This window comes from Sphingomonas cannabina, from assembly GCF_021391395.1.
GTDB lineage: Bacteria > Pseudomonadota > Alphaproteobacteria > Sphingomonadales > Sphingomonadaceae > Sphingomonas > Sphingomonas cannabina.
In genome coordinates this window covers 2555274-2610967 of the sequence record NZ_CP090059.1, presented here as the reverse complement: position 1 = coordinate 2610967, position 55694 = coordinate 2555274, and the positions used below count along the sequence as shown (strand labels likewise).

Here is a 55694-nt window from a genome sequence, read left to right as displayed (position 1 = left end):
ATCCAGTGCACCCGCTGCATCCGCTTTGCCGAGGAGGTCGCCGGGGTTGAGGAGATCGGCGCGATCTATCGCGGCGAGGACATGCAGATCACCTCCTACCTCGAGCAGGCGGTGACCAGCGAGCTCTCGGGCAACGTCGTCGACCTCTGCCCGGTCGGCGCGCTGACCTCCAAGCCCTACGCGTTCGAGGCGCGGCCGTGGGAGCTCAAGAAGACGCTGGCGATCGACGTGATGGACGGCGTCGGCACCAACATCCGCCTCGACAGCCGCGGCCGCCAGGTGCTGCGCGCGCTGCCGCGGATCAACGAGGACGTCAACGAGGAGTGGGCGCACGACAAGACGCGCCACGCCGTCGACGGCCTCGTCCGGCGCCGGCTCGACCGGCCCTATGTCCGCCGCGAGGGCAAGCTCCAGCCGGCGAGCTGGGAAGAGGCGTTCGACGCGATCGCCGCGGTCCAGGCCGGCAGCAGCGTCGCCGCGATCGCCGGCGACCAGGTCGACTGCGAGACGATGTTCGCGGCCAAGGTGCTGGTCAACCAGCTCGGCTCGACCCTGCTCGAGGGGCGCCAGACCGGCCTGTCCTATGACGTGACCAACCTCGGCGCCGTCGCCTTCAACCCGACCATCGCGGGAGTCGAGGAGGCGGACGCGATCCTGCTGGTCGGCTCGAACCTCCGCTGGGAGGCGCCGCTGATCAACACGCGCGTGCGCAAGGCGATCAAGAAGGGCGCCAAGGTGTTCGCGATCGGCCCCGAGGTCGATCTCACCTACAAGGTCGAATGGCTGGGCGACGACCTCGGCCTGCTCGCCAAGCTGCCGGAGCAGGTGGTGCAGGCGTTCGAGAATGCCAAGCGGCCGCTCGTCATCGCCGGCCCGGGCTCGCTCAAGGCGGCGCAGGGTGCGGCGCTCGCGCTGGTCGAGCCGATGAAGCTGGTGCGCACGCTCGAGGACGGTACCGCGTGGAACGGCTTCGGCGTGATCCACATCGCCGCTGCGCGGATGGGCGGGCTGATGCTCGGCTATGCGCAGAAGGGTGGCATCGCCGACATCGTCGCGGCCAAGCCGCAGCTCGCCTTCTTCCTCGGCGCCGACGAGGTCGACTATTCGGCGTTCGAGGGCACGTTCAAGGTCTTCATCGGCCATCACGGCGACAATGGCGCGCATCATGCCGACGTGGTGCTGCCGGGCGCCAGCTATGCCGAGAAGCCGGGCACCTACGTCAACCTCGAGGGCCGGGTGCAGCGCGGCGACCGTGCCGTCTTCCCGCCGGGCGACGCCCGCGAGGACTGGGCGATCCTGCGCGCGCTGTCGGAGAAGCTCGGCGCGACGCTGCCGTTCGACAGCTTCGACGAGCTGCGCGCGGCGATGGCCGAGGCGGTGCCGGCGCTGGGGCAGGAGGGTCTCGTCCGCTACGACTGGGCGCCGCCGAAGCTCGCCGCCAAGGCAAGCGGGCCGGTGACCTATCCGATCGCCGACTTCTACCTCACCAACGCCATCTGCCGCGCGAGCCCGACGATGCAGCGCTGCTCGGCCGAGCTGATCCATGGGCAAGAGTTCGCGGAGGCGGCGGAGTGATGGATGTGGCTCGTCGGCGAGATACTTCAGGGAATCCTCGAAACCTTCTTGGAGTGGGCGCTGCGCATCGCGCCGAAGCCGGTGCGCATCGGCTGCATCGCGTTGCTCGTTCTCGTCATAATCGCGCTGCTCACGATTCCGTTGTGGGTGCGCTGGCTTTGAATATGGGTCCGCAATGACCGCCTTCTTCCAGAACACCATCGGCCTGCCGTTCGGCTGGGCGTGGTTCATCGCCACGATCGTCGGCATCCTGGTGATTGCTCTGCCGCTGATGCTGGCGGTGGCGATGATCATCTATGCCGACCGCAAGATCTGGGCGGCGATGGCGCTGCGCCGCGGCCCCAACGTCGTCGGCCCGTTCGGCCTGCTGCAGAGCTTCGCCGACGGCCTCAAGGTCTTCCTGCAGGAGACGATCGTCCCGTCGTCGGCCAACCGTGGCCTGTTCCTGCTCGCGCCGATCATCACCTTCACCGTCGCGCTGATCGTATGGGCGGTGATCCCGTTCCAGGCCGGCGTGGTGCTCGCCGACATCAACGTCGGGCTGCTCTACGTGCTCGCGGCGTCGTCGATGGGCGTCTACGGGGTGATCATCGCCGGCTGGTCGTCCAACTCCAAATATCCCTTCTACTCCTCGCTCCGCGCCGCAGCGCAGATGGTGAGCTACGAGGTCGCGATCGGTTTCGTCCTCATCTCGGTGGTGCTGTGGGCGGGCTCGTTCAACCTCAGCCAGATCGTGATGGCGCAGAAGGGGCTGTACGGCTTCGTCAACGGCTTCGGCTTCAACCCGCTGCTGTTCCCGATGGCGGTGGTGTTCCTGATCTCGGCGCTGGCCGAGACCGCGCGCCCGCCGTTCGACCTGACCGAAGCGGAATCGGAGCTCGTCGCCGGCTATCAGACCGAATACAGCTCGATGAGCTTCGCGCTGTTCTGGCTCGGCGAATATGCCAACGTCATCCTGATGTGCGCGCTGAACGCCATCCTGTTCTGGGGCGGCTGGCTGCCGCCGCTCGACTGGGCGCCGCTCTACTATGTGCCGGGGATCATCTGGCTGCTGATCAAGATCTGGTGCTTCTTCTTCATCTTCAGCTGGGTGAAGGCCACGGTGCCCAGGTACCGCTACGACCAGCTGATGCGCCTCGGCTGGAAGGTGTTCCTGCCGCTGTCGTTGTTCTTCGTCGTCCTGGTTTCAGGATTCCTGATGCTGACCCGTTACGGAGGTGCGGCATGAGCCTCGCCCAAGTCGTCCGCTCGTTCACCCTGTGGGAGTTCGTGAAGGCCCACAGGCTGACCCTGAAGTATTTCTTCAAGCCCAAGGCGACGATCAACTACCCGTTCGAGAAGAACCCGATCTCGCCCCGCTTCCGCGGCGAGCATGCGCTGCGCCGTTATCCCAACGGCGAGGAGCGCTGCATCGCGTGCAAGCTGTGCGAGGCGATCTGTCCGGCGCTGGCGATCACGATCGAGGCTGAGCCGCGCGACGACGGCTCGCGCCGCACCACGCGCTACGACATCGACATGACCAAGTGCATCTACTGCGGCCTGTGCCAGGAGGCATGCCCGGTGGACGCGATCGTCGAGGGGCCGAACTTCGAGTTCTCGACCGAGACGCGTGAGGAGCTGATCTACGACAAGGCCAAGCTGCTCGCCAACGGCGACCGCTGGGAAAGCGTGATCGCGGCGAACCTTGCCGCCGACGCGCCCTATCGGTAAGCGCGCCGTGACTTCTGGGGCTCCGATGATTCACTTTACCTCCGCCATCCCGGCGCAAGCCGGGGCCGCGAGCTGCAAGCGCAAGGATGCGCGCGCATGATCCAGGCCATTGCCTTCTACCTGTTCGCCGCGATCGTGATCGTGTCGGCAGCGCTGACGATCACGTCGCGCAATCCGGTGCATTCGGTGCTGTGGCTGATCCTCGCCTTCTTCAACGCGGCGGGGCTGATGGTGCTCGCGGGCGCCGAGTTCATCGCGATGCTGCTGGTGATCGTCTACGTCGGCGCGGTCGCAGTGCTGTTCCTGTTCGTCGTCATGATGCTCGACATCGACTTCGCCGAGCTGCGCGCCGGCTTCGTGCGCTACGGCGCGCTGGGGCTGGCGCTGGCGCTGGTGGTCGCCGCCGAGGTGGTGATCGGCGCGGGCGCGTGGAGCGCCGGCGGCGTCGACCTCGCCGCGCGCGCCGCCCCGATCGACGCCGCGGTGCCCAACATCGAGGGGATCGGGCGGCTGCTCTACACGCGCTACCTGTTCGTGTTCGAGGGCGCCGGGCTGGTGCTGCTGGTGGCGATGATCGGCGCGATCGTACTGACCCACCGCGAGCGCCGCGACACGCGTCCGCAGAAGATCTGGAGCCAGGTGAGCCGCCGCTCCAAGGACTCGGTCCGCAACATCGATGCGCCCGTCGGGCAGGGGGTGGAGCTATGATCGGCCTCACGCACTATCTGGTCGTCGCCGCGATCCTGTTCGGGCTGGGCGTGTTCGGCCTCGTCGCCAACCGCAAGAACCTGATCCTGATCCTGATGGCGATCGAGCTCATCCTCCTGAGCGTGAACCTCAACCTGGTCGCCTTCTCGGCGTATCTCCAGGATCTCGTCGGACAGGTGTTCGCGATGTTCGTACTGACCGTCGCCGCGGGCGAGGCGGCGATCGGGCTCGCGATCCTGGTCATCTATTTCCGCGGCCGCGGCACGATCTCGGTCGACGACGTCAACCGGATGAAGGGGTGATGCAGAACAATAACCGTCACCGGGGCGACGTCGCATGACGTCGATCGCCGTCATTGTCTTCCTGCCGCTGCTCGCCGCCGCCGTCGCGGGGCTGAGCAACCGCGCGTTCGGCACGACCTTTCCCAAGGTGATCACCACCGCGGGGCTGTTCGTGTCGTGCCTGCTGTCCTGGCCGATCTTCATCGGCTTCCTCGGCGGCCATGCCGAGGCGCATGTCGAGCCGGTGTTCACCTGGATCAGGTCGGGCACGCTCGACGTCGCCTGGGCGCTCCGAGTCGATGCGCTCACCGCGGTGATGCTGGTGGTGATCACCAGCGTGTCGGCGCTCGTCCACCTCTATAGCTGGGGGTATATGGACGGGGACCCGGATCAGCCGCGGTTCTTCGCCTATCTGTCGCTGTTCACCTTCGCGATGCTGATGCTGGTGACGGCGGACAACCTCCTCCAGATGTTCTTCGGCTGGGAAGGCGTCGGCCTCGCCTCCTATCTGCTGATCGGATTCTGGTTCAAGAAGCCGAGCGCCAACGCCGCTGCGATCAAGGCGTTCGTGGTGAACCGTGTGGGTGATCTCGGCTTCATGCTCGGCATCTTCGGCACCTATCTCGTGTTCGGGACGATCTCGATCCCGGCGATCCTCGAGGCGGCGCCGGGCATGGCCGGCAGCACGATCGGCTTCCTCGGCCACCGCTTCGACACGATGACGGTGCTGTGCATCCTGTTGTTCATCGGCGCGATGGGCAAGTCGGCGCAGCTGGGCTTGCACACCTGGCTTCCCGACGCGATGGAGGGCCCGACCCCGGTGTCGGCGCTGATCCACGCCGCGACGATGGTGACCGCGGGCGTGTTCATGGTATGCCGCCTGTCGCCGATGTTCGAGACCTCGCCGGTGGCGATGGGCTTCGTCACCTTTATCGGCGCCGCGACCTGCCTGTTCGCCGCCACCGTCGGCACGGTGCAGAACGACATCAAGCGCGTGATCGCCTATTCGACCTGCTCGCAGCTCGGCTACATGTTCTTCGCCGCCGGCGTCGGAGCGTACGGCGCGGCGATGTTCCACCTCTTCACCCACGCCTTCTTCAAGGCGCTGCTGTTCCTCGGTGCCGGATCGGTGATCCATGCCATGCACCATGAGCAGGACATGCGCTTCTACGGGGGTCTCAGGAAGCACATCCCGATCACCTTCTGGGCGATGATGGCGGGCACGCTCGCGATCACCGGTGTCGGCATTCCCGGCATCTTCGGCAATGCCGCGATCGGCTTCGCCGGCTTCCACTCGAAGGATGCGATCATCGAGGCGGCCTGGGCGGCCGGCGGCACCAGCCAGCTCGCCTTCTACGTCGGCGTGTTCGCGGCGCTGCTGACCAGCTTCTATTCCTGGCGCCTTATGTTCCTGACCTTCTGGGGCAAGCCGCGCTGGGCGAACTCGGAGCATATCCAGCACGCCGTTCACGACGCGCACGGCCACGGCCATCACGGCGTCGATGAGGGCGCTGGCCACGACCAGCATGTCGACGAACCCGGCGCGCACGACCTGCACGAGGGCACCGCCGGCTATCATCCGCACGAGAGCCCGTGGACGATGCTGCTGCCGCTGGCGCTGCTGTCGGTCGGCGCGGTGCTCGCGGGCCTGGTGTTCCACGGCTTCTTCATCGAGCCGACCGCCGGCGAGAGCTTCTGGCACGGCGCGGTCGCCTTCAACGAGCATCTGATGCATGCGATGCACGAGGTGCCGGTGCTGGTGAAGCTCTCGGCGACGATCGTGATGCTGCTCGGCCTGTTGATCGCCTGGCTCGCCTACATCCGCGCGCCGGAGTTCCCGGCCCAGTTCGCCGACATGTTCCGCGTCCTCTACCGCTTCCTGCTCAACAAATGGTACTTCGATGAGGTCTACAACGTGCTGTTCGTGAAGCCCGCATTCGCGATCGGCCGCCTGTTCTGGAAGGGCGGTGACGAAGGCACGATCGACCGCTTCGGTCCCAATGGCGTCGCCTGGGTGGTGGCGCGCGGCAGCGGCGTCACGGCGCGGCTCCAGTCGGGCCATCTCTACACCTATGCATTCGTGATGCTGCTCGGCCTGGTCGCGGCGGTGACCTGGGTGGTGGCACGATGAGCGGCATCCTTTCCCTCATGCTGCTGGTGCCCGCGCTCGGCGCGGTCGCCTGCCTGCTGGTCAATGCCGGCACCGCGCGCTGGATCGCGCTGATCGCGACGTTCATCGACCTTGCGCTCGGCATCGTGCTGTGGGCCAATTTCGACGTCGGCGGCGCGCAGTGGCAGTTCGTCGAGAACGTGCCGCTGTTCGGGCGCTTCGCCTGGGCGCTGGGCATCGACGGCTTCGCGCTGCTGCTGATCATGCTCAGCGTGTTCCTGATGCCGATCTGCATCGGCGCGAGCTGGGACGCGATCACCGAGCGCGTGCCGGAATATATGGCCGCGTTCCTCGCGACCGAGCTGCTGATGATCGGCACCTTCGCCGCGCAGGACCTGTTCCTGTTCTACATCTTCTTCGAAGGCGGCCTGATTCCGATGTACCTGATCATCGGCATCTGGGGCGGCGCCAACCGCATCTACGCGTCGTACAAGTTCTTCCTCTACACGCTGCTCGGCTCGCTGCTGATGCTGGTGGCGATGCTGTGGATGAGCCAGGAGGCGGGGACCACCTATATCCCGACGCTGCTGACGCACGACTTCCCGGTCCACGCGCAGACGTGGCTGTGGCTTGCCTTCTTCGCCTCGTTCGCGGTCAAGATGCCGATGTGGCCGGTCCACACCTGGCTGCCCGACGCGCACGTCCAGGCGCCGACCGCGGGCTCGGTGATCCTGGCGGGCGTGCTGCTGAAGCTCGGCGGCTACGGCTTCCTGCGCTTCTCGCTGCCGATGTTCCCGGAGGCGTCGGCTGAGCTGATCTGGCTGGTGTTCGGCCTGTCGGCGATCGCCGTAGTCTACACCTCGCTCGTCGCGCTCGTGCAGAGCGACATGAAGAAGCTGATCGCCTATTCCTCGGTCGCGCACATGGCGATCGTCACCATCGGCCTGTTCGCCTTCAACCAGCAGGGCATCGAGGGCGCGATGATGGTGATGCTGGGCCACGGTCTGGTCTCTGGCGCGCTGTTCCTGTGCGTCGGCGTGATCTACGACCGGCTCCACACCCGCGAGATCGCCCGCTACGGCGGCCTCGCGATCAACATGCCGCGCTATGCCGTGCTGTTCATGCTGTTCACCATGGCCTCGGTCGGCCTGCCCGGCACCAGCAACTTCATCGGCGAGATATTGAGCCTGATGGGCACCTATCAGGTGTCGACCTGGATCACGCTCGTCTGCACCACCGGCATCATCCTGGGCGCCGCCTACATGCTCTATCTCTACCGCCGCGTCGTGTTCGGCGATCTCGTCCACGACGACGTCAAGGCCATGCCCGACCTCAACCGCCGCGAGCTGGCGATGCTCGGCGCGCTGGCCGCGGTGGTGCTGTGGATGGGCGTCTATCCGGAGAGCTTCCTCGCGCCGATGCGCAACGATGTGACCACGCTGCTCGCCCGCGTCGACCGCGCCAAGCCGGCCGGCGACTCCCTGCCGACCCCCGGCAATCCCGCCGCCGTGCCTGCTGCCCACGCCGCCGAAGCCACGCATGGGGAGGCGCACTGATGTCGCTCGCCCACCAGACCCTGCTGACGCTGCCGGAGATCGTACTCGGCATCGGCGCGCTCGTGCTGATGCTGGTCGCCGCCTGGGGCGGCCAGGCCTCGACCCGCGCGGTGAGCTGGACCGCGGTCGCCGTGCTGATCGGCGCCGGCATCGCGCTGATCGGCCCGTCGTCGAGCGGCGCGGTCGCCTTCGACGGCCTCTACCGCGCCGACGGTTTCGCGGCTTTCGCCAAGGTACTGATCTACGCCGGCACCGCGGTGTCGATCATTATCGCGCCCGGCTTCTTCCAGCGCACCAGCGGCGACGACCTGCGCCCGGAATATCCGGTGCTGATGCTGCTGTCGGCGATCGGCATGGGGGTGATGGCCTCGGCGGGCGACATGCTGTCGCTCTACATCGGCCTCGAGCTGCAGAGCCTCGCCGCCTATGTGCTGGCGAGCTTCATGCGGCGCGACGGCCGCTCGGCGGAAGCGGGCCTCAAATACTTCGTACTGGGCGCGCTCGCCTCGGGCATCCTGCTCTACGGCATCTCGCTGGTCTACGGCTTCTCGGGCTCGACCAACTTCGAGCTGGTCGCCGCCGCCTATGAGCGCGGCCATTCGACCGGGCTGCTGATCGGCCTGGTGTTCGTGTTCGCCGGCCTCGCCTTCAAGCTCGCGGCGGTGCCGTTCCACATGTGGACGCCCGACGTCTACGAGGGCGCGCCGACCCCCGTCACCGCCTTCTTCGCTTCGGCGCCCAAGGTGGCGGCGATGGCGCTCAGCGTGCGCGTCGCGATCGAGGCGATGGGTCCGGCCGAGAGCCAGTGGCGCCAGATCGTGATCTTCGCCGCGCTCGCGTCGATCATCTTCGGCGCGGTGGCGGCGATCGGGCAGCGCAACGTCAAGCGCCTGCTCGCCTATTCGTCGATCAACAACGTCGGTTTCGTGCTGGTTGGGCTCGCCGCCGGTACGCCGCAGGGCGTCGCCGCGGTGCTGTTCTACCTCACGGTCTACATCACCATGACGCTCGGCAGCTTCATCGTCGTGCTGCAGATGCGCGATGCCGAGGGGCAGCAGGTCGAGGCCATCGACAGCCTCGCCGGCCTGTCGCGCACGCGGCCCGGCCTCGCGCTGGCGATGGCGATCTTCATGTTCAGCCTGGCCGGCATCCCGCCGCTGCTCGGGTTCAACGCCAAGCTGGCGGTGTTCGACGCCGCGGTCGGCGCGGGGCTGTTCCCGCTCGCGGTCGCCGGCTTCGTCGCCTCGGTGATCGGTGCCTATTATTACCTGCGCATCGTCAAGGTCATGTATTTCGACGCGCCGGCCGAGGCCTTCCCGCGCGGCAGCGTCGTCGAGGGCGGGCTGATCGCGGTCGCCGCGGTGCTGGTGTCGCCGGTGGGCTGGTTCCTGCTGGCGCCGCTCGGCCGCTGGACCCAGGTCGCGGCGGGCTCGCTGTTCTGACGCCGACGATCCGTACCGTCGCCGAGACGGGATCGACCAACGCCGACCTCCTCGCGCTCGCCGCCGCCGGCGGTGCGGAGGAGGGCTGGTGGCTCCGCGCCGAACGCCAGACCGCCGGACGCGGGCGGCAGGGGCGGCCGTGGGTGTCGGAAGCGGGCAATTTCTACGGCAGCACGCTGGTCCGCCTGCGCCCCGCCGATCCGCCGCCCCCGACGCTGGCACTGGTCGCAGGCGTGGCTGTGGAGGAGGCGGTGGCCGCACATGGCGGCACCGCTCTCGCGCTCAAATGGCCCAACGACCTGCTCCTCGACGGAGCGAAGATCGCCGGCATCCTGCTCGAACGTGCCGGCGATGCGGTGGTGATCGGCTGCGGCGTCAATCTCGCCCATCACCCGAGTCTCGCCGAGCGTCCCACCACCAGCCTCGCCGACCACGGCGCCACCGTCGATCCCGCCGTCTTCGCCGAGACGCTCGCCGAATCCTTCGCCCGCTGGCTCGCACGCTGGCGAGGGGAGGGGCTCGCCCCGATCCGCCAGCGCTGGCTGGAGCGCGCGCATCCGGTCGGCACCGCGCTCACCGCGCGCCTGCCCGACGGCACCAGCGTCGACGGCCTGTTCGACGGGCTCGACAGCCAGGGCGCGCTCATCCTGCGCTTGGCCGACGGCGGCCGGCATGTCATGCACGCAGGCGACGTGTTCCTCATCTGAGGGCATTCCCACCCGTTCGTTCCGAGCGAAGTCGAGGAACGGGCTGGGCGACACCAACGTGTCTCGACTTCGCTCGACACGAACGGAGGGTTTGAGGGCAATGCTGCTCGCGATCGATGCCGGCAATACCAACGTCGTCTTCGCGCTGATCGACCTCGACGCGCCGCCGGGGCCGGACGCGATCCGGGCGCGCTGGCGCATCGCCACCGATCCGCGCCGCACCTTCGACGAATATGCGGTGTGGCTGAGTCAGCTCCTCGCGCTCGAGGGGTTGGACCGGTCGGCGGTGACCGGCGTCATCATCGGCACCGTCGTCCCGCGTGCGCTCCACAACCTCCAGATGCTCGCCAGCAAATATTTCGGCGGCGAGGCGATGATCGCGGGGGAGGGCGGCTGGGGCTTCGCGCTCGACGTCGACGAGCCGCAGAACCTCGGCGCCGACCGCGCGCTCAACTGCATCGCCGCGCATGCGAGTCATCCGGGCGACGCGATCATCATCGATTTCGGCACCGCCACCACCTTCGACGTCGTCGACTATTCGGGCGCCTACAAGGGCGGCATCATCGCGCCGGGCATCAACCTGTCGCTCGACGCGCTGGTGAGCGCCGCCGCCAAGCTCCCCCGCATCGCGATCGAGGCGCCCGAGAGCCGCAGCGTGATCGGCCGCAACACCGTCGACCAGATGAACATCGGCATCTACTGGGGCTATGTCGCGATGATCGAGGGTCTGGTCGCCCGCACCAAGGCCGAGATCGGCCGCCCCGCGAAGGTGATCAGCACCGGCGGCCTCGCCATCTTGTTCGAGAAGCATACCGACGTGTTCGACATCTACGAACCCGATCTCACGCTCCAGGGGCTGGCGCTGGTGTGGCAGCGGGCCCATATGAAGTAATGATATGTGCTCCCGCGTAGGCGGGAGCCCAGGGGGCTCAAGCGACACTCTCCGTTACCCCCTGGATCCCCGCCTTCGCGGGGATACGGTTTTCCAAAGGACTCAAGTGACCAACCCCAACAACGAACTCCTCTTCGTCGCGCTCGGCGGGTCCGGCGAGATCGGCATGAACGTCAATCTCTACGGCTGCAACGGCAAGTGGCTGATGGTCGATTGCGGCGTGACCTTCGCCGATCCCGACTATCCCGGCGTCGACGTGCTGCTGCCCGACCTCTCGTTCATCGAGGAGCGGCTCGACGATCTCGTCGGCATCTTCCTGACCCACGGGCACGAGGATCACATCGGCGCGCTGCCCTATTTCGCCGCCGAATTGGGCGTCCCGCTCTATGCCTCGCCCTTCACCGCCGGCCTGATTCGCGAGAAGCTCGACGAGGAGGGCATCTCCGACCAGGTCAAGCTCCACGTCGTCCGCGAGGACGGCAAGGTCCAGCTCGGCCCATTCGCCGTGACCTATGTCCCGCTCGCCCACTCGATCCCCGAGGGCAACGCCCTCCTCATCGAGACGCCGCACGGCCGCATCTTCCACACCGGCGACTGGAAGATCGACGAGACCCCGCTGCTCGGCTCCCCCTCGACCGCCGAGGAGCTGACCCAGATCGGCGACAAGGGCATCTTCGCGCTGGTCTGTGACTCCACCAACGTCTTCAACCCCGAAGCGTCGGGCAGCGAGGCCGAGGTCCGCGCCGGGCTCGACGAGGTGATCTCGGCGGCGAAGGGCCGCGTGCTCGTCACCACCTTCGCCTCCAACGCCGCGCGCCTTGCCACGCTGGGCGAGGTCGCCAAGGACACCGGCCGCACCCTCTGCGTCGCCGGCCGCTCGCTCGACCGAATCCTGCGCGTCGCCCGCTCTGTCGGCTATCTCAAGGGCTTCCCCGAGACGGTCGACTGGGAGACGGCGATGGGCCTGCCGCGCAGCCAGGTGCTGATCGTCGCCACCGGCGGCCAGGGCGAGCCGCGCGCCGCGCTCGCGCGCATCGCCGACGACAGCCACCCGATCAAGCTGGCTCGCGGCGACACCGTCGTCTTCTCCTCCAAGCAGATCCCCGGCAACGAGCGCGCGATCGGCGAGATCCAGAACAAGCTCGCCACTGCGGGCGTCGAGATCATCACCGACCGCCAGGCCTTCGTCCACGTCTCCGGCCATCCCGGGCGCCCGGAGCTCCAGTCGATGTACCGCTGGATCCGCCCGCAGCTGGTGATGCCGGTCCACGGCGAGATGCGCCACCTCGCCGAGCACGCCCGCTTCGCGCTGGAGAACGGCGTCCCGGGTGCAGTGCTGCAAAAGGACGGCGACATCATCCGCCTCGCCCCCGGCACGCCCGAGAAGATCGGCGAGGCACCGGTCGGCCGCCTCGCGCTCGACGGTGACGTGATCCTGCCGGCGGACGGCGGCACCATCAACGAGCGCCGCCGCATCGCCGCCTATGGCCAGATCTCGGTCGCGGTGGCGATCCGCAAGGACGGCTCACTGCTGGGCGAGCCCGAGGTGCGGCTCCAGGGCATCCCGGTCGAGGAGGAGCGGGAGCCCTTCATCGAAGAAGCGGTCGACGCCGCCGAACAGGCGGTCAAGGACAGCCGCGGCAAAGGGCTCGACAACCTCCGCGAGGCCCTGCGCCTCGCCGTCCGCCGCGTCGCCACGCGCTGGACGGGCAAGAAGCCGATCGTCGACGTGCTGGTGATCCAGGCGTAGGATTTCCGCGATGAACTGGAAGTCCGCGATCGCCATCTATGCCCTGTTCTGGGCCTTCTCGGTCTTCCTCGTGCTCCCCTTCGGCGTCCGCACCGCGCACGAGGCGGGTGCCGAGCTGGTGCCGGGTCAGGCCGAGAGCGCGCCCCACGTCTTCCGGCCCGGCCGCATCGCGCTCCGCGTAACGATCGTCGCGACGATCCTGTGGGGGCTGTTCCTGCTCAACTACGTCTACGGCTGGGTCACCGCCGACATGCTCGACTGGACGCGCTGGGGCCGGCCGGCGGGCTGAGTATCGGCCTCGTCGATGAGCGACTGGATTTTGTCGGAAAGGCCCGGATCGACCGGATTGTAGACGATCATGCTGAGGTCGGTCCTGCCGTCGACCGCGAAGGCCGAATATTCGAAAGAGATCGGCCCAAACAGCGGATGCCGGATGTGCTTAGTGCCCTCGCCATAGCTGTGGACGTCGTTCTCGCGCCACATCGCCTCGAACTCGGGGCTCAGCAGGCAGAGCTCCTCGACGAAGGAGGTCACCTCCGCCGATGCGCCGGCGCGGGCGGCGTCCACACGGAAAACCCCGACGACGAACCGCGCCACGCTCTTCCAGTCATATTGAGCCTCGCGGACGCGCCGGTCGAGGAAGATGGCGCGCAGGATGTTGCGCTGCCCCGGCGGCAGCGAGCCATAGTCGGTCAGCGTCACCGCCACCGCGCGGTTCCATGCGACGACGTCCCATGTCGCCGTCCGGATCATCGCCGGGCTCGGTTCGAGCCGGTCCAGCACGTGCTGCAGGCGCGGGGAGACACCCTCGTCCTTCCGATAGCGCGCCTCCGGCGGGTGCCCCAGCCCCAGGAGGAAGAGATGTTCACGCTCGACCTCGGTCAGCATGAGCGCAGAGGCGATCCGGTCGAGCACCTCGGCCGAAGGCGCGCCGCCGCGTCCCTGCTCGAGCCAGGTGTACCAGGTCGCGCTGATGTTGGCCCGCTGCGCCACTTCCTCGCGGCGCAGACCAGGCGTGCGCCGGCGCGTGCCCGGAAAACCGAACGCCGCCGGATCGAGCTTCCCCCGCCGATCCTTCAGATAGGCGCCGAGACGGTTGTCGCTCTGGCCGGATGTGCCCATGCTGTTAGCTCTTATACCAGGATAATGTCTCGTCTTTAACAGGATAGCGCGACCCGCCAGATTCGTCTCCGCAGAAATCATGGAGACCATCTCATGCGGGTATTCGTCACCGGCGCGACCGGATTCATCGGCTCGGCGGTCGTGCGGGAGCTGTTGGCGGCGGGGCATCAGGTCCTCGGCCTCACGCGCTCGGAACAGGGCGTCGCGGCGCTCGCCGCTGCCGGGGCCGAACCGCACCGCGGATCGATCGCGGACCGGGACAGCCTGACGAGCGGCGCCGCCCGCTCCGACGGCGTCATCCATCTCGCCTTCAACCACGACTTCTCGACCTTCGCGCAGAATTGCGAGGACGACCGGCGTGTCGTCGAGGCCCTCGGTGCCGCGCTCGCCGGTTCGGATCGGCCGCTGATCGTGACGTCCGGCACCGCCATCGGCAACACCGTGCCAGCGGAGCCGGCGAGGGAGGATGGTCCGACCGTCAGCTCCTCGGTGGTTCCGCGCGCCGCATCGGAAGAGGCAGCCGCTGCCGCTGCGGCTGCCGGAGCCAATGTGTCGGTGGTGCGGCTTCCGCAGGTTCACGACACGCGCAAGCAGGGTCTTGTCACCCCGGCGATCGAGATCGCGCGCGAAAAGGGGGTGTTCGCCTATGTCGGGGAGGGAGATAACCGCTGGCCGGCCGCGCATGTGCTCGACGTGGCGCGCCTCTACCGGCTCGTGCTCGAGCGCGCGGAGCCGAATGCCAGATACCATGCCGTTGCCGAAGAGGGCGTCCCGACGCGCGAGATCGCCGAAACCATCGGCCGCCGCCTCGGACTGCCGGTGGCGTCGATTGCTCCGGAGGAGGCCGGGGCCCATTTCGGCTGGCTCGCACATTTCGCGGCGAGGGACCTTCCCGCATCGAGCGAATGGACGCGCGCGCAGCTGGGATGGCAGCCGACCGGTCCCGGCCTGATCGCCGATCTCGAACGGCTGGAAGTGCCTGCAGCCTGACCCGCCGGCCACCGCTCACGCCAACGCGGCGCGCTCCCGCTCGGTCAGCGGCAGCGCGACCGTCCGGCCGTCGCGCGCGGATTCGGCTGCCGCCTCGAGCACGGCCATCACGGTCAGTGCCTCGATCGGCGGCACCGGGTTCGGCGCGGCGCCGCGCACAGCATCGGCGACGCCGCGATAGAAGCTCAGCTGATCGCCGGCCGGCGCCGCGATCCGCCGCTCGTCGCCCGATCCGTCGTAGAACAGCATGTCGTCGTCGTCCGTGCCCCACCCGGGGCTGCCCGGCGTCATCCCCGAGAGCAGCTGCGCCTCCTGCGGGTCCGGCTTGCGCTTGACCAAACTTCCTTTCTCCCCGTGCACGACGAACCGGCTGCTGCCGCCCGCCACCATCATTCCGGCATGGAGGATCACCCGCAGCGCCCCGTAATCGAGCACGACATGCGCCCAGTCGTCGGTCAGCGCGCCGCTCCGCTGCATGGCGAGGTCCGCCTGTACGCGCTGCGGAAGCCCGAACAGCTGGAGCGCCTGATCGATGAGATGCGGCCCGAGATCGAACCAGATCCCGCTCCCGGGCCCCGGCCCCTCGCGCCAGCGCTGGCGCACCTCGGGCCGGAAGCGATCGAAATGCGACTCGAAATGGGTGACGCGTCCGAGCAGCCCGCTCTGGATGGCCTGCCGCACGCCGAGGAAGTCGCTGTCCCAGCGCCGGTTATGGAACACCGCCAGCAGCTGCTCCTGGGCCTCGGCGAGCGCCACCACCTTCCGCGCCTCGGCGAGGTTGAGGGTGAAGGGCTTGTCGACGACCACATGCTTGCCGGCCGCGAGCGCAGTGGCCGCAAGCGGGGCGTGGCTCGCGTTGGGGGAGGCGATCACGACCAGCTCGATATCGTCCCGCGCGATCAGGGCCTGCGGATCGGCGATCACCTCGACGTCGGGCAAATCGCGCCCGACCTTGGCCGGATCGCTGGACGCGACCGCCGCGAGCGCCAGGCCGCGCGTCGCCAGCATCATCGGCGCATGGAAGGTCTTGCCGGCATAGCCGTAGCCGATCAGCCCGGCCCGGACGTCGGTGGTTTCGGTCGATGTCGTCATAGTGTCGCGATGTCGCAGCGGCAGCCGGACCGGTCAACCGCAGGGCAGGAGGGGCGGGCCGCACGAAAAAATTTCGTTCCGCTCTTGTTCTATGAGAACAAATGCGATACGTACGCCTTACAAAGCGTTGAACCGGGCGCGTGGATGCCCTAGCGACGGAGCTTCCCAATGGCAGCGAACCTGAAGGTCATCGATACCGGCATGGCAACCACCAACTCTGATCGTCAGAAGGCGCTCGACGCCGCCCTCGCACAGATCGACCGCGCGTTCGGCAAGGGCAGCGCGATGCGGCTCGGCTCGAAAGAGGCAATGCAGGTCGAGGCGATCTCCACGGGGTCGCTCGGGCTCGACATCGCGCTCGGCGTCGGCGGCCTGCCGCGCGGCCGCGTGATCGAGGTCTACGGTCCCGAAAGCTCGGGCAAGACCACGCTCGCGCTCCACGTCATCGCGGAGGCTCAGCGTAACGGCGGTACCGCCGCCTTCGTCGATGCCGAGCACGCGCTCGACCCGGTCTATGCCAAGAAGCTCGGCGTCGACATCGACGAACTGATCGTGTCGCAGCCCGATACCGGCGAGCAGGCGCTGGAGATCACCGACACGCTGGTGCGCTCGAACGCGATCGATGTGCTGGTGGTCGATTCGGTCGCCGCGCTGGTGCCCAGGGCCGAGATCGAAGGCGAGATGGGCGACAGCCATGTCGGCCTGCAGGCGCGGCTGATGTCGCAGTCGCTGCGCAAGCTCACCGGCTCGATCAGCCGCTCGCGCTGCATGGTGATCTTCATCAATCAGCTGCGCATGAAGATCGGCGTGATGTACGGCAATCCGGAGACGACCACCGGCGGCAACGCGCTCAAGTTCTACGCATCGGTCCGCCTCGACATCCGCCGCACCGGCCAGATCAAGGACCGCGAGGACATCATCGGCAACACCACCCGCGTGAAGGTGGTGAAGAACAAGGTCGCGCCGCCGTTCAAGCAGGTCGAGTTCGACATCATGTACGGCGAAGGCATCTCGAAGATCGGCGAAATCCTCGACCTCGGCGTCAAGGCCGGGTTGGTCGAGAAGTCGGGCGCCTGGTTCAGCTACGACAGCGTCCGCATCGGCCAAGGCCGCGAGAACGCCAAGACCTTCCTCAAGGAGAATCCGGAGATCACCGCCCGGCTCGAAGCTGCGATCCGCGGCCGGACCGAGCAGGTCGCCGAGGAGATGATGGTCGGCGGCGCCGACGATGACGCAGGGGACGACGATCTCTGAGGCGCGACAGGTTTCGCGACGGCTCCGCCGATGCGCGGAGTACGCCGCAAGCTCCCGGAAAGGCTCGCCCGCGCGGCGGGCCTTTTCCGTTTCGGGAAAAGGGCGGCGGCTATGTCGTTTTTCGGAACCTTTGGATGCCGGAGTGCCCTCGGAATTCGAACCGGCTCCGCTCATCAAGCCTCTCCTCTTCAGAGGAGGGACTTGGAACGGCACGTGTGGACAACCCGAATGTCACCTATGCTGAGCGCCCATCTTGGCAATTAATCCAAGGAGCCGCCGTTCCTTGAATGGCCGGCCTCAACAAGGAGAGCGTGGTTGACCGGAGCAATCGAATGGACCGGGACGGTTGGCCGGACCTGGGCCGAGGAATGGCGCCGCACCGACCGCAGCTTCGCCGCGTTCACGCCGCACTTCGACGCCGCCATCCTCGCCGCGGCGCCGCCGGACCGCTTCCGCGCCGCCGATATCGGTTGCGGCGCTGGCAGCACCAGCCTTGCGCTCGCGGCAGCCCGGCCAGATGCGGAGGTGCTCGGCATCGACCTGTCTGCCGAACTCGTCGCCGTCGCGACCGCTCGTGCGCAGGACCGCGCCAATCTTGCCTTCGTCGCTGGCGATGCGCTCGACGTGACCGAGCGCCACGCATCCTTCGACCTCATCGTCTCACGTCACGGCGTGATGTTCTTCGCCGACCCTGTCGCGGCCTTCGCCCGGCTCCATGCAGCGGCAGCGCCGGACGCGCGCCTCATCTTCTCCTGCTTCCGCGACCGCAGCCTCAATCCCTGGGCCGAGGAGATCCCCGCCGCGGTGCTCGGCCATGCACCGCCACCGACCGAAGCCGGGCCGGGGCCTTTCGCTTTCACAGACGCCGATCGCGTCGAGACAATCCTCCGTGAAGCGGGGTGGCGCGATCCGATCGCCACTCCGGTCGACTACGCCTATCTCGCCGGCGAGGGCGAAGACCCGGTCACGGACGCGGTCGCCTTCTTCCGCCGCATCGGCCCCGCAGCGCGACTGATCCGCGACGCGCCGCCCGAGGTGCAGCCGGCATTGCTCGATCGCCTCGCCGCAGCCGTATCGCGCTATCGTCATGGCAATGTCGTCGACTTCCCCGCCGCCGCATGGATATGGTCGGCAGCACACTAGAACGGGGAGCATCATGGCGATCATCGTCCACCATCTCGAGAACTCGCGCTCGCAGCGCGTGCTGTGGCTGCTCGAGGAGTTGGGGCTTCCCTATGAGATCAAGCGCTACGAGCGGAACAAGGCGACGATGCTCGCCCCGCCCGAGCTCAGGAAGGTGCACCCGCTCGGCAAGTCCCCGGTGATCGAGAACGAGGGGCGGGTGGTCGCGGAGACCGGGGCGATCGTCGAGTATCTGGTCGAGCATGCCGATGGCCGGCTCGGCATGCCGGCGCACCGCGACTCGGCGCTGCGCTACCGTCACTTCCTCCACTATGCCGAGGGCTCGCTGATGCCGGTGCTGTTCGCCAAGCTCGTGCTGAGCCGCGTGCCGTTGCTGGGGAGGACGGCGACCAAGCGCTTCCAGCCGATGATCGACGTCCATCTCGACTGGATCGAGAGCGAGCTCGCCGGCCGCCCCTGGTTCGCCGGCGACGACTTCACCGCCGCCGACGTGATGATGAGCTACCCCCTCGAAGCCGCTCGCGGCCGCGCTGGCCTCGATGCCTCGCGGCCGGCGTCGATCGCGTGGCTGGAAAGGATCCATGCCCGCCCTGCATATCAGGCCGCGCTCGAGGCCGGCGGGCCCTATGCCTATGCCTAACCGGCGGCTTCACACATCGCGAAAGCTCTGATCATCCTTCACCGGCCCGCCGCCGGTCGGTGCCGGCACGGGTTCGATCACCGGCGGCTCGGCCGGATCGAGCCCGCCTTCCCAGCGCGCCACCACGCTCGCCGCGACGGCATTGCCGACCACATTGGTCGCCGAGCGGCCCATGTCGAGGAAATGGTCGACCGCCAACACCAGCAGCAGCCCGGCCTCGGGCAGGTGGAACTGGTTGAGCGTTGCCGCGATCACCACCAGGCTGGCGCGCGGCACCCCGGCGATGCCCTTCGACGTGATCATCAGCGTCAGCAGCATCGCGATCTGCGTGCCGAGGTCGAGATGGATGCCATAGGCCTGGGCGATGAACAGCGACGCGAAGGTCATGTACATCATCGACCCGTCGAGATTGAACGAATAGCCGAGCGGCAGCACGAAGCTGGCGATGCGCGGCGGCACCCCGAACCGGTCAAGCGCTTCCAGCGTGCGCGGGAAGGCGGCCTCCGACGAGGCGGTCGAGAAGGCGACCAGGGTCGGCTCGCGGATGTAGCGGAACAGCTGTAGCGCCCGCTTGCCGACGAACAGCAGCGCCAGCGCCCCCAGCGCGCACCACAGCAGCGCGAGGCCCAGGTAGACCGATCCCATGAAGTAGGCGAGCTTGCCGATCACGCTCGGTCCGCGCTCGATCAGCGTCGCCGCCACCGCCGCGAACACCGCGAAGGGGGCGAAGCGCATGACATAGTCGGTCACCTGCAGCATCACCTGCGTCAGCGCCTCGGCCGCCTTGACCAGCGGCGCGGCGCGTTCGCCGACCGCGGTGATCGCGACGCCGAAGAACACCGAGAAGACGACGATCTGCAGGATGTCGTTGCTCGCCATCGCCTCGACGATCGAGCTCGGGAAGATGTGGGTGATGATCTCGGCCGCGTCGAACTTGCTCTTGTCGAGCCCGCTGCCCGCGCTGGCCGGCGGCAGCGGCAGGTTGAGCCCCAGGCCCGGCTGCAGGATGTGGACCATGATCAGGCCGAGCGTCAGCGACATCAGGCTCGCGCAGATGAACCAGCCGAGCGACTTCAGGCCCACGCGCCCCAGCGCCCCGGTGTCGCCCATGTGTGCGATACCGACCACCAGCGTGCCGAACACCAGCGGCGCGATGATCATCTTGATGAGATGCAGGAACACCTGCGTCACGATGCCGAACCATTTGGCGATCTCCTTGAGCGTCGCCGCCGATTCGGGCGTTCCGCTGTCGAACGCCGCGTTGACGATCCACCCGACGACGAGACCCAGCACCAGGCCGATCAGAATGAAGGTGGTCAGGCGCTTGGCCAAAATCCGTCTCCCCCGTTGAACATCGGCCACAGGAAGGGGATTGCGGCGCCGCGGTCAAGCACCCTATCGCTGGACACCATGATCTTGACCCGCCGCCGCCTCGTCCGGGCCGCCGCCGCATTGCCGCTGCTCGCCACGCCCGGCCTGCTCCGCGCCGCCGATCCCGACCTCTCGGCGCTCAGAGATATCACCGGCGACGCGGTACCGATCGGCCCGGAGGAACGTGCCCGCCGTCTCGCCCGTGCGCAGGCGCTGATGCGGGCGCACGGCATCGGGGCGGTGCTGGTCGAGCCGGGATCGAGCCTCGTCTATTTCACCGGCATCCGCTGGGGCCGCAGCGAGCGCGCGCTGCTCGCGGTGCTGCCGGTCGAGGGGCAGCCGTGCATCGTCTCGCCCTTTTTCGAGGAACCGCGGATGCGCGAGACGCTTGCCGTCCCTGCGGAGGTCCGCGTGTGGCAGGAGGACGAGGATCCGCTCGCCGTCGTCGCCGGCTTCCTCAAGGACCGCAAGCTCGCCGGCCGTCCGGTCGGGATCGAGGAGACCGTGCGCTTCTTCATTCCCGACACGCTGGCGCGCGACCTGCCGGCGTCGAAGCTGGTCTCGGCCAATCCGGTGGTGCGCGGCTGCCGCATGATCAAGACGCCGGCCGAGATCGCGCTGATGCAGAAGGCGACCGACGTGACCATCGCCGCCTATCGCTGGACGTGGGAGCGGGTCGAGGCCGGCATGAGCCAGGCCGACATCGGCGCTCTGATGAGCGCCGCGACCCGCAAGCTCGGCGGCAGCCCGGAGTTCTCGATGGCGCTGATCGGCGAATCGGCCGCCTATCCGCACGGCAGCAGAAAGCCGCAGAAGATGACCGACGGCGCGCTGCTGCTGATGGACTGCGGCTGTACCGTCCAGGACTATCAGTCGGATGTCTCGCGCACCTTCGTGAAGGGCAGCGCCTCGGCCGAGGTCCGCAAGGTATGGGACCAGGTCCGCCAGGGCCAGCAGGTCGCCTTCGCCGCGGCGAGGCTCGGCGCTCCGGCTGGCAGCGTCGATGACGCCGTCCGTGCGCAATACGAGCGCTGGGGCTACGGCCCGCGCTATGCGCTGCCGGGCCTGTCGCACCGCACCGGCCACGGCATCGGCCTCGACGGCCACGAGCCGGTCAACCTCGTCCACGGCGAGACCACGCGCCTCGCCCCAGGCATGTGCTTCTCGAACGAGCCCGGCATCTACCTGCCCGGCAAGTTCGGCGTGCGTCTGGAGGATTGCTTCCACATGACCGAGGCGGGTCCGAAGTGGTTCAGCGAACCGCCGAGGTCGATCGACGCGCCGCTAGGGTAGGGCCATGCAGGTGCTGCGTCGAGTTTGGTGGCGCCTGCGTCGGCGGTCCGGTCCACCGCCCGGACTCAGCCAGGCGGATGCCGAGGCCTTATTCGGTCAGGGAATGACTGCCTTTTCGGAGCAGCGTTTCGATGATGCAGCACGCATCGGCCGACAGTTGCTAAGCTTTCGGTTCACCGGGGGATATGAACTGCTCGCTGCCGTGCAGTATGAACGCGGTGACTGTCCGGAAGCGATTGCCACCTTACGAGAAGGGTTAGCGAAGAAGCCCGTCTGGCGCCTTGCGAATCTGCTGGGCAATTATCTTTCGGATAACGGCGAATACGAAGCGGCATTGGAGGTATACGAACGGTCTGCGGGAATGTTCGGTGATCAGCCGGACATCACGGACCTGAATCGCATAATCGCTCTATCCCGTGCAGGGCGGGAGGACGAGGCAAGATCAATCTTGGCGCGCCTGCTGGCAAAGGAGGTGAGAGACGTCAAACTCCGCAATAGTATTGATCGTGTGGCGACGGATCTCGGCGCGCTTCCCTGAGCGTCGCCCGATCCGGATATGAGTCTATCGCCCTGATCGGAGTGTTTCGCTTGAGCGAAGCGCGTCGCGCAACTAAGTCGCCCCCATGACCTCGACGAACGACATCCGCCGATCCTTCCTCGACTATTTCGAGAGCCAGGGCCACGCCCGCGTGCCGTCGGCGCCGCTGGTGCCGCAGAACGATCCGACGCTGATGTTCGTCAACGCCGGCATGGTGCCGTTCAAGAACGTCTTCACCGGCCTCGAGACGCGCCCCTATTCGACCGCTACCAGCTCGCAGAAGTGCGTCCGCGCCGGCGGCAAGCACAACGATCTCGACAACGTCGGCTACACCGCCCGGCACCACACCTTCTTCGAGATGCTCGGCAACTTCTCGTTCGGCGACTATTTCAAGGAACAGGCAATTCTTCACGCCTGGACCCTCCTTACGAAAACGTGGGGCATTCCGGCCGAGAAGCTTACCGCGACGGTCTACCACACCGACGACCAGGCGTTCGATCTGTGGAAGAAGATCGCCGGTCTTCCCGACCACAAGATCATCCGCATCCCGACCAAGGACAATTTCTGGGCGATGGGCTCCGACGGCCCATGCGGTCCGTGCTCGGAGATATTCTACGACCACGGCGAGCATATCCCTGGCGGCCCGCCGGGGTCGCCCGACGAGGACGGCGATCGCTTCGTCGAGATCTGGAACCTCGTCTTCATGCAGTTCGTGCAGGAGAATGACGAGATCGTCGGCGACCTGCCGCGCCCGTCTATCGACACCGGCATGGGCCTGGAGCGCATCGCCGCGGTGCTGCAGGGCGTCCACGACAATTACGATACCGACACCTTCAAGGCGCTGATCGCCGAGAGCGGCGCGCTCACCGGCACGCCCACCACCGGCGAGAACCAGGCGAGCCACCGCGTCATCGCCGATCACCTCCGCTCCTCGGGGTTCCTCGTCGCCGACGGCGTGCTGCCGGCGAACGAGGGCAGGGGCTATGTCCTGCGCCGCATCATGCGCCGCGCCATGCGCCACGCGCACCTGCTCGGCGCCAAGGAACCGCTGATGCACCGCATGGTGCCGTCGCTGGTCGCCGAGATGGGCGCCGCCTTCCCCGAGCTGGTCCGCGCCCAGCCGCTGATCGAGGCGACGCTGCTCCAGGAGGAGACACGCTTCCGCCAGACGCTGTCGAACGGCCTGCGCCTGCTCGACGAGGCGACGCAAGGCTTGGGCGAAGGCGACACGCTCCCGGGCGCCACCGCGTTCAAGCTCTACGACACCTACGGCTTCCCCTACGACCTGACCGAGGACGCGCTCCGAGCCCAGGGCATCGCGGTCGACCGCGCCGGCTTCGATGCCGCCATGGCCGAGCAGAAGGCCGCCGCCCGCGCCGCCTGGAAGGGCTCGGGCGCCAAGGCGAGCGAGGAGATCTGGTTCGACATCGCCGAGGACAAGGGCGCGACCGAGTTCACTGGCTATGCCAGCGACACCGGCGAGGCCGAGGTGGTCGCACTGGTCAAGGACGGCGCGCGGGTCGATCGGGCGGGGAAGGGCGACACGGTCGAGATCGTCGTCAACCAGACGCCCTTCTACGCCGAGAGCGGCGGCCAGGTCGGCGACGCCGGCACGATCGACGGCGACGGTGTGCACGCGGTGGTCACCGATACCCAAAAGCACGTCGGCAAGCTTCACGGCCATCTCGCCACGATCGAGAGCGGCGAGCTTCGCGTCGGCGACACCGTCAGGCTCGTCATCGACCTCGACCGCCGCGCGCGCATCCGCGCCAACCACTCGGCAACGCACCTGCTGCACGCTGCCCTTCGCGAACGCCTCGGTACCCACGTCGCGCAGAAGGGCTCGCTAGTCGCGCCCGACCGTCTGCGTTTCGACGTCAGCCACCCGACCGCGATGCTCCCGGCCGAGCTCGCCCAGGTCGAGGCCGATGTGAACGCGCAGATCCGCTCCAACGGCGTCGTCACCACGCGGCTGATGACCCCCGAAGACGCGATCGAGATGGGCGCGATGGCGCTGTTCGGCGAGAAGTACGGCGACGAGGTCCGCGTCGTCAGCATGGGCGAGGATGCCGACGGCACCTACTCGCTCGAACTGTGCGGCGGCACCCACGTCAATGCGCTCGGCGAGATCGGCCTTTTCAAAGTGGTGAGCGAGGGCGCTGTGTCCTCAGGTATCCGCCGGGTCGAGGCGCTGACTGGCGAGGCGGCACGCGCTTATCTCTCCGCCCGCGACGACAAGCTCAAGGAAGCCGCCGCGGCCCTCAAGGCCTCGCCCGACGAGGTGCCGGCGCGCGTGGTATCGCTGCTGGAGGAGCGGCGGCGGCTGGAGCGTGAGCTTGCCGAAGCGAAGAAGGCGCTGGCGCTCGGCGGCGGCGGCAAGGCCGAGACGGCCGGACCGGAGCAGGTCGGCGGCGTGAGCTTCATCGGCCAGGTGATCGAGGGGCTGGAGCCCAAGGGCCTGCGCGGCGCCGTCGACGAGGCCAAGGCGCGTGTCGGCTCCGGGGTGGCGGCGCTGGTTGCGGTCAACGACGGCCGCGCCTCGGTCGCGGTCGGCGTCACCGACGATCTCGTCGGACGGCTGAACGCGGTCGAGCTGGTCAAGGCAGCGGTGGCGGCGCTGGGCGGGCAGGGCGGCGGCGGGCGGCCTGACATGGCCCAAGGCGGCGGTCCCGACGGCGACAAGGGAAGCGAGGCGATCGCGGCGGTGAAGGCCGCATTGGAAGAGGTGAAGGCGGCGGCGTAACCCTTTCGGTTGAAGGAAATGCAAGGATCGGGCGTTAGTCCTCTCCGCGAGACGAGAGGAAAGAGCCATGTCAATCCTACTTGCTGCGGCGGTGGTTCAGGCCATTCCGCCCAGCTATCCGGTTCCCATCGCCGCGCCTCCGGCTCCGCCGACCCAACCTGGCACGCGAGAGGTTCGCGTTTCCTATATCGTTGACGTCGACGTTCACGCGGAAGGTAAGGCGATCTGGGCGGGTCAGCTCCGCGTTGCGCAAGGCAGTTCATCAATGGCGCGGAGCGACGTGACCCAAGCGCCGATCGAAATCTGCCCGGAGGCGCGCCCTCGCTACATCGTGGGAATGTCCAGCGGTCGCTTTCGCATAGAGCTTCGCCCCGAACGCGATATAGACAACGCAGCACGTATCCAAGTGTCGCTCAGCTGGACGCGTCCAGTCGAAAGCGAATGTCCGCTGCCACCGGGCACACGAACGATCGAGTTCACTCAGGCTGTCGATCTGGTGCCCGGCCGACCTCAGACGATCACGGCCGACGGCGGAGTAACGGTGCGCCTCGTAAGACATTGAACCGGCCGGGCTGCTCGCGCCCGGCCGGCTCTATAACGATCAGTTGCCCGGCGTCGGCGCCGCCGCGCCGCCGACCGCGGCGTTGAACTGCTCCGCGGTCATGCCGACGACCACGCCGTTCGGGCCGGCACCGAAGCCGGCGATCGGCAGCTTGACCTCACGGCCGCTCGAGCTGGTCAGCGTGACGAACTGGTCGTCCGCTGCCTTGACGGTGCCGATCACAGTGGTGCCGTCGCTGGCGTGGACCTGCGCGCCAGGGGTCAGCGCGCTCTTGAGCTGCGCCTGCTGGGCTGCCTGCGCCTGCTGGCCGGCCGCTTCCAGGTCGGCCTTGGTCATCGCCATGTGCCAGCCCTTGGCATCCTTGCCGACCGACGTCGGCGGCACCGGAACCTTGACGGTGCCGGTGTTGATCACGACGGCCTGCGGCGTCACCGCCTCGACAGTGCCCATCGTCGCGCCGGTCGAATCATAGACAGTGTCACCCACCGCGGGAGCTGCCGCCTGGCCGGCGGCCGGCGCCGCCGGGGCGGTCTGAGCCGACGCAATGGCCGGCGCGATCATCAGGCCAGCCGCAAGCAGATAGGTAGAAGCCTTCATTCCAAAAAATCTCCACGTCATTTGAGCCAAGGAACGATAGTGTCACACGATCGGTTCCCGCGCTCCAACTGCGACGGATGCAGCCTCAGGCGGGATTAATCGAGCCTGAAGGATGCGATCGCACCCGCCGGATGCGCGGTTCGCGGTCCAGCCCAGCCGCCTCCTTGATGCTCTTGCGCATTTCGTCGCGCTTCTCGTGGATCGAGGCAATCACCGGCCCCATCGCCACGCCGATGTCGACCAGCACCGCCTCGGCGAGCTGGAGCGAGCTCTCCAGCGTCTCCGGCACCGCATCTGTGACGCCGGCCTTGTAGAGCTCCGCGGCATGCGCGGCATCGCGGGCGCGGGCGACGATCGGCAGATGCGGCACCCAGGCGCGCACGCGGCGGGCAAGCGCCACCGTCAGCACCGGATCGTCCATCGTCAGGATGAGCGCGTCGGCATGGCCGAGCCGCAGCCGGTCGACCAGCTCGCTGCGCGCGACGTCGCCGAAGATGACGTGATAGCCCTCGCGCCGCGCCGCGTTCACGCCGTCGATGTCGGCATCGATCGCGAGATAGGGCTTGCCATGCGCCTTCAGCATGTCCGCGACGGTGCGGCCGACGCGGCCGAAGCCCAGGACCACCGTTCCCGGCCGCTCGGCGACTTCGGGCTCGCCGATCTCCTCGCGGTCTTCCAGCATCCGTGCGATTCCGCGCCCGGCCTTGGCGAGCAGCGGCGTTATGGTGAGCCCGATCGCGGTGACGGTGGTCCAGAAGGCGGCGGTCGACGGCTGGATCAGCGCCGCGCCGCCCGCCACGCCGAGCACGATCAGCGTCGTCTCCGACGGGCTCGCCATCAGAACTGCGGTCTCGGCCGCAGTGCCGACGCCGCTGCCGGACAGGCGCAGCAGCGCCCCGGTGACGACCACTTTCACCAGCATCACCGCGACGATCGCGACGAGGAAGCGGCTCCATTCGGCCGCCACCACGCCAAGGTCCAGCCGCATTCCCACCGTGATCAGGAACACACCGAGCGCCAGGCCCCGGAACGGCGCGGTCATCACCTCGACCTCGCTGTGATATTCGGTCTCGGCGATCAGGATGCCGGCGACCAACGCACCGACGATCGGCGACAGGCCGGCCGCTACGGTGACCAGACTCGCCGCGATGACGACGATCAAGCTGGTGGCCAGGAACAGCTCCGGGCTCTTGGTCCGCGCCGCCTGGCCGAACAGGCGCGGCAGCACCAGACGCCCGACGACGAAGAGCGCCCCCACCGCCAGCGCCCCCTGCAACGCGACCCGGGCGAGCCCGGCCCAGCCCTCGCCCCCGGCGGAGGGCGCGAGCGCGCCGAGCAGGAAGATGATCGGCACCAGCGCCAGATCCTCGAACAGCAGCATCGCGAAGGCTGCGCGGCCGACGCGGCTCTCGGTCCCGGTCAGCGGCAGCACCAGCGCGGTCGACGACAGCGCCAGCGCCAGGCCGAGCCCGATCGCGCCGCCCACGCCTTCACCGAACAGATAGAGGGCACCGCCGATGATCGCCGCAGCGGCGAGCAACTCCGCGGCGCCGACGCCGAACACCATGCCGCGCATCGCCCATAGCCGCTTGAGCGACAGCTCCAGCCCGATCGCGAACAGCAGCAGGATGATGCCGAGCTCCGCGAAGGGCTCGATCGATTCCTGATGGGTGATGGTGAGGTGATAGAGCCAGGGAAACTCGCCGACGAAACGGCCGAGCCCCGCCGGTCCGACCAGGATGCCGACCAGGATGAACCCGATCACCGGGCTGATGCGGAAGCGCGCGAAGGCGGGAATGACCAGGCCGGCGGCGCCGAGGACGACGAGGGAATCGCTGAAGGCGGTGGAATTGAGCGGCAGCGGCATATCCCATTGTTGCGGATGAAATGCCGGTGGCGCCAGTGCCGCGTGACAAAAAGTTGCTGCCGGCTCGCAATTGCAGCCTGCGGTGCCTAACCTCCCGTCCATGCATCATGTCACGCCGCTGATCGGTATCGTCGTCATCGGGCTCGTGCTGGCCTTCATCTTCGGGGCGATCGCACAGCGGCTGAAGCTGTCGCCGCTGATCGGCTATCTCCTCGCCGGCATCGCCGTCGGCCCGTTCACCCCCGGCTATGTCGCCGACCAAGGGCTCGCGAACGAGCTGGCCGAGCTTGGCGTCATCCTGCTGATGTTCGGCGTCGGGCTGCATTTCTCGATCAAGGACCTGCTCTCCGTCCGCCGGATCGCGGTGCCGGGTGCGATCGGGCAGATCGCCTGCGCGGTGCTGCTCGGCTGGGGCCTTGGCCATCTGCTCGGCTGGCCGGCCGGCGGCAGCCTGATGTTCGGACTCGCGCTGTCGGTGGCGAGCACGGTGGTGCTGCTGCGCGCATTGAACGAGCGCCGGATCGTCGACACCGAGCGCGGGCGCATCGCGGTCGGCTGGCTGATCGTCGAGGATCTGGTGATGGTGTTCGCGCTGGTGCTGATCCCGGCGCTGGCCTCGGGCGGGCAGGCGATCGGCTGGACGCTGCTCGTGACGGCGGGCAAGGTCGCCGCCTTCGTCGCCTTCATGCTGATCGTCGGCCGGCGCGTGGTGCCGTGGATCCTGCACTGGGTCGCGCACAGTGGCTCGCGCGAGCTGTTCCGGCTGGCGGTGCTGGCGGTCGCGCTCGGCTTCGCGGCGGGCGCGGCGCTGCTGTTCGGCGTGTCGTTCGCGCTGGGCGCCTTCTTCGCCGGCATCATCCTCGCCGAATCGCCGCTCAGCCAGCGCGCCGCCGAGGAGACGCTGCCGCTGCGCGACGCCTTTGCGGTGCTGTTCTTCGTCTCGGTGGGCATGCTGTTCAATCCCGCGATCGTCGTCACCGACACGCTCGCCCTGCTCGCGACGCTGGCGATCATCCTGCTCGGCAAGTCGATCGCGGCCTACGCCATCGTCCGCGCCTTCGGCCGCCCGAACCGCACCGGCCTGACCATCGCCGCCAGCCTCGCGCAGATCGGCGAATTTTCGTTCATCCTCGCCACGCTCGGCTCATCGCTCGGCATCCTGCCGGCGGACGCGCGCGATCTGATCCTGGCAGGCGCGATCCTGTCGATCATGCTCAACCCGCTGCTGTTCGCGCTGATCGACCGGCTCGCCCCGCCTCGCGAGGCCGCGCCCGCGCCGCCGGCGCCGAAGAAGGGCCATGTCGTGCTGGTCGGCTACGGCCGCGTCGGCGCGCTGGTCGGCGCCGGGATCGGCAAGGGCAGGCTGGTGGTGATCGAGACCGAGGACGACGTCGGCCCGCTACCCGAAGGCACCGATGCCGAGATGATCGTCGGCAACGCGGCGGACCCGGATGTCCTCGCCCGTGCCGGCATCGGGGAGGCGAGGGTGCTGCTGGTGGCCATCCCCGATACGTTCGAGGCCGGGCAGATCGTCGAGCAGGCGCGCCGGCTCAATCCGGACCTGTGTATCGTCGCCCGCGCCCACCGCGATCAGGAGGTCGCCCACCTCGACGAACACGGTGCCACCCACACCATCATGGGCGAACGCGAGATCGCCCGGCGGATGATCGAGCTGGCGAAGGGCTGACCCGCTCTTATTCAGCCTTCCGCCGTCAAGCCGGACTTGATCCGGCATCCAGGGTCACGAGCGACGTCGCCTGCGGTCCTGGATCCCGGGTCAAGCCCGGGATGACGGAAGGAAGGCCAAACCCTCAGGCCCAGTTCGCCATCGCCTTCTCGAGATTGACGCGTACCGCCTCGAAGAACTGCTCGGTGGTCATCCACGGCTGGTCCGGGCCGATCAGGATGGCGAGGTCCTTGGTCATCTGGCCGCCTTCGACGGTCTCGACGCACACCTTCTCCAGCGTCTCGGCGAAGCGGGTGACGTCGGGCGTGCCGTCGAACTTTCCGCGATACTTGAGGCCGCCGGTCCAGGCGAAGATTGACGCGATCGGGTTGGTCGAGGTCGCCTTGCCTTGCTGGTGCTGGCGATAGTGGCGGGTGACGGTGCCGTGCGCGGCCTCGGCCTCGATCGTCTTGCCGTCCGGGGTCATCAGCACCGAGGTCATCAGCCCCAGCGACCCGAAGCCCTGCGCGACCTGGTCCGACTGGACGTCGCCGTCGTAGTTCTTGCACGCCCACACGAACTCGCCGTGCCACTTGAGCGCGCTGGCGACCATGTCGTCGATCAGGCGATGCTGATATTCGATGCCAAGTTCGTCGAACTGCGCCTTGAACTCGCTCTCGAACACTTCCTGGAAGATGTCCTTGAACCGCCCATCATAGGCCTTGAGGATCGTGTTCTTCGTCGACAGATACACCGGCCACTTGCGGTTGAGGCCGTAGTTCAGGCTGGCCCTGGCAAAGTCGCGGATCGACTCGTCCAGGTTGTACATCCCCATCGCCACCCCGGCGCCCGGGAAGTCGAACACCTCCTCCTCGATCACCTGACCATCGGCGCCCTGCCACTTCATCGTGAGCTTGCCCGCGCCCGGCACCTTGAAGTCGGTCGCCTTGTACTGGTCGCCGAACGCGTGACGGCCGACGACGATCGGATGGGTCCAGCCCGGGATCAGCCGCGGGACGTTGCGCATCACGATCGGCTCGCGGAACACCACGCCGCCCAGGATGTTGCGGATCGTGCCGTTCGGCGACTTCCACATCTTCTTGAGGTTGAACTCCTCGACGCGCGCCTCGTCCGGGGTGATGGTGGCGCACTTGACGCCCACGCCGTACTTCTGGATCGCTTTGGCGCTGTCGATCGTCACCTTGTCCTCGGTGGCGTCGCGATGCTCGATGCCGAGATCGTAATAATCGAGGTCGATGTCGAGATAGGGCTTGATCAGGCGCTCGCGGATCCATTCCCAGATGATCCGCGTCATCTCGTCGCCGTCGATCTCCACGACGGGCGTCTTCACCTTGATCTTCGCCATGCTCGCTTCCTGTCTTGAGGGGAGGATTTGGCGAACGCCCTAGGCACAAGGGCCGGAGCGATCAAGCGGTCCGGCGTTGTGTGCGGTGCGCCATGCCGTTAGGTTTACGCGATGACTTCCCCAGACAAGCCGGCCGCCGGCGCTCCGACGGTCAAGTGGCGCTTCCCCTCGGTCCATCCCGAGGGCCGCAAATATGTGCTGATCGCCGCGGCGATCACGTTCGTGGCGTGGCTGTTCCTGCCCGTCCTCACCTGGCCGCTCATCGGCCTGACGATCTGGGTCGCCGCATTCTTCCGCGATCCGGTGCGGGTGACGCCGCAGGGGGAGGGGCTGATCGTCTCGCCCGCCGACGGGCTCGTCACCATGATCGAGCGCGTGCCGCTGCCGCCCGAGCTCGCCGGCGACAACGGATTGGGCGAAGCGCCCCGCGTGCGCGTTTCGATCTTCATGAGCGTGTTCGACGTCCACATCAACCGCACGCCGATCTCCGGCACGATCCGCCAGGTCGTCTATATTTCGGGCAAGTTCCTGAACGCGGACCTGGACAAGGCTAGCGAGGAAAATGAGCGCCAGCATTTCGTGGTCGAGGACCGCGACGGCATGCGCGTCGGCTTCACCCAGATCGCCGGGCTGGTCGCGCGGCGCATCGTCACCTTCGCCAAGCCGGGCGATATCGTCGTCGTCGGGCAGCGCATCGGCCTCATCCGCTTCGGCAGCCGCGTCGACGTCTATCTTCCCGAGGACGTCGCCTGCCAGGTCGCGCTCGGCCAGCGCGCGGTGGCGGGGGAGACGGTGATCGGCCGCAAGGGCGCCGATCCGGTCCTCGGCGTCGCGCAATAATGGCGACCGACGGCGAAGCGCGCCGACGATTGCGCCGCCGCCGCGAGGCGCGCGGCATTCCGCTGCGCTCGGTCGCGCCCAATGCGGTGACGGCGCTCGCGCTCTGCGCCGGCCTCACCGCGGTCCGCTTCGCCATCTCCGGCCAGTGGGAGCAGGCGGTGCTGATGATCATGATCGCCGCGATCCTCGACGGGATCGACGGGCGGATCGCGCGGCTGCTGCGCGGTGAGAGCCGGTTCGGTGCCGAGCTCGATTCGCTTTCCGACGCGATCAGCTTCGGCGTGTCGCCCGCGCTGGTCCTCTATCTCTGGTCGCTGACCAACGCGCCGCGCTTCGGCTGGATCGGCGCGCTGCTCTACGCCGTGTTCTGCGCGCTGCGCCTCGCCCGGTTCAACGCGCGCATCGACCTCACCGATCAGCCGCACAAGTCTGCCGGCTTCCTCACCGGCGTCCCGGCGCCGGCCGGCGCCGGCCTCGCGCTGCTTCCCATCTATCTCTGGCTGTGGACCGAGGAGCCGGTGCTCCGCTCGCCCTGGCTGGTGGGCCCGTGGCTGGCGCTGGTCGCGCTGTTGATGGTGTCGAGCCTCGCCACCTACAGCTGGTCGTCGTTCCGCCTCAGGCGCAACATCCGCTTCGAGGCAATCGTGGTGGTGGTCGCGATCGGCGCCGCGCTGGTGTCGGCGCCGTGGCAGGCACTGAGCGTGCTCAGCCTGCTTTATATCGCTTCGCTGCCGTTCAGCGTGTCATCCTATCGCCGGGTCAGGCAGCTGCGCGCAGTAGCGCCGGCCGCATCGCCGTCCGCACCCTGACCGCCGGCCGCAGTCCGCCGCGCGGCGGCACCGGCGCCAGGACGGGCGCGGAGAGGGCAGGGCCATGCACGAGCAGGTCGACGATCCGTCCCGCCTCAGGCGCCACGGTCGCCCAGATCGTCCAGCACGCCGCGACGAACGCGGCCGCGAACACGAGAAATGCAATGACCGCCATCACCCTTGGCTCCCATCCAAATCTGCCCCGTGCTCGGAATCCCGCGATTCCAGACGTTTGAGGCCGATATCCGTTGCACCCGCACGGCTGCTGCCGCCGAAGTTCTCAACTGAGTCACGTTATGTTCTCTTGATGTTCGCGCGTCAAGCCACAATGTTCGCTTGAATCGGGACGGCGCTTCGGCTAAGGGCGCCGCCTCAACCCGCATGGGAAGCCCATAACCCGGTGCCCGGCCGGCGCTCTCGCGCTCGTCAGGTCATCGCTTCCCAGAGGATCAACCGGAAGGAGTCTATCCCTATGGCGGCACCCGTCGTCACCATGCAGCAGCTGCTCGAATCGGGCGCGCATTTCGGCCACCAGACGCACCGCTGGAACCCGAAGATGAAGCCCTACATCTTCGGCGACCGCAACGGCGTCCACATCCTCGACCTCTCGCAGACCGTGCCGCTGTTCGCGCGCGCGCTGGAGTTCGTGAGCTCGACCGTCGCCGCCGGCGGCAAGGTGCTGTTCGTCGGCACCAAGCGCCAGGCGCAGGAGCCGATCGCCGAGGCCGCGCGCCGCGCCGGCCAGCATTTCGTCAACCATCGCTGGCTGGGCGGCATGCTCACCAACTGGAAGACGATCTCGGGCTCGATCAAGCGCCTCAAGGCGCTCGAGGAGCAGCTGTCGGGCGACACGCACGGCCTCACCAAGAAGGAAGTGCTGCAGCTCACCCGCGAGCGCGACAAGCTCGAGCTGTCGCTCGGCGGCATCCGCGACATGGGCGGCGTGCCCGACGTCATGTTCGTGATCGACGCCAACAAGGAAGAGCTGGCGATCAAGGAAGCCAACACGCTCGGCATCCCGGTCGTCGCGATCCTCGATTCGAACGTGTCGCCGGACGGCATCGCCTTCCCGGTGCCGGCCAATGACGACGCCAGCCGCGCGATCCGCCTCTACTGCGAGGCGGTGGCGATCGCCGCCACCCGCGGCGGCCAGCAGGCGCAGGCACAGTCGGGCCGCGACCTCGGCGCGATGGACGAGCCGCCGGCCGAGGAGGCGCTGAGCGTCGAGCCGGCCGAGACCCCGGCCGAAGTCGCCGCCGATCCCGAGCATCCGGCCGCGGCGAGCGAGCCCGAGACCGCGCTCGAAGGCGAACGCCAGATCGACGCCTGAGCGTCGCCGAACTGAAACATCGGCGGGGCAGGGCGCAACCACGCTCTGCCCCGTTGTTCATATATCAACCTTCCCCAAGAGGATTTTGACATGGCCGAGATCACTGCCGCTGCCGTGAAGGACCTGCGCGAGAAGAGCGGCGCGGGCATGATGGATTGCAAGAAGGCGCTGACCGAGACGAACGGCGACATGGACGCCGCGCTCGACTGGCTGAAGACCAAGGGCCTCGCCGCCGCCGCCAAGAAGTCGAGCCGCACCGCGGCCGAGGGCCTGGTCGGCGTCGCCGTCGCGGGGCCGAAGGGCGCGGTCGTCGAGGTCAACTCCGAGACCGATTTCGTCGCCAAGAACGACCAGTTTCAGGCGTTCGTGCGCGACGTGACCACGGTCGCGCTCGAGCTCGGCGATGACCTCGCGACGATCAAGGCCGCGCAGCTCGGCGACAAGACCGTCGAGGAGGTGTTGACCAACAACATCGCCACGATCGGCGAGAACCAGGCGGTGCGCCGCGCGAAGCGCCTCGAAGTGTCGCAGGGCGCGGTGATCCCCTACGTCCACAACGCGGCAGCGCCGGGCCTCGGCAAGATCGGCGTGCTGGTCGCGCTGGAGTCGGACGCGGGCGTCGACGTGCTCGAGCCGCTCGGCAAGCAGCTGGCGATGCACATCGCCGCGGCCTTCCCGCTGGCGCTCGACGAGAGCGGCCTCGACCAGGACGTGATCGAGCGCGAGCGCGCGATCGCGACCGAGAAGGCGGCCGAAAGCGGCAAGCCGGCCGACATCGTCGCCAAGATGGTCGAGGGCGCGATCAAGAAGTTCGCTAAGGAGAATGCTCTCCTCAGCCAGCTGTTCGTGATGGACGGCAAGACGCCGATCGCCGACGTCGTGGCGAAGGCGGGCAAGGACGCGGGTGCGTCGATCGTGCTCAAGGACTATGTCCGCTTCCAGCTCGGCGAGGGCATCGAGAAGGAAGCCAGCGACTTCGCCGCCGAGGTCGCGGCGGCGTCGGGCGTTCCGCAGACGAAGTAGCTCCAACCGTCACCCCGGCCTTGTGCCGGGGTCCACGTCTTCACAAGCCTTATCGCCTGCGGCTGCGTGGATGCCGGAACAAGTCCGGCATGACGATTGAGGCCAACGCTTCCCTTCGCGGCGCGGCACCTCTAAGGTCCGCGCCGCTTCGCTGTCCCGCTCACGAAATCAAGGCCTTCATGACCCTCCCGCGCTTCAACCGCATCCTCCTCAAGCTGTCGGGCGAGGTCCTGATGGGCAGCGGCCAGTTCGGTATCGACCCCGCCATGTGCGCGCGTGTCGCCGGGGAGGTGAAGGCGGCGAAGGACAGTGGGCTCGAGATCTGCATGGTGGTGGGCGGGGGCAACATCTTCCGTGGGCTCGCCGGCGCCGCGCAGGGCTTCGACCGCGCCTCGGCCGATTATATGGGCATGCTCGCGACGGTGATGAACGCGCTGGCGATGCAGAACGCGCTCGAGAAGATCGGCGTCGACACGCGCGTCCAGTCGGCGATTCCGATGGCCTCGGTCTGCGAGCCCTATATCCGCCGCCGCGCGATGCGGCATATGGAGAAAGGGCGGGTGGTGCTGTTCGCCGCCGGTACCGGGCTGCCGTTCTTCACCACCGACACCACCGCCGCGCTGCGCGCCGCCGAGATGGGCTGCGACGCGCTGTTCAAGGGGACCAGCGTCGACGGCGTCTATGACGCCGATCCCAAGAAGGTCCCGACCGCCAAGCGCTACGACACGCTGAGCTTCAACCGCGTGCTCGCCGACGACCTCAAGGTCATGGACGCGAGCGCGGTCGCGCTGTGCCGCGACAACGACATCCCGATCGTCGTGTTCAACATCCGGGACGAAGGCAATCTCGCCGCCGTGCTGCGCGGCGAGGGCACGTCGACCATCGTCCGGAACCAGGCTTGAGAGGACACTTAAATGGCCGCCTATGACAAATCCGACCTCGAGCGCCGCATGGCCGGCGCTCTCGAGGCGCTGAAGCACGACCTCGCGGGCCTGCGCACCGGCCGCGCCAACGTCTCGCTGCTCGATCCGGTGACGGTCGAGGTCTATGGCGCGCACATGCCGCTCAACCAGGTCGCCACTGTCTCGGCACCCGAGCCGCGCATGCTGTCGGTGCAGGTGTGGGACAAGTCGAACGTCGGCCCGGTTGACAAGGCGATCCGCTCGGCCGGGCTCGGCCTCAACCCGATCGTCGATGGCCAGACGCTCCGCCTGCCGATCCCGGACCTCACCGAGGAGCGCCGTAAGGAGCTCGCCAAGCTCGCCGGCCAATATGCGGAGAAGGCGCGCATCGCGGTCCGCAACGTGCGCCGCGACGGCATGGATAGCCTCAAGACCGACGAAAAGAAGGGCGTCTATTCGGAAGACGAGCGCAAGCGCCACGAGACCGAGGTGCAGAAGCTCACCGATTCGACGATCGCCGACATCGATGCCGCCGCGGCCGCCAAGGAGAAGGAAATCCTCGGCAAGTGACCCCCTTGGCTGCGCCGCGCGTGGGGTCGGGCGCGCCGACGGCGCCACCCCGCCACGTGGCGATCATCATGGACGGCAACGGCCGCTGGGCGAAGGCTCGGCACCTGCCGCGCATCGCCGGGCACCGCAAGGGCGTCGAGGCGGTGCGCCGTGTCACGCGCGCGGCGCGCGAGATGGGCATCGAGTATCTGACGCTCTACGCCTTCTCCTCGGAGAACTGGCGCCGTCCGGCCGAGGAGGTCGGCGAGCTGATGGGACTGCTGCGCCGCTTCATCCAGTCCGACATCGAGGAGTTCGTGCGCGAGGGCGTGCGGCTCGCGATCATCGGCGACTGGCGCGCGCTGGCGCCCGATCTGGTCCGGATGATCGAGGACGTGCTCGCCCGCACCGCGAACAATCCCGGTCCGACCGTGGTGATCGCGCTCAATTACGGCGCGCAGGCGGAGATCGCTGCCGCCGCCCGCCGCCTGGCGGAGAAGGCCCGCGCGGGCGAGCTCGACCCGCAGGCGATCGACGAGCAGGCGTTCGAAGGCGAGCTGATGAGCGGCGCGCTGCCGCCGGTCGACCTCCTCATCCGCACCTCGGGCGAGCAGCGGCTGTCCAACTTCCTGCTCTGGCAGGCGGCCTATGCCGAGCTGCTGTTCGTCGACACGCTGTGGCCCGACTTCGACGGCGCCGCGCTGGCGGAGGCGGTTGCGGCGTTCGGGCGGCGGCAGCGGCGGTTCGGCGGGCTCTGACATGTCCGATCTCGCCGTCCGGTCGGTGGTCGGCCTCGTGCTGGTCGCGCTCGCCGTCACGGCGCTGTGGGCGGGCGGCTTCGCCTTCTGGCTGGTGCTGGTGGTGGCCGCGCTGCTGATGACGGTCGAGTGGGCGGCGCTGCGCGGCGGCACCCGGCGCGAGCGGCGGATCGCGCAGTTCAGCCTGTCGGTGCCGCTCGCGATCATGGCGCCGGCACCGCTCGCCGCCGGGCCGGGCTTCTTCGCGCTCGGGCTGATCGCCGGCGCTGCCTTCTTCGCCGCCGCGGCGACCCGGCGCAGTGCGATCGGCGGCGGTATCCTCTATGTCGGCGTGCCGGTGCTGGCACTGCTGCTGCTGCGCGAGCAGGACAACGGTTTGCTGCTCGCCTTCTGGGCGATGGCGCTGGTGTGGGCGACCGATATCGGCGCCTTCTTCGCCGGTCGCACGTTCGGCGGCCCAAGGCTCGCGCCGATGCTGAGTCCCAACAAGACCTGGGCCGGCCTGATCGGCGGCATGATCGCGGCGGCGCTGTTCGGATTCGCGCTGCACTGCTGGGCGGGCCTGCCATTCCACCTCGCTGCGGCGACGCCGGTGCTGGCGCTGCTGGCGCAGGCCGGCGACCTCTACGAGAGCTGGCTCAAGCGCCGCGCCGGGGTCAAGGATTCGGGCAATCTGCTGCCGGGTCATGGCGGCCTGCTCGACCGCCTCGACGGGCTGGTCGCGGTAGCGCCGGTGGCCGCGCTGCTGGTAGAACTGCCGAGATGGCTCGGATGAAGACCGTCACCGTCCTCGGCGCGACCGGATCGGTCGGCCGCTCGACGCTCGACCTCGTCGAGCGCGCGCCGGAAGCGTTCGAGGTGCTCGCGCTCACCGCCAACTGCGACGTCGAGCGGCTGGCGGCGGCGGCGATCCGCACCAATGCGCGCCTTGCGGTGGTCGCCGACGAAAGCTGCCTGCCGGCATTGCGCGATGCGCTCGCCGGCACCGGCATCGCCACCGCGGGCGGCGGCGATGCGGTGTGCGAGGCGGCGGCGATGGGCGCCGACTGGACGATGGCCGCGATCGTCGGCTGCGCCGGCCTCAGGCCGGTGATGACCGCGATCAGGGCAGGGGGCGCGGTCGCGCTCGCCAACAAGGAGGCGCTGGTCTCCGCCGGCGAGGTGATGACCGCCGCCGCCGCGGCCAATGGCGCGACGCTACTCCCGGTCGATTCGGAGCACAACGCGATCTTCCAGTGCCTGGAGCCCGGCAACCGCGACGCGGTGCGCCGGATCATCCTCACCGCCAGCGGCGGTCCATTCCGCGACCGGGATGCGGCGGCGATGCACGCGATCACCCCGGAGCAGGCGGTCGCGCACCCCAACTGGTCGATGGGCGCCAAGATCTCGGTCGATTCGGCGACGATGATGAACAAGGGCCTCGAGCTGATCGAGGCGCATCACCTGTTCGCCATGCCCTCCGACCGCCTCGACGTCATCGTCCACCGTCAGTCGGTGGTCCATTCCCTGGTCGAGTACCGCGACGGCTCGCTGCTCGCGCAGCTCGGTCCCTCGGACATGCGCGTGCCGATCGCGCACACGCTCGCCTGGCCCGAGCGGATGGCGACCCCGATGGCGCCGCTCGACCTGGTCGCGATCGGCCGGCTGGACTTCGAGGCGCCGGACCCGGTCCGCTTCCCGGCGCTCAGGCTGGCCCGCGCTGCGCTGGAGGCCGGCGGCGCCCGCCCGGCGATCCTCAACGCCGCCAACGAGGTCGCCGTCGCCGCCTTCCTTGACCGCCGCATCGGCTTCCTCGAAATTGCCGCAATCGTCGAGGATACCCTCGGCCGCTACGATCCGGGTGCGCCGGACAGCCTCGATGCCGTGTTGAACGTCGACGCAGAGGCGCGCAGAATAGCCGGTGGCCGTGTAAAGATTGGCGTGTAGAGGATGTTCGTAGCTTGACCGAAACCCCCGGCTTTCTCCTGACCGTCGCCGCTTTCCTGCTGGTGCTGGGTCCGCTCGTGTTCGTGCACGAGCTCGGCCATTATCTCGCCGGCCGCTTGTTCGGGGTGAAGGCGGAGGTCTTTTCGATCGGCTTCGGGCGCGAGATCTTCGGGGTGACCGACAGACGCGGCACCCGCTGGAAGTTCGCGTGGCTGCCACTCGGCGGCTACGTCAAGTTCGCCGGCGACATGAACCCGGCCAGCCAGCCCTCGGCCGAATGGCTCCAGCTCCCGCCCGCCGAACGCGCGCGCACCTTCCAGGCCAAGCCGGTGTGGCAGCGCGCGATCGTGGTGGCGGCGGGGCCGATCGCGAATTTCGTGTTGGCGGTGCTGCTGCTCAGTGGATTTGCGTTAGCTTATGGCGATAGCCGGGCGATCGTGGGTAGCGTCGTTCCCGGTTCAGCGGCCGCTCATGCAGGTCTCGTCGCGGGGGATCGAGTGACGGCGATCGACGGCGAGACGGTCTATGGCTTCGATCATCTGATCAATCTGGTCGCGCCGCGCCCCGGCGCCACGCTTAGCGTTACGATCACGCGCGATGGAGAGCCGTTCGACCGTTCGATCAGGCTTGGACGCCAGCGGCTGCGCGCAACCGATGGACAGATGCACGATTTCGGTCAGCTTGGTGTCGGGCGTGCACCGGTCGCGCTGATCGATGCTCCGGCGCGAGGGCTCGCTCAAACCGCGCAGATCGTCGGTCTGATGGCCGATGGGCTAGGCCAGATCATTACCGGCCATCGTTCGGTCAAGGAGCTGGGCGGACCAATCAAGATCGCACAGATCGCCGGCCAGCAGCTTGCGCTCGGCTGGCTCGACCTGCTCTATTTGGCGGCCCTCATCTCGATTAATCTGGGATTCATCAACCTCTTGCCAGTTCCGGTGCTCGACGGAGGCCATCTGCTTCTCTATGCAGTCGAGGCGGTGAGGCGGCGCCCGGTCGGCCCACAGGTGCAGGAATGGGCCTTTCGCGGCGGGCTGGCGATGATCCTTGCTTTGATGCTGCTGGTCACTTTCAACGACTTGGTTCATGGATTGGCGGGTTGATCGGCCGGGGCGCTTAGGGCAGGGGCCGCGCGGGGGCGCGGCGCCTGCGGGCAGAGACTTCCTTCTGGGGTGGGATTAGGTGACACCGAACTTGGCTTCGACGACTTCCATGCGTGCCACGGCACTGCTCGCTGGCACGATGCTCGCCGGTGTGCCGCTCGCCGCCCTCGCCCAGACGGCGCCTGCGGTGCAGACCCCGCCGCCGCCCGTGACCGCAACCATCGCGCCCGCGCCGGCGCAGGAGCACATCATCCGCTCGCTGCGGGTCGAGGGCTCGCAGCGCGTGGAGCCGGAGACGGTGCTGAGCTACACGCGCCTGCGCGTCGGCATCCCCTACACCAACGAGACGCTCGACCAGGCGATCAAGGACCTGCTTGCTTCCGATCTGCTGGCGGACGTCCAGATCGACGGCGCGGTCACCGGCGACATCGTCATCCGCATCCGCGAGAACCCGATCATCAACCGCGTGGTGCTGGAGGGCAACAAGCGGCTCAAGAACGACAAGATCGAGAAGGAGCTGAAGCTCAAACCGCGCCAGATCTTCACGCGCACCGCGGTGCGCGCCGACGTCGCGCGCATCATCGAGCTCTACCGCCGCCAGGGCCGCTTCGGCGCCTCCGTCGAGCCCAAGCAGGTCAGCCTCGACCAGAACCGTGTCGACGTGATCTTCGAGATCCACGAGGGACCGAAGTCCAAGGTCCGCCAGATCAACATCATCGGCAACGAGAAATTCTCGGACGGCGAGCTCAGGAAGCAGATGGCGACCAAGGAGGCGCGCCTCCTCACCATCTTCTCGTCGAACACCAGCTACGACCAGGACCGCCTGGCCTATGACCAGCAGAAGCTGCGCCAGTTCTATCTGACCGAGGGCTATGCCGACTTCCGCGTGATCTCTGCGGTCGCCGAGCTGACGCCCGACAAGCGCGACTTCATCATCACCTACGTGGTCGAGGAAGGGCCGCGCTACAAGTTCGGCGACGTCACCGTCGACAGCGACATCCGCGACTTCGACGACAAGCGGATGGCGGCGACGCTCGGGATCAAGAAGGGTGACTGGTACAACGCCAAGAAGGTCGAGGACACCGTCGACTCGCTGAGCCAGACCGCCGGCGCCTTCGGCTACGCCTTCGCCGACGTGGACCCCGAGTTCCAGCGTGACCGCGAAGCGCTCACGATGAGCCTCAACTTCCATATCAAGGAAGCCAACCGCACCTACGTCGAGAAGATCGACATCACCGGCAACACCCAGACCCAGGACAAGATCATTCGCCGCGAGATGCGTCTCGCCGAGGGCGACGCCTTCAACACCTTCCTGGTCAAGCGTTCGACCGACCGCATCAACTCGCTCGGCTATTTCCAGGATAAGTTCGAGATATCGCAGAACCCGGGCTCTTCGCCCGACCGCATCGTGCTCGGCGCCAACGTCGAGGAGAAGGCGACCGGCGAGCTCACCCTGTCGGCGGGCTTCTCGAGCCTCGAGCGCTTCATCCTCCAGGCCTCGATCCGCCAGCGCAACTTCCGCGGCAAGGGCCAGGACCTGCGCGCCTCGGTCAATTATTCGAGCTATTCGAAGTCGGTCGAGCTGGGCTTCACCGAGCCCTATTTCCTCGACAAGAACATCGCGCTCGGCGGCACGATCTTCCGTCGGGACTACAATGCTTTCAATTACTTGGGCAGCGATCGTCAGACCACATATTCAAACGTCTCGACCGGTTTCCAGATCGCGACCGGCGTGCCGCTCACCGAATATTGGACGCTGTCGGGCCGCTATACGCTGAGCAAGGACGACGTTGGGCTCGACAAGAGCACCTTCTACACCAACGGCGTCTGCGATCCGCTCAAGGCCGGCCGCTATCTCTGCGAGGCGATCGGCAACCGTCTGACCTCGATGATCGGCCTGTCGATCTCCTACGACAGCCTCAACAGCCGCCTGCGGCCGACCGCCGGTCAGCGCCTCTCGCTGAGCGCCGACTTCGCCGGTCTCGGCGGCGACGTGCGCTACATCCGCGGCCGCGCCGAAGGGTCGAAGTTCTGGAGCGTCGGCGGCGGCTTCATCCTCTCGCTGGTGGGCGAGGGCGGCTACATCCACAGCCTGGAGGGGGACAAGGGCCCCGGCGTCGACAGCGTCCGCATCACCGACCGCTTCTACCTGGGCGAGCCGCAGTTCCGCGGCTTCGACATCCGCGGCGTCGGCCCGCGCGTGCTGCGCTATCAGTATAGCGGCTCGGCGGCGACGGGCGACCAGGCGCTCAACAGGGATCGTGACCAGGTCATCGACGACGCGCTCGGCGGCCGTGCCTATTACCTGAGCCGCCTGGAGCTCGAAATCCCGCTCGGCGCCGGCGCGCGCGAGATGGGTCTCAGGCCCTCGATCTATGTCCAGGCCGGTGCGCTGTTCGGCCTCAAGAAGCCGCTGCCGACCGCCGCCTTCCCACAGGCGCGCGATGCCAACGGCAACCTGCTCTACAACAAGGACGGCTCGCCGACGCTGCTGCCCCTTATCGATTACATCAAGGATTCGGAGGGTCGTCAGCTCTATACCGTTCCCGGCACGACCACGGTCACCACCTGCGCCATCGGCTCGTCGGCGACCGCGGGTGGCCCTTGCGTGGGCGACACCCCCAACACGGTTCTCACCTCGACGACCAACCCGTTCTACGAGGAATATCTCGGCAATTCGGCGAAGCCGCGCCTGTCGGTCGGCTTCGGCGTGAACTGGAATTCTCCGTTCGGCCCGTTGCGTATCGACGTCGCCAAGGCCCTCCTCACGCAGAAGGGCGACGATCCCAAGCTCATTACTTTCAACGTAGGGACTCAGTTCTGATGAAGACGTTCAAGATGATTTTGCTCGCCGCCGCCGCGGCGATCCCCGGCACCGTCGCGCTGGTCGCGCCGGCGGCCGCCCAGGTCGCGGGCATCGCGGTCGCCAATCCGGAGGCCGCCGTCGCGCGCAGCAAGGCATGGACCGCTGCCCAGCAGCAGATCCAGACCACCTATAAGGCGCAGATCGACCAGGCCGAGGCCCGCCGTAAGGCGATCCAGACCGAGCTGCAGCCGCTCTACACCAAGTTCGAGGCGGACCGTAAGGCGAACGTTGCCGAGGCGACGCTGCGTACCCAGGCGCAGGCGATCCAGACCCGCGAGAATGCCGGCAACCAGGAGCTCGCCCGCCTGACCGCCCCGGCGCAGCGCGCCCAGGCCTATGCGCTCGAGCAGATCCAGGCTCAGCTCGCTCCCGCGGTGACCGCGGCGACCACCCGCAAGAACGTGCAGCTCCTGCTCCGTCCGGACGCGGCGCTGTTCGCCCAGCCGACGGCCGACATCACCGCCGACGTCACCACCGAACTCGACCGCCTCGTTCCGTCGGTCAGCATCACCCCGCCGGCCAACTGGCAGCCGGGCCAGCAGCAGCAGGCGGCGGGCGCCGCTCCGGCCGCGGCAGCGCCGGCCGCCTCGACCCCCGCGCGTCCGCAGCAGCAGGGTCGATGAACGAAGCGGCTTCGGCCGGCACCGCCTCCATCGGCCCGCTCGATATCGGACGGGTGATGGCGGCGCTGCCGCACCGCTACCCGATGCTGCTGGTCGACCGGGTCGAGGAGCTGATTCCCGGCCAGTCGATCGTCGCGATCAAGGCGGTAACGATCAACGAGGGCTTCTTCCAGGGCCATTTCCCCGGCCGGCCGATCATGCCCGGCGTGCTGATCGTCGAGGCGCTGGCGCAGGCCGCCGGCGTGCTGGCGGTCGAATCGTTCGGGCTCGCCGGCTCGGGCAAGCTCGTCTACTTCATGGCGATCGACGAGGCGAAGTTCCGCAAGCCGGTCGAGCCCGGCGTGCTGCTCCGCCTCGAGGTCGAGTTCGTCCAGAAGCGCGCGACGGTCTCCAAGTTCGCCGGCCGCGCGCTGATCGACGGGCAGGTGGCGGCGCAGGCCAATTTCACCGCGATGATCGCCGACCCGCCGAGCGCCTGAATCATCGACGAAACTTGCCATCGGGCGCGCTCCCATGTAGGGGCGCGCCTTCCTTTTTGGCTGGTCGGAAACCAGCCGCCGACAGGAGCTAGAGTGACGTGAAGAAAGATACCCACCCCGATTACCACATGATCAAGGTGCAGATGACCGACGGCACCGTGTTCGAGACCCGCTCCACCTGGGGCAAGGAAGGCGACACGATGCAGCTCGACATCGATCCGCTTGCGCACCCGGCGTGGACCGGCGGTTCCAAGCAGCTCCTCGACGCGGGCGGCCAGGTCGCGCGCTTCAACAAGCGCTTCGGCGGCCTCAGCCTCGGCAAGAAGTAAGCATCCATCATTCCGCCGCGGACCGGAGCCGGTTCGCGGCGGCGACAAAAATCCGCGGCCGTTTAAGGACTTGCGGGATCGAAAGACTTGCGTCAGCATTATACCGTTCACCTGAAGGGAGCGGTGAATGCTGGTTTGCACCCTGTCCGGGATCATCGCAGTCATGCTCACGGCGCCTGCCTCGTCGCAGGGCGAGCGCGTGGCGCTGAAGAACCGGACGGTCGCCACATCCGGTTCCACCGTCCGCGCCCCCGTATCGCGCTCCCTCGCGAGGCGCATGGCCTTCATCCCCGTCGCCGCCACCGACATGCCCGACCTGACGAAGCGTCCGCAAACGCTTCGCTCCACCGTCCGGCGCGAACGCTTCGAGCGATCCTTCGAGCCGGTCGAAACCGCGAGCGTCCGCGCCCTCCGCCTTGATTCGCCCGCACGTCAGTCCCGCGGCGGCAGCCCGCTCGACGCCAGGCTGACGCTGCGTCTCGTCGGCGACGCCGGCGGCGTCGCTTCGAGCGATCTCGGCGTAAACGGCGGCATCGCTGGCATGGTCGACCGGGTGATCGAGCGCTGAATCACCTCCACAGGTTGGTGCGGGCGATGTCGAGCACCTCGTCGACGCGGCCGTTCAGCACCGCCTTCACCATGTAGAGCGTGAATCCCTGCGCCATCGCCGCGGTGATCTTCGGCGGCATCGCAAGCTCCTGGCGATTGACGAGAGCATCGACCAGCACCGGACCGTCATGCTCCATCGCGGCGCGGATGCCAGAGGTTACTTCGCCCGGATCCTCCAGCCGGATCCCGCGGATGCCCGCGGCTTCGGCCATGGCGGCGAAATTGGGGTTCTGCAGCTCCACGCCGAAATCCAGGAACCCCGTGGATTTCTGCTCGAGTTCGACGAAGCCGAGCGAGCCATTGTTGAACACCACCACCTTCACCGGCAGCCCGAGCTGCGCCAGGCTGATGAAATCGCCCATCAGCATGGTGAAGCCGCCGTCTCCCGAGAGCGAGATCACCTGCCGCTCCGGGAACGTCGCCTGGGCACCGATCGCCTGCGCCAGCGCATTGGCCATCGACCCGTGCCAGAAGGACCCGAGCAGCCGCCGCTTGCCGTTCATGGCAAGGTAGCGTGCCGCCCACACGGTCGGCAGCCCGACGTCGCAGGTGAAGACGGCATCATCCGCGGCGAGGTCGCTGATCGCCTTGGCCACCTGCTGCGGATGGATCGGCTTGCGCCCGGAGGAGCCGTCGGCGAGCGCGTCGAGCGCCTGCCGCGCCTTGGCATAATGATCGCGCGCCTTGTCCAGATACGCGCCGTCGGCCTTCTCCCGCAGCAGCGGCAGGAGCGCGGCGATCGTCGCGCGGACGTCGCCGACCACGCCGAGCTCGATCGGCGCGCGGCGGCCCAGATTCTCCGGCCGGATGTCGACCTGTGCGATCCGCGTGCCCGCCGCCGGATAGAATTGCCGATAGGGAAAATCAGCGCCGAGCAGCAGCAGGACGTCGCAATCGTTCATCGCATAATAGCCGGAGGAGAATCCGATCAGCCCCGTCATCCCGACGTCATGGGGATTGTCCCACTCGACATGCTCCTTGCCGCGGATAGTGTGGACCATCGGCGCCTTGAGTACGTCGCCGAGCGCGAGCAGCTCGTCATGGGCACCGGCGCAGCCACCGCCGCAGAAGAGCGTTACGCGTTTCGCCCCGTTGAGCAGGTCGGCGAGCGCCTGGAGGTCTTCTTCCCGCGGCGTGACGACCGGCGTCCTCGGCCGCAGGTCGATCGTCGAGGGCGCCGTCGCCTCCTGCGCCGGTGCAAGCGCGACATCGCCGGGGATGACCACCACCGACACGCCCTGCTTCCCCACCGCCTCGCGGATCGCGATCTCCAGGACGCGCGGCATCTGCGCGGGGCTGGAGACCAGTTCGCAATAATGGCTGCACTCCTGGAAGAGGCTCTGCGGATGCGTCTCCTGGAAATAGCCCGACCCGATCTCGGGGGAGGGGATATGCGCCGCGATCGCCAGCACCGGCACGCGCGAGCGGTGGCAGTCGAACAGCCCGTTGATGAGATGCAGGTTGCCCGGCCCGCAGCTGCCGGCGCACACGGCGATGCTGCCGGTCAGATGCGCCTCGGCGCCCGCCGCGAACGCCGCGACCTCCTCGTGCCGGACATGGAGCCATTCGATGTCATCGCGACGCCGGACCGCATCGGTGAGTCCGTTGAGGCTGTCCCCGACGATGCCGTAGATGCGCTTGATCCCCGCCGCGGCGAGCGCCTCGATGAACTGGTCGGCAACCGTCTGGGCCATCGGCTCGCTCCCTTTCGCAAACATGCTCGCGTCCTCGCGCCGCGGGCCCGGTGTGGCACCCCGCCGGCCGCCTGTCAGGTCGGGATCGGACGTCGCGTTTCAAGGCCCGGCGGAACCGCATAAGTTGCCCGACTGCGGAAGGCAGGTGGCGGAGAGGGTGGGATTCGAACCCACGGTGGGCGTGAACCCACGGCGGTTTTCAAGACCATACAGTGGTTTTCGCAAAAAGTTTCGGGTAAATTTCTCAGAGAAAAGCACAAATACCCCGGTGGTTTGCCGTAAACCGGTGTGGGTATGTGCTCCTTTTTGTGCCTCCCAATGGGGTTGCCGTACCGCTATCGACCAGGTCGCTAGGCCATATCGGCATAATGCTCGACATGATTGCAGCGTCCAGTGGAGCCTCGCTCCAAGATAAGTCTGTAAATATCAAAGCGATAAATGCACCTGAGCTCCCCCGCATCGTCGTCAGCCGAGACTGTGCCTACTCCTCGCGAATGAGCTAGCGCAGCGGTCATAGAAACCGTTTGGGGTGATATTAACGGGCGGCTTAGGCGCAAGTAGTCCACCTTGGAATGAAACAGTCCAGCGCGATCGCGAGGTATGTACTCGAAAACCAACATCGCACTGAGGCTCTGAAAGCTCTTGATTGGTAGGGCAACTCTCGTGAGGATGAAGGACATACCCATCCGGGAGGGACCGAATGACAAATAGGGTTCATATTGATGCGCCTGCTGGCGTGGTCGAGATTGAAGGGGAGAAGGATTTCGTAGAAGGACTTCTTGCGAAGCTGTTTCCCCTGCTTGAGGAAGCCGGCTTTGGAAGCAGCCCCCCGAAAAATAGCGATGTGCAGCCTCCCGGCGAAGCCGCCGCTGGTCCAGATGAAGAGATTCCCGAAGAAAATGGCGGCAGTGGAAAATCCAAAACCAAGCGTAAGCGCAGCGTTGCACCCAAAGGACATAGCTGCGCAGATAGAATTTTGGCGCTAAAGGAAGAGGGATTCTTTAAGACTAAACGCGGCGGGAGCGATATCGTAGCCGGGCTGGCGGAAAAGGGATTTACTCACAAGTCAAATCAGGTAGCCGCAGCCGGTGAATCCCTTTTCACGAGGGGGTTGCTTCAAAGGACCAAAGAGGGCTCAGGCCCCTTCAAGTATTTCTGGGATAGAGACTGACGTTTGAGCCTTCCTAGCCTCCAAGACACCCTAAAGGCGATCCCTCAGGGCTTGCGTGATCCTCTAATCGAAGAGTTCGAGCAGGCGCTTGACGAATACCGGGCCGCTGATTGGGAAAAGGTTGGCCTCAAAGCCGGGAAGTTCTGCGAGATCGCATATTGCATATGTGCCGGGCATGCGACCGGGAGTTATGCCGCGACGCCATCCAAACCAGTGAATTTTCCGCAGGCGTGTCGAGATTTGGAGCAGCATAATGGCACAAAGGGCCGGTCGCTCTGTATGCAAGTGCCGAAGATCTTAGCGGCGCTCTACGAACTTCGAAATAATCGGGCCATTGGTCATGTTTCAGCAGAGGTGAGCCCCAACCACATGGATGCGGAGGTATTCCTCCGCGGCATGAAATGGGTGATGGGCGAACTGGTTCGCAACTATTCTCAACTCGCCTTGACCGATTCCCATGCAGTCGTGGAAGCGGTAACTGCTCGGACCTTTCATATGGTTTGGTCTAGCGGGGACATGCGCCGGGTGCTCGAGCCAGCCAAAACGGCGGGTCAAAAGGTGCTGATTTTGCTCTACGCCGAGGGCAAGCAAGTTGCAGTGGCGCAGTTGCAGGCTTGGGTCGAATACAAGAACGGAACCGATTTCAAGCGTAAGGTTCTCAGAGACCTTCACAAAAGAGCTTGGATACATTTTGACGAGAAGGCGTCCACGGCGCAAATTCTCCCGACTGGGCAAGCCTATGTAGAAAAATCCGGTTTGTTGGTTGTTGGCCAGTGAGGTCCCGCTTCGCTGCTCGATATGTAGCATGATTGCGCTTCCGAACTCGAGTCACTAGGACGCCGCATCCGGGTGGATGGCCGAGCGGTTGAAGGCACCAGTCTTGAAAACTGGCGAACGTGCAAGCGTTTCGTGGGTTCGAATCCCACTCCACCCGCCAAGCCAATGTGCCTACTTTTGTGCCTATTCCCTTGTGGATAATTTGACGTGTGTTGGTGCCATTGGCGCACCTTGCGGCTCCATAAGCACCTGAAAGGGAATAAAAACCTGAGATTTCTGCGGGTTCTGGCCGTCCTACGCGGGGAATTTCAAGACCGCTGCCTTAAACCACTCGGCCACCTCTCCGCGCGAGCGGTGCGCCCGCTTACCGGCCCTGCGGGCATTTGTGCAAGTCGCGGGAGATTGGGGGTTTCGCGTGCCCCGCCGCCTGTGGCACACATGCCGCATGTCGGGGGTAAGCGTACGTCTGCGTCACCTGGGTCTCACCATCGCGCTCGCCTGTGCAGCGCTTGCCGGAGGACCGGCCAGCGCGCAGGATGATGCCGGGCTCCAGGCCTTTCTCCAATCGATCCGGTCGAAGGCGATCGCCGAAGGCGTCTCGCCCGCGACCTTCGATTCGGTCGCGCCGACGCTGACCTACAACCCGCGCGTGATCCAGCTCGACCGCGGCCAGCCGGAAGCCGCGCCCAACGCGCCGATCCCGCCCTTCGCACCCTATCGCGCGCAGCATGTCGACGCCGCGCGCATCACCGCCGGCCGCGCCGCCTATCAGCGCTCGCGCGGCCGCCTCGCCCGCATCGAGGCGGAGACCGGCGTCCCCGAGCAGATCATGGTCGCGATCTGGGGGCACGAGACCAATTACGGCCGGGTGATGGGCGGCTTCGACCTGCCGCGCAGCCTGGCGACGCTCGCCTATGAAGGGCGCCGCCGCCAGCTCTTCACCGACGAGTTCATCGCCGCGCTCAAGATGATCGACCGCGGCGTCCCGCGCTCGCGCCTCATCGGCAGCTGGGCCGGCGCGTTCGGCGGGCCGCAGTTCCTGCCGTCGGTCTATCTTCGCCTCGCCCGCGACGGTGACGGCGACGGACGGGCCGACATCTGGAGCAGCGAGGCGGACACGCTCGCCTCGATCGCCAATTATTTCGTGAATGCCGGCTGGCGTCCCGGCCAGCCGTGGGGCTTCGCGGTGACGGTGCCCGGGAGCCTCAACCGCGCCGCGCTCGGCACCTCGACGGTCAGCCCGCGCTGCCCGCGAGTCCACGAGCGCCACAGCCGCTGGAAGACGATGCGCGAATGGCGCGCGCTCGGCCTGGTGCCGCAGGGGAGGGGATGGCCGGCGGACGATATGCTCGCGACCCTGCTCGAGCCCGACGGGCCGGGCCGCACCGCCTATCTCCTCACCGGCAATTATCGCGTGATCCTCGATTATAATTGCTCGAATTTCTACGCGCTTTCGGTAGGGCTGCTCGCCGATGAGATCGTGCGCTAGCTTTCTGGCCCTGGCGGGGCTTGTCCTCGGGACGGGGCAGGCGGTTGCCCAAGCGCAGCCGCAGGACGCGGCAGCCTTCCAGGAACCACCGGGCGACGGCCCGCGCGGTTCGTCCGAGGCCAAGCCTGGTGAGGTACGCTATGACGAGGTCGGCTATGCCGGTCTCGCAGAGCTCGGCGGCGTCTCGATCGCGAGCTCGACGCTGCCGCCCGGCAGCTATGTCGAGGTGACCGCGCTCGACAACGGCAAGACCGTCCTCGCGGTAGTGACCGGCAACGGTTCGCCCAATCGTCTCGCGCTGCTGTCGCCCGGCGCGGCGTCGGCGCTCGGCATCGCCGTGGATCCGGCGCCGGTGCGCGTGCGCCGCGTGACGCCGCCGCCGCAGGACATTGCGCTGCTGAGTGCTGGCCAAGCAGCGTCGGGCCGCAGCGATGCCCCGAAGGCGCTGCTGCTCCCGCTGCGCAAGCGGCTCGGCCCGCCGCCGGGTGCAACGGCACCTATCGCCACCGCGTCCGTGCCGCCCGCGGCTTCGCCGAGCCCGCCTCCGGCCCGCACACCACCGCCAAAGCCGGCGTCACCGCCGAAGAAAGCCCCGGCCAAGGCGCCCGCACCCGCGCCACGCCACATCGCCGGCTATTACGTCCAGGTCGCCGCGCTCTCCAGCCGCGCCCGTGCCGACGCGCTGGCGAGCAGCATCGGCGGCCTCGTCGAGCCCGCGGGCACGCTGTTCCGCGTCCGCCTCGGCCCGTTCCCCGACGCCGAATCCGCCGGTCGCGGCCGCGCCGCCGCGGTGCGGCAGGGCTATCCGGACGCACGCGTCGTCCGCATGAAGTGATCCACCCTCCTATGTTAGTGAGTGCCATGACCCGCAATTATCTCGCCGCCGCCGTTGCCCCCGTCCTCGCGGTCGCGATCGCCTATCCGACGGTGGCCGCGGCCCCGCCGTTCCAGACCGCGGCGCCGGTCGCCTATATGATCGACCTCTCGTCGGGCGCCGAGCTCTACTCCAAGGACGCCGACCGCCGGATGCCGCCGGCATCGATGGCGAAGATGATGACCGTGCTGGTCGCCTTCGACCTTATCAAGAAGGGCGATCTGAAGCTCGACCAGATGATGGACGTGCGCCCGGAAACCTGGCAGAAATGGCACGGTCCCGCAGCGGGTTCGACCATGTTCCTCTCATCGGGTGAGAAGGTCAGCGTCGACAATCTGCTGAAGGGCATCGTCACCCTGTCCGGCAACGATGCCTGCGTCGTGCTGGCCGAGGGCATCTCGGGCACCGAGGAAGCCTTCGTCAACCTGATGAACCGGCGCGCGCAGGAGCTGGGTCTCAAGAACAGCCACTTCGGCACCTCCAACGGCTGGCCCGACGGCGGCGTCACCTATGTGACCGCGCGCGACCTCGCCAAGGTCGCCCAGGCGACGATCGAGGAGCATCCCGACCTCTACAAGAAGTACTATTCGCTGCCGAGCTTCACCTGGGGCAAGACGCTGGGCAGCGGCGCCGACATCACCCAGGCCAACCGCGACCCGCTGCTGGGCCGTGTCCAGGGCGCCGACGGCCTCAAGACCGGTCATACCGAGGAGGCGGGCTACGGCTTCACCGGCTCGGCCGAGCAGGGCGGGCGCCGCCTGATCATGGTCGTCGCCGGGCTCACCAGCTTCAACCAGCGCATCGACGAATCGGTCAAGTTCATGAACTGGGGCTTCCGCGCCTGGAATTCGAAGCCGCTCGTCGCCAAGGGCAAGCAGGTCTCGACCGCCGAGGTTCAGCTCGGCGACGCGGGCGAGGTGGGCCTCGTCGCCCCGCGCAACCTCGCCATCACCGTGCCCGCGGGCACCTCACCCAACGTCACCGCCAAAGTGGTCTACAGCGGCCCGGTCAAGGCGCCGATCAAGGCCGGCCAGCACATCGCCGACCTCGTCGTGCAGACCCCGGACGGCGGTCCGCAGACGCTGCCGCTGGTCGCCGCCAGCGACGTCGGCGAGGCGGGCTTCTTCGGCCGCGTCTGGGCCGGGTTCAAATCGCTGTTCGGGGCGTGACGGCCGGGCGCTTCATCACCCTCGAGGGAGGGGAGGGCGCCGGCAAGTCGACCCAGGCCGCTCGGCTCGCCGACGAGCTCGGCCGGCGCGGCCTGGAGGTGCTGGTAACGCGTGAGCCCGGCGGCAGCGAGGGTGCGGAGGCGGTGCGCGGCCTGCTGCTCGGCGGCGAGGTCGCGCGGTGGAGCCCGCATAGCGAGACCTTGCTGTTCGCGGCGGCGCGCGCGGATCACGTCGAGAAGAAGATCCGGCCCGCGATCGAGGCCGGCATCTGGGTGATCTCCGACCGCTTCGTCGATTCGACGCGAGCCTATCAGGGGGCGCAGGGCATCGACGACGCCGCTATCCTGGCATTGCACGGCTTCGGCTCGAAGGGGCTGCTGCCCGACCGCACGCTGGTACTGGAGATCGGCCAGGACGAGGGTGCCTCGCGCGCCGCGACCCGCGATGCCGGCGCGCTCGACCGTTTCCAGTCGCGCGGGCCGGATTTCCATGCCGCCGTTGCGGCCGGCTTCCGCGGCATCGCCGAGCGCGAGCCGGAACGGGTGCGGCTGGTCGACGCTTCGGGCGATGCGGAGGCAGTGACTGCGCGGCTGCTGGCTGAGCTGGCGGACCTGTTGGTATGAAAGGTGCGACGCACCCAAGCTCCTCCCCGGCACGGGGAGAGGGACCATTCGCGGAGCGAATGGTGGAGGGGGCCCGGCCCCAAGCGATTCGCCGGTGGAGGGCCCCCTCCACCAGCCTGCGGCTGGTCCCCCTCCCCGTACCGGGGAGGAGCTGGACACACCCATGACCCCCTTCATCGGCAACCGGGCGGCAATCGACGCCTTCCTCGCCTCGCTCGCCAGCGGCCAGCTCCACCACGCCTGGCTGATCGCTGGCCCGGAGGGCGTGGGAAAGGCCCGCTTCGCCCGCACCGCCGCCGCGCGCCTCCTCGCCGAGGCCGCCGCGCCCGGCACGCTTCCGCCCGGCCTCGACGTGCCGGCGGACAATCGCACCGCCACGCTGATCGCCGCGGGCGCGCATCCCGACTATCGCGAGATGACGCGCCTCCCCAAGGACCCCGACAAGCCCGACCAGGACATCGCGCGTTCGATCCCGATCGCGCAGGTCCGCGCGCTCCAGCCGATGCTCGCGACCAAGCCGGCGCTCAGCGACCGCCGCGTCATCCTGATCGACGCGATCGACGACCTCGAGCGCCCCGGCGCCTCCAACGCGCTGCTCAAGAACCTGGAGGAACCGCCCGCCGGCACCATCTTCCTGCTCGTCAGCCATGCCCCGGGCCGCCTGCTCCCGACGATCCGCTCACGCTGCCGCCTGCTCCGTTTCGATCCCTTGAGCGACGCGGAGGTCGCCGAGGTGCTCCACGCCGAGCTTCCCGATGCGAGCAAGGCCGAGATCACCGCGTTGGTCAGGGCGGGGCAGGGTTCCCCCGGCCGCGCGCTGCACTTTGCCGGCCTCGACCTCGGCGGGCTGGAGAAGGAGCTCGCCGCGATCGCCCGCGACGGCGACCCCTCCAACACGCATCGCGTCCGTCTCGCCCGCACGCTCGGCCTCAAGTCCGCCCAGCCGCGCTACGAAGCCTTCCTCGAACGCGTCCCCGCCTTCATCGCCGAGCGCGCGCGCGATCTCGCCGGGCCGCAGCTCAAGGACGCCCTCGACGCCTATGACGCCGCGGCGGAGCTCGCCCGCGTCTCGCTCGCCCAGTCGCTCGACGCCTCGACGACGGCGTTCGAGATGGGCGGCCTGGTCGCGAGGCTCGCCCCGCGTTAACTGCCCCGGCCTTGCACCGAGGAAATGGCGACCTCGCCAGCTGCTGCTTCCCCCCGACCGCGTGCTGCACTAGATGGCCGGCATGGCCGAACCCTATTACATCACCACCGCCATCAGCTATCCCAACGGCCGCCCGCACATCGGCCATGCCTATGAGGCGATCGCCGCCGACGCGATCGCCCGCTATCACCGCCAGGCGGGCCGCGACGTGCGCTTCCAGACCGGCACCGACGAACATGGCCTCAAGATGGTCCAGACGGCGCGTGCCCGCGGCATCGAAACGCGCACGCTTGCTGACGAGATGTCAGCTTATTTCAAGGAGATGGATGATCGCCTGAACATCTCCTATGATCGCTTCATCCGCACGGTCGAACCCGATCACCATGCCGCCAGCCAAGCGATCTGGCGCGCGATGGAGGCCGCGGGCGACCTCTATCTCGACCGCTACGAGGGCTGGTATTCGGTCCGTGACGAGGCCTTCTACGATGAAAGCGAACTCGTCGAAGGGGAGGGCGGCCAGAAGCTCTCGCCCCAGGGCACGCCGGTCGAATGGACGGCGGAGGAGACCTGGTTCTTTCGTCTGAGCAAATATCAGGAGCCGCTGCTAAAGCTATACGAAGAGAACAAGGATTTCATCCAGCCGGAGGCCCGCCGCAACGAGATGATCGCCTTCGTTTCGGGCGGCCTCTCCGACCTGTCGGTCTCGCGCACCAGCTTCGACTGGGGCGTACCGGTGCCCGACAGCCCTGGCCATGTGATGTACGTCTGGGTCGACGCGCTCACCAATTATCTCACCGGCACCGGCTATCCGGACGCGGGCGATCCCTTGGCGAAATACTGGCCGGCAGACTTGCATCTGATTGGCAAGGATATCGTGCGATTCCATACGGTTTACTGGCCGGCCTTTCTGATGTCTGCGAAGCTGCCGCTGCCGCGCCGCGTGTTCGGCCACGGCTTCCTGCTCAACCGCGGCGAGAAGATGTCGAAATCGCTCGGTAACGTCACCGACCCGATGGAACTCGCCGACCGCTTCGGCGTCGACCCCTTGCGCTATTTCCTGCTGCGCGAGGTCAGCTTCGGCCAGGACGGCAGCTATTCGGAGGAGGCGATCGTCACCCGCTGCAATGCCGATCTCGCCAACAATCTGGGCAATCTCGCTCAGCGCTGCCTGTCGATCATCGCCAAGAATTGCGCCGGACAAGTGCCGCAGCCGGGCGAGCCGACCGCCGCCGAGGAGGCGCTGATCGAGAGCGTCGCCGCGGCGGAGCGGGGGATGCATGACGCCATGACCGATCTCGCCATCCACGCCGCGCTTGACGCGATCTGGGCGGCAGCGCGCGATGCCAACCAGTATTTCGCCGACCAGGCACCGTGGAGCGTACGCAAGACCGACCCGGCGCGAGCCGACACCATCCTCTACTATGCCGCCGAGGCGATCCGCCGGATCGCGGTCATGACGCGATGGGTTATTCCCGAAAGCGCCGACAAGCTGCTGGATCTGCTGGGGCAGGGGGCGGACGTCCGTGATTTCGCCGCCCTCGCGCGCCCGATCGCGGCCGGAACGGCGCTGCCGCCTCCGAGCGGCGTGTTCCCGCGGCTCGAGCTGAGCGAAGCGGCATGAGGCTCGCC

At 67.6% G+C, this 55694-nt stretch carries 54 protein-coding genes and 1 tRNA gene (2 of these 55 cut by a window edge); 47 read left to right on the top strand and 8 right to left on the bottom strand.

Going from position 1 to position 55694, the window contains the following annotated elements; genetic code table 11:
• The 13 genes from nuoG to LZK98_RS12465 all read left to right on the top strand — a co-directional run.
• A protein-coding gene (nuoG, locus tag LZK98_RS12525; protein ID WP_233782717.1) for an NADH-quinone oxidoreductase subunit NuoG crosses the window boundary here: on the top strand, positions 1 to 1575 show its 3' portion. Its footprint begins 441 nt before the window's first position; the window shows 1575 of its 2016 coding nt (coding positions 442-2016); its start codon lies beyond the left edge, outside the window; it ends in the stop codon at positions 1573 to 1575.
• A 3-nt stretch (positions 1576 to 1578) separates the two neighbouring features.
• Complete coding sequence (locus LZK98_RS12520; RefSeq protein WP_233782716.1) at positions 1579 to 1737, top strand: hypothetical protein; 159 nt, start codon at positions 1579 to 1581, stop codon at positions 1735 to 1737.
• Positions 1738 to 1750: 13 nt separating this feature from the next.
• Positions 1751 to 2803 carry an NADH-quinone oxidoreductase subunit NuoH gene (gene nuoH, locus LZK98_RS12515; RefSeq protein WP_233782715.1) on the top strand — a complete coding sequence of 351 codons (1053 nt, stop codon included), beginning with the start codon at positions 1751 to 1753 and terminating at the stop codon, positions 2801 to 2803.
• Positions 2800 to 3285 (top strand): NADH-quinone oxidoreductase subunit NuoI, encoded by a 486-nt coding sequence (gene nuoI / locus LZK98_RS12510; RefSeq protein WP_233782714.1) that lies wholly within the window; start codon positions 2800 to 2802, stop codon positions 3283 to 3285. Before nuoH ends, nuoI begins: the two co-directional genes overlap by 4 nt.
• A 96-nt stretch (positions 3286 to 3381) precedes the next feature.
• Complete coding sequence (locus tag LZK98_RS12505; RefSeq protein ID WP_233782713.1) at positions 3382 to 3993, top strand: NADH-quinone oxidoreductase subunit J; 612 nt, start codon at positions 3382 to 3384, stop codon at positions 3991 to 3993.
• The gene (nuoK, locus tag LZK98_RS12500) at positions 3990 to 4295 is read left to right on the top strand and encodes an NADH-quinone oxidoreductase subunit NuoK (RefSeq protein WP_233782712.1); all 306 of its coding nucleotides are present in this window, start codon (positions 3990 to 3992) and stop codon (positions 4293 to 4295) included. The genes LZK98_RS12505 and nuoK overlap by 4 nt, the downstream gene beginning before the upstream one ends.
• A gap of 34 nt (positions 4296 to 4329) precedes the next feature.
• Entirely contained in the window at positions 4330 to 6405 is a 2076-nt protein-coding gene (gene nuoL / locus LZK98_RS12495) for an NADH-quinone oxidoreductase subunit L (RefSeq protein ID WP_233782711.1), read from the top strand.
• Complete coding sequence (locus LZK98_RS12490) at positions 6402 to 7940, top strand: NADH-quinone oxidoreductase subunit M (protein ID WP_233782710.1); 1539 nt, start codon at positions 6402 to 6404, stop codon at positions 7938 to 7940. Before nuoL ends, LZK98_RS12490 begins: the two co-directional genes overlap by 4 nt.
• Positions 7940 to 9382 carry an NADH-quinone oxidoreductase subunit NuoN gene (nuoN, locus tag LZK98_RS12485; RefSeq protein WP_233782709.1) on the top strand — a complete coding sequence of 481 codons (1443 nt, stop codon included), beginning with the start codon at positions 7940 to 7942 and terminating at the stop codon, positions 9380 to 9382. The genes LZK98_RS12490 and nuoN overlap by 1 nt, the downstream gene beginning before the upstream one ends.
• Before the next feature lie 8 nt (positions 9383 to 9390).
• Positions 9391 to 10089 carry a biotin--[acetyl-CoA-carboxylase] ligase gene (locus tag LZK98_RS12480; RefSeq protein WP_233786571.1) on the top strand — a complete coding sequence of 233 codons (699 nt, stop codon included), beginning with the start codon at positions 9391 to 9393 and terminating at the stop codon, positions 10087 to 10089.
• Positions 10090 to 10189: 100 nt separating this feature from the next.
• Positions 10190 to 10981 carry a type III pantothenate kinase gene (locus LZK98_RS12475; RefSeq protein WP_233782708.1) on the top strand — a complete coding sequence of 264 codons (792 nt, stop codon included), beginning with the start codon at positions 10190 to 10192 and terminating at the stop codon, positions 10979 to 10981.
• 106 nt (positions 10982 to 11087) lie between these two features.
• Positions 11088 to 12731 carry a ribonuclease J gene (locus LZK98_RS12470; RefSeq protein ID WP_233782707.1) on the top strand — a complete coding sequence of 548 codons (1644 nt, stop codon included), beginning with the start codon at positions 11088 to 11090 and terminating at the stop codon, positions 12729 to 12731.
• A 10-nt stretch (positions 12732 to 12741) separates the two neighbouring features.
• Positions 12742 to 13020: a DUF1467 family protein gene (locus LZK98_RS12465; protein ID WP_233782706.1), complete on the top strand. Its 279-nt coding sequence runs from the start codon at positions 12742 to 12744 to the stop codon at positions 13018 to 13020.
• On the opposite strand, the gene LZK98_RS12460 is transcribed toward LZK98_RS12465, so the two are convergent.
• Positions 12960 to 13853: a helix-turn-helix transcriptional regulator gene (locus LZK98_RS12460; RefSeq protein ID WP_233782705.1), complete on the bottom strand. Its 894-nt coding sequence runs from the start codon at positions 13851 to 13853 to the stop codon at positions 12960 to 12962. The two genes, LZK98_RS12465 and LZK98_RS12460, sit on opposite strands and share 61 nt — an antisense overlap.
• 93 nt (positions 13854 to 13946) lie before the next feature.
• Between LZK98_RS12460 and LZK98_RS12455 the strand changes: the two genes are divergently transcribed.
• A complete protein-coding gene (locus LZK98_RS12455) occupies positions 13947 to 14843 on the top strand; it encodes an SDR family oxidoreductase (protein ID WP_233782704.1) in 897 nt (298 codons plus the stop codon).
• A 15-nt stretch (positions 14844 to 14858) separates the two neighbouring features.
• Here LZK98_RS12455 and LZK98_RS12450 read toward each other — a convergent pair whose 3' ends face one another.
• Positions 14859 to 15935, bottom strand: a complete 1077-nt coding sequence (locus LZK98_RS12450; protein ID WP_233782703.1) for an oxidoreductase — start codon at positions 15933 to 15935, stop codon at positions 14859 to 14861.
• 168 nt (positions 15936 to 16103) lie between these two features.
• Between LZK98_RS12450 and recA the strand changes: the two genes are divergently transcribed.
• The 3 genes from recA to LZK98_RS12435 all read left to right on the top strand — a co-directional run bounded on the left by recA (position 16104) and on the right by LZK98_RS12435 (position 18972).
• On the top strand, positions 16104 to 17189 hold the full coding sequence (gene recA, locus LZK98_RS12445) for a recombinase RecA (RefSeq protein ID WP_233782702.1): 1086 nt from the start codon (positions 16104 to 16106) through the stop codon (positions 17187 to 17189).
• Between the two features lie 315 nt (positions 17190 to 17504).
• Positions 17505 to 18332 carry a class I SAM-dependent methyltransferase gene (locus tag LZK98_RS12440; protein WP_233782701.1) on the top strand — a complete coding sequence of 276 codons (828 nt, stop codon included), beginning with the start codon at positions 17505 to 17507 and terminating at the stop codon, positions 18330 to 18332.
• Positions 18333 to 18345: 13 nt separating this feature from the next.
• Positions 18346 to 18972, top strand: a complete 627-nt coding sequence (locus LZK98_RS12435; RefSeq protein WP_233782700.1) for a glutathione S-transferase family protein — start codon at positions 18346 to 18348, stop codon at positions 18970 to 18972.
• A 9-nt stretch (positions 18973 to 18981) separates the two neighbouring features.
• Here the strand turns inward: LZK98_RS12435 and LZK98_RS12430 are convergent, their stop codons facing one another.
• Positions 18982 to 20304: a dicarboxylate/amino acid:cation symporter gene (locus LZK98_RS12430; protein ID WP_233782699.1), complete on the bottom strand. Its 1323-nt coding sequence runs from the start codon at positions 20302 to 20304 to the stop codon at positions 18982 to 18984.
• A 78-nt stretch (positions 20305 to 20382) separates the two neighbouring features.
• On the opposite strand from LZK98_RS12430, the gene LZK98_RS12425 reads away from it, so the two are divergent.
• The 4 genes from LZK98_RS12425 (at position 20383) to LZK98_RS12410 (ending at position 25479) form a co-directional block, all read left to right on the top strand.
• Positions 20383 to 21636, top strand: a complete 1254-nt coding sequence (locus LZK98_RS12425) for a M24 family metallopeptidase (protein ID WP_233782698.1) — start codon at positions 20383 to 20385, stop codon at positions 21634 to 21636.
• Positions 21637 to 21640: 4 nt separating this feature from the next.
• Positions 21641 to 22174 carry a tetratricopeptide repeat protein gene (locus LZK98_RS12420; RefSeq protein ID WP_233782697.1) on the top strand — a complete coding sequence of 178 codons (534 nt, stop codon included), beginning with the start codon at positions 21641 to 21643 and terminating at the stop codon, positions 22172 to 22174.
• Between the two features lie 85 nt (positions 22175 to 22259).
• Positions 22260 to 24917, top strand: a complete 2658-nt coding sequence (gene alaS, locus LZK98_RS12415) for an alanine--tRNA ligase (protein ID WP_233782696.1) — start codon at positions 22260 to 22262, stop codon at positions 24915 to 24917.
• Positions 24918 to 24984: 67 nt separating this feature from the next.
• Complete coding sequence (locus tag LZK98_RS12410) at positions 24985 to 25479, top strand: hypothetical protein (RefSeq protein WP_233782695.1); 495 nt, start codon at positions 24985 to 24987, stop codon at positions 25477 to 25479.
• Between the two features lie 39 nt (positions 25480 to 25518).
• Here the strand turns inward: LZK98_RS12410 and LZK98_RS12405 are convergent, their stop codons facing one another.
• Together LZK98_RS12405 and LZK98_RS12400 are read right to left on the bottom strand one after the other, a co-directional pair.
• On the bottom strand, positions 25519 to 26076 hold the full coding sequence (locus LZK98_RS12405) for a hypothetical protein (protein ID WP_233782694.1): 558 nt from the start codon (positions 26074 to 26076) through the stop codon (positions 25519 to 25521).
• 85 nt (positions 26077 to 26161) lie between these two features.
• Positions 26162 to 27943: a cation:proton antiporter domain-containing protein gene (locus tag LZK98_RS12400; protein WP_233782693.1), complete on the bottom strand. Its 1782-nt coding sequence runs from the start codon at positions 27941 to 27943 to the stop codon at positions 26162 to 26164.
• A 100-nt stretch (positions 27944 to 28043) separates the two neighbouring features.
• On the opposite strand from LZK98_RS12400, the gene ybaL reads away from it, so the two are divergent.
• Complete coding sequence (ybaL, locus tag LZK98_RS12395; RefSeq protein ID WP_233782692.1) at positions 28044 to 29630, top strand: YbaL family putative K(+) efflux transporter; 1587 nt, start codon at positions 28044 to 28046, stop codon at positions 29628 to 29630.
• Between the two features lie 124 nt (positions 29631 to 29754).
• On the opposite strand, the gene LZK98_RS12390 is transcribed toward ybaL, so the two are convergent.
• Positions 29755 to 30975 carry an NADP-dependent isocitrate dehydrogenase gene (locus LZK98_RS12390; RefSeq protein WP_233782691.1) on the bottom strand — a complete coding sequence of 407 codons (1221 nt, stop codon included), beginning with the start codon at positions 30973 to 30975 and terminating at the stop codon, positions 29755 to 29757.
• Between the two features lie 111 nt (positions 30976 to 31086).
• Between LZK98_RS12390 and LZK98_RS12385 the strand changes: the two genes are divergently transcribed.
• Positions 31087 to 31815: a phosphatidylserine decarboxylase gene (locus LZK98_RS12385; protein WP_233782690.1), complete on the top strand. Its 729-nt coding sequence runs from the start codon at positions 31087 to 31089 to the stop codon at positions 31813 to 31815.
• Positions 31815 to 32624 carry a CDP-alcohol phosphatidyltransferase family protein gene (locus tag LZK98_RS12380; RefSeq protein ID WP_233782689.1) on the top strand — a complete coding sequence of 270 codons (810 nt, stop codon included), beginning with the start codon at positions 31815 to 31817 and terminating at the stop codon, positions 32622 to 32624. Before LZK98_RS12385 ends, LZK98_RS12380 begins: the two co-directional genes overlap by 1 nt.
• On the opposite strand, the gene LZK98_RS12375 is transcribed toward LZK98_RS12380, so the two are convergent.
• A complete protein-coding gene (locus LZK98_RS12375; RefSeq protein ID WP_233782688.1) occupies positions 32575 to 32799 on the bottom strand; it encodes a hypothetical protein in 225 nt (74 codons plus the stop codon). The genes LZK98_RS12380 and LZK98_RS12375 overlap by 50 nt on opposite strands.
• Before the next feature lie 297 nt (positions 32800 to 33096).
• Between LZK98_RS12375 and rpsB the strand changes: the two genes are divergently transcribed.
• The 13 genes from rpsB (at position 33097) to LZK98_RS12310 (ending at position 45080) form a co-directional block, all read left to right on the top strand.
• Positions 33097 to 33954 (top strand): 30S ribosomal protein S2, encoded by an 858-nt coding sequence (rpsB, locus tag LZK98_RS12370; RefSeq protein WP_233782687.1) that lies wholly within the window; start codon positions 33097 to 33099, stop codon positions 33952 to 33954.
• Between the two features lie 90 nt (positions 33955 to 34044).
• Positions 34045 to 34977 (top strand): translation elongation factor Ts, encoded by a 933-nt coding sequence (tsf, locus tag LZK98_RS12365; RefSeq protein ID WP_233782686.1) that lies wholly within the window; start codon positions 34045 to 34047, stop codon positions 34975 to 34977.
• A gap of 179 nt (positions 34978 to 35156) precedes the next feature.
• Entirely contained in the window at positions 35157 to 35879 is a 723-nt protein-coding gene (pyrH, locus tag LZK98_RS12360; RefSeq protein WP_233782685.1) for a UMP kinase, read from the top strand.
• 12 nt (positions 35880 to 35891) lie between these two features.
• Positions 35892 to 36449, top strand: a complete 558-nt coding sequence (frr, locus tag LZK98_RS12355) for a ribosome recycling factor (RefSeq protein WP_233782684.1) — start codon at positions 35892 to 35894, stop codon at positions 36447 to 36449.
• Positions 36446 to 37186: an isoprenyl transferase gene (locus tag LZK98_RS12350; RefSeq protein WP_406693344.1), complete on the top strand. Its 741-nt coding sequence runs from the start codon at positions 36446 to 36448 to the stop codon at positions 37184 to 37186. Before frr ends, LZK98_RS12350 begins: the two co-directional genes overlap by 4 nt.
• A gap of 1 nt (position 37187) precedes the next feature.
• Positions 37188 to 37961 (top strand): phosphatidate cytidylyltransferase, encoded by a 774-nt coding sequence (locus LZK98_RS12345; protein WP_233782683.1) that lies wholly within the window; start codon positions 37188 to 37190, stop codon positions 37959 to 37961.
• Complete coding sequence (locus tag LZK98_RS12340; RefSeq protein WP_233782682.1) at positions 37958 to 39112, top strand: 1-deoxy-D-xylulose-5-phosphate reductoisomerase; 1155 nt, start codon at positions 37958 to 37960, stop codon at positions 39110 to 39112. Before LZK98_RS12345 ends, LZK98_RS12340 begins: the two co-directional genes overlap by 4 nt.
• Before the next feature lie 14 nt (positions 39113 to 39126).
• Positions 39127 to 40215, top strand: coding sequence for an RIP metalloprotease RseP (gene rseP / locus LZK98_RS12335; RefSeq protein ID WP_233782681.1), 1089 nt, complete (start codon positions 39127 to 39129; stop codon positions 40213 to 40215).
• 109 nt (positions 40216 to 40324) lie between these two features.
• Positions 40325 to 43039 carry an outer membrane protein assembly factor BamA gene (bamA, locus tag LZK98_RS12330; protein ID WP_233782680.1) on the top strand — a complete coding sequence of 905 codons (2715 nt, stop codon included), beginning with the start codon at positions 40325 to 40327 and terminating at the stop codon, positions 43037 to 43039.
• Positions 43039 to 43704, top strand: a complete 666-nt coding sequence (locus LZK98_RS12325) for an OmpH family outer membrane protein (RefSeq protein WP_233782679.1) — start codon at positions 43039 to 43041, stop codon at positions 43702 to 43704. The genes bamA and LZK98_RS12325 overlap by 1 nt, the downstream gene beginning before the upstream one ends.
• A complete protein-coding gene (fabZ, locus tag LZK98_RS12320) occupies positions 43701 to 44183 on the top strand; it encodes a 3-hydroxyacyl-ACP dehydratase FabZ (RefSeq protein ID WP_233782678.1) in 483 nt (160 codons plus the stop codon). The genes LZK98_RS12325 and fabZ overlap by 4 nt, the downstream gene beginning before the upstream one ends.
• Positions 44184 to 44281: 98 nt before the next feature.
• Positions 44282 to 44512, top strand: a complete 231-nt coding sequence (rpmE, locus tag LZK98_RS12315; RefSeq protein WP_233782677.1) for a 50S ribosomal protein L31 — start codon at positions 44282 to 44284, stop codon at positions 44510 to 44512.
• Between the two features lie 127 nt (positions 44513 to 44639).
• Positions 44640 to 45080, top strand: a complete 441-nt coding sequence (locus LZK98_RS12310) for a hypothetical protein (RefSeq protein ID WP_233782676.1) — start codon at positions 44640 to 44642, stop codon at positions 45078 to 45080.
• A gap of 1 nt (position 45081) precedes the next feature.
• Here the strand turns inward: LZK98_RS12310 and poxB are convergent, their stop codons facing one another.
• Positions 45082 to 46815: a ubiquinone-dependent pyruvate dehydrogenase gene (poxB, locus tag LZK98_RS12305; RefSeq protein ID WP_233782675.1), complete on the bottom strand. Its 1734-nt coding sequence runs from the start codon at positions 46813 to 46815 to the stop codon at positions 45082 to 45084.
• A gap of 700 nt (positions 46816 to 47515) precedes the next feature.
• On the opposite strand from poxB, the gene LZK98_RS12300 reads away from it, so the two are divergent.
• The 10 genes from LZK98_RS12300 to LZK98_RS12255 all read left to right on the top strand — a co-directional run.
• Positions 47516 to 47986 carry a hypothetical protein gene (locus LZK98_RS12300; protein ID WP_233782674.1) on the top strand — a complete coding sequence of 157 codons (471 nt, stop codon included), beginning with the start codon at positions 47516 to 47518 and terminating at the stop codon, positions 47984 to 47986.
• 51 nt (positions 47987 to 48037) lie between these two features.
• Positions 48038 to 48763: a hypothetical protein gene (locus LZK98_RS12295; protein WP_233782673.1), complete on the top strand. Its 726-nt coding sequence runs from the start codon at positions 48038 to 48040 to the stop codon at positions 48761 to 48763.
• 70 nt (positions 48764 to 48833) lie between these two features.
• Positions 48834 to 48923 (top strand) — tRNA-Ser (locus LZK98_RS12290).
• 285 nt (positions 48924 to 49208) lie between these two features.
• Complete coding sequence (locus LZK98_RS12285) at positions 49209 to 50252, top strand: lytic murein transglycosylase (protein WP_233782672.1); 1044 nt, start codon at positions 49209 to 49211, stop codon at positions 50250 to 50252.
• Positions 50236 to 51087, top strand: a complete 852-nt coding sequence (locus LZK98_RS12280; protein WP_233782671.1) for an SPOR domain-containing protein — start codon at positions 50236 to 50238, stop codon at positions 51085 to 51087. The genes LZK98_RS12285 and LZK98_RS12280 overlap by 17 nt, the downstream gene beginning before the upstream one ends.
• A 26-nt stretch (positions 51088 to 51113) precedes the next feature.
• On the top strand, positions 51114 to 52295 hold the full coding sequence (locus LZK98_RS12275) for a D-alanyl-D-alanine carboxypeptidase family protein (RefSeq protein ID WP_233782670.1): 1182 nt from the start codon (positions 51114 to 51116) through the stop codon (positions 52293 to 52295).
• On the top strand, positions 52292 to 52918 hold the full coding sequence (tmk, locus tag LZK98_RS12270) for a dTMP kinase (RefSeq protein ID WP_233782669.1): 627 nt from the start codon (positions 52292 to 52294) through the stop codon (positions 52916 to 52918). The genes LZK98_RS12275 and tmk overlap by 4 nt, the downstream gene beginning before the upstream one ends.
• 163 nt (positions 52919 to 53081) lie before the next feature.
• Positions 53082 to 54065 carry a DNA polymerase III subunit delta' gene (locus tag LZK98_RS12265; protein ID WP_233782668.1) on the top strand — a complete coding sequence of 328 codons (984 nt, stop codon included), beginning with the start codon at positions 53082 to 53084 and terminating at the stop codon, positions 54063 to 54065.
• Positions 54066 to 54147: 82 nt separating this feature from the next.
• Positions 54148 to 55686 (top strand): methionine--tRNA ligase, encoded by a 1539-nt coding sequence (gene metG, locus LZK98_RS12260; RefSeq protein ID WP_233782667.1) that lies wholly within the window; start codon positions 54148 to 54150, stop codon positions 55684 to 55686.
• Positions 55683 to 55694 carry the start of a TatD family hydrolase gene (locus LZK98_RS12255; protein WP_233782666.1) on the top strand. 771 nt of this gene lie beyond the right edge of the window, so only the first 12 of its 783 coding nucleotides appear in the window; its start codon is at positions 55683 to 55685; its stop codon lies off the right edge, out of view. Before metG ends, LZK98_RS12255 begins: the two co-directional genes overlap by 4 nt.

Excerpts from the sequence above, each read along its gene's own strand:
- LZK98_RS12520 (WP_233782716.1), top strand. The coding sequence starts at position 1,579 with ATGTGGCTCGTCGGCGAGATACTTCAGGGAATCCTCGAAACCTTCTTG.
- nuoH (WP_233782715.1), top strand. The coding sequence starts at position 1,751 with ATGACCGCCTTCTTCCAGAACACCATCGGCCTGCCGTTCGGCTGGGCG.
- nuoI (WP_233782714.1), top strand. The coding sequence starts at position 2,800 with ATGAGCCTCGCCCAAGTCGTCCGCTCGTTCACCCTGTGGGAGTTCGTG.
- LZK98_RS12505 (WP_233782713.1), top strand. The coding sequence starts at position 3,382 with ATGATCCAGGCCATTGCCTTCTACCTGTTCGCCGCGATCGTGATCGTG.
- nuoK (WP_233782712.1), top strand. The coding sequence starts at position 3,990 with ATGATCGGCCTCACGCACTATCTGGTCGTCGCCGCGATCCTGTTCGGG.
- nuoL (WP_233782711.1), top strand. The coding sequence starts at position 4,330 with ATGACGTCGATCGCCGTCATTGTCTTCCTGCCGCTGCTCGCCGCCGCC.
- LZK98_RS12490 (WP_233782710.1), top strand. The coding sequence starts at position 6,402 with ATGAGCGGCATCCTTTCCCTCATGCTGCTGGTGCCCGCGCTCGGCGCG.
- nuoN (WP_233782709.1), top strand. The coding sequence starts at position 7,940 with ATGTCGCTCGCCCACCAGACCCTGCTGACGCTGCCGGAGATCGTACTC.
- LZK98_RS12475 (WP_233782708.1), top strand. The coding sequence starts at position 10,190 with ATGCTGCTCGCGATCGATGCCGGCAATACCAACGTCGTCTTCGCGCTG.
- LZK98_RS12465 (WP_233782706.1), top strand. The coding sequence starts at position 12,742 with ATGAACTGGAAGTCCGCGATCGCCATCTATGCCCTGTTCTGGGCCTTC.
- LZK98_RS12460 (WP_233782705.1), bottom strand. The coding sequence starts at position 13,853 with ATGGGCACATCCGGCCAGAGCGACAACCGTCTCGGCGCCTATCTGAAG.
- LZK98_RS12455 (WP_233782704.1), top strand. The coding sequence starts at position 13,947 with ATGCGGGTATTCGTCACCGGCGCGACCGGATTCATCGGCTCGGCGGTC.
- LZK98_RS12450 (WP_233782703.1), bottom strand. The coding sequence starts at position 15,935 with ATGACGACATCGACCGAAACCACCGACGTCCGGGCCGGGCTGATCGGC.
- recA (WP_233782702.1), top strand. The coding sequence starts at position 16,104 with ATGGCAGCGAACCTGAAGGTCATCGATACCGGCATGGCAACCACCAAC.
- LZK98_RS12435 (WP_233782700.1), top strand. The coding sequence starts at position 18,346 with ATGGCGATCATCGTCCACCATCTCGAGAACTCGCGCTCGCAGCGCGTG.
- LZK98_RS12425 (WP_233782698.1), top strand. The coding sequence starts at position 20,383 with ATGATCTTGACCCGCCGCCGCCTCGTCCGGGCCGCCGCCGCATTGCCG.
- LZK98_RS12420 (WP_233782697.1), top strand. The coding sequence starts at position 21,641 with ATGCAGGTGCTGCGTCGAGTTTGGTGGCGCCTGCGTCGGCGGTCCGGT.
- alaS (WP_233782696.1), top strand. The coding sequence starts at position 22,260 with ATGACCTCGACGAACGACATCCGCCGATCCTTCCTCGACTATTTCGAG.
- LZK98_RS12410 (WP_233782695.1), top strand. The coding sequence starts at position 24,985 with ATGTCAATCCTACTTGCTGCGGCGGTGGTTCAGGCCATTCCGCCCAGC.
- LZK98_RS12405 (WP_233782694.1), bottom strand. The coding sequence starts at position 26,076 with ATGAAGGCTTCTACCTATCTGCTTGCGGCTGGCCTGATGATCGCGCCG.
- LZK98_RS12400 (WP_233782693.1), bottom strand. The coding sequence starts at position 27,943 with ATGCCGCTGCCGCTCAATTCCACCGCCTTCAGCGATTCCCTCGTCGTC.
- ybaL (WP_233782692.1), top strand. The coding sequence starts at position 28,044 with ATGCATCATGTCACGCCGCTGATCGGTATCGTCGTCATCGGGCTCGTG.
- LZK98_RS12390 (WP_233782691.1), bottom strand. The coding sequence starts at position 30,975 with ATGGCGAAGATCAAGGTGAAGACGCCCGTCGTGGAGATCGACGGCGAC.
- LZK98_RS12385 (WP_233782690.1), top strand. The coding sequence starts at position 31,087 with ATGACTTCCCCAGACAAGCCGGCCGCCGGCGCTCCGACGGTCAAGTGG.
- LZK98_RS12380 (WP_233782689.1), top strand. The coding sequence starts at position 31,815 with ATGGCGACCGACGGCGAAGCGCGCCGACGATTGCGCCGCCGCCGCGAG.
- LZK98_RS12375 (WP_233782688.1), bottom strand. The coding sequence starts at position 32,799 with ATGGCGGTCATTGCATTTCTCGTGTTCGCGGCCGCGTTCGTCGCGGCG.
- rpsB (WP_233782687.1), top strand. The coding sequence starts at position 33,097 with ATGGCGGCACCCGTCGTCACCATGCAGCAGCTGCTCGAATCGGGCGCG.
- tsf (WP_233782686.1), top strand. The coding sequence starts at position 34,045 with ATGGCCGAGATCACTGCCGCTGCCGTGAAGGACCTGCGCGAGAAGAGC.
- pyrH (WP_233782685.1), top strand. The coding sequence starts at position 35,157 with ATGACCCTCCCGCGCTTCAACCGCATCCTCCTCAAGCTGTCGGGCGAG.
- frr (WP_233782684.1), top strand. The coding sequence starts at position 35,892 with ATGGCCGCCTATGACAAATCCGACCTCGAGCGCCGCATGGCCGGCGCT.
- LZK98_RS12345 (WP_233782683.1), top strand. The coding sequence starts at position 37,188 with ATGTCCGATCTCGCCGTCCGGTCGGTGGTCGGCCTCGTGCTGGTCGCG.
- LZK98_RS12340 (WP_233782682.1), top strand. The coding sequence starts at position 37,958 with ATGAAGACCGTCACCGTCCTCGGCGCGACCGGATCGGTCGGCCGCTCG.
- bamA (WP_233782680.1), top strand. The coding sequence starts at position 40,325 with ATGCGTGCCACGGCACTGCTCGCTGGCACGATGCTCGCCGGTGTGCCG.
- LZK98_RS12325 (WP_233782679.1), top strand. The coding sequence starts at position 43,039 with ATGAAGACGTTCAAGATGATTTTGCTCGCCGCCGCCGCGGCGATCCCC.
- fabZ (WP_233782678.1), top strand. The coding sequence starts at position 43,701 with ATGAACGAAGCGGCTTCGGCCGGCACCGCCTCCATCGGCCCGCTCGAT.
- LZK98_RS12310 (WP_233782676.1), top strand. The coding sequence starts at position 44,640 with ATGCTGGTTTGCACCCTGTCCGGGATCATCGCAGTCATGCTCACGGCG.
- poxB (WP_233782675.1), bottom strand. The coding sequence starts at position 46,815 with ATGGCCCAGACGGTTGCCGACCAGTTCATCGAGGCGCTCGCCGCGGCG.
- LZK98_RS12300 (WP_233782674.1), top strand. The coding sequence starts at position 47,516 with ATGACAAATAGGGTTCATATTGATGCGCCTGCTGGCGTGGTCGAGATT.
- LZK98_RS12285 (WP_233782672.1), top strand. The coding sequence starts at position 49,209 with ATGTCGGGGGTAAGCGTACGTCTGCGTCACCTGGGTCTCACCATCGCG.
- LZK98_RS12280 (WP_233782671.1), top strand. The coding sequence starts at position 50,236 with ATGAGATCGTGCGCTAGCTTTCTGGCCCTGGCGGGGCTTGTCCTCGGG.
- LZK98_RS12275 (WP_233782670.1), top strand. The coding sequence starts at position 51,114 with ATGACCCGCAATTATCTCGCCGCCGCCGTTGCCCCCGTCCTCGCGGTC.
- LZK98_RS12265 (WP_233782668.1), top strand. The coding sequence starts at position 53,082 with ATGACCCCCTTCATCGGCAACCGGGCGGCAATCGACGCCTTCCTCGCC.
- metG (WP_233782667.1), top strand. The coding sequence starts at position 54,148 with ATGGCCGAACCCTATTACATCACCACCGCCATCAGCTATCCCAACGGC.